The 56,640-nt window shown below is 65.9% G+C and carries 55 protein-coding genes (1 of these 55 running past the window's edge); 29 read left to right on the forward strand and 26 right to left on the reverse strand.

Annotated features, from left to right (window positions below; translation table 11 throughout):
* The first annotated feature begins 43 nt into the window (after positions 1–43).
* The 4 genes from PI990_RS17860 to PI990_RS17875 all read left to right on the forward strand — a co-directional run bounded on the left by PI990_RS17860 (position 44) and on the right by PI990_RS17875 (position 2,305).
* Positions 44–415, forward strand: a complete 372-nt coding sequence (locus PI990_RS17860) for a hypothetical protein (RefSeq protein ID WP_271661318.1) — start codon at positions 44–46, stop codon at positions 413–415.
* A 183-nt stretch (positions 416–598) separates the two neighbouring features.
* A complete protein-coding gene (locus PI990_RS17865; protein ID WP_271657946.1) occupies positions 599–904 on the forward strand; it encodes a hypothetical protein in 306 nt (101 codons plus the stop codon).
* 161 nt (positions 905–1,065) lie between these two features.
* Positions 1,066–1,719, forward strand: a complete 654-nt coding sequence (locus PI990_RS17870; RefSeq protein ID WP_271657947.1) for a hypothetical protein — start codon at positions 1,066–1,068, stop codon at positions 1,717–1,719.
* A gap of 28 nt (positions 1,720–1,747) precedes the next feature.
* On the forward strand, positions 1,748–2,305 hold the full coding sequence (locus PI990_RS17875) for a hypothetical protein (RefSeq protein ID WP_271657948.1): 558 nt from the start codon (positions 1,748–1,750) through the stop codon (positions 2,303–2,305).
* Between the two features lie 105 nt (positions 2,306–2,410).
* Here PI990_RS17875 and PI990_RS17880 read toward each other — a convergent pair whose 3' ends face one another.
* The 7 genes from PI990_RS17880 to PI990_RS17910 all read right to left on the reverse strand — a co-directional run bounded on the left by PI990_RS17880 (position 2,411) and on the right by PI990_RS17910 (position 8,052).
* Positions 2,411–4,489 (reverse strand): phosphocholine-specific phospholipase C, encoded by a 2,079-nt coding sequence (locus PI990_RS17880; protein WP_271657949.1) that lies wholly within the window; start codon positions 4,487–4,489, stop codon positions 2,411–2,413.
* Positions 4,490–5,313: 824 nt separating this feature from the next.
* A complete protein-coding gene (locus PI990_RS17885) occupies positions 5,314–5,508 on the reverse strand; it encodes a hypothetical protein (protein WP_184490039.1) in 195 nt (64 codons plus the stop codon).
* Between the two features lie 294 nt (positions 5,509–5,802).
* Positions 5,803–6,198 carry a hypothetical protein gene (locus tag PI990_RS17890; protein ID WP_271657950.1) on the reverse strand — a complete coding sequence of 132 codons (396 nt, stop codon included), beginning with the start codon at positions 6,196–6,198 and terminating at the stop codon, positions 5,803–5,805.
* A gap of 117 nt (positions 6,199–6,315) precedes the next feature.
* Entirely contained in the window at positions 6,316–6,753 is a 438-nt protein-coding gene (locus tag PI990_RS17895) for an HIT family protein (RefSeq protein WP_271657951.1), read from the reverse strand.
* Between the two features lie 114 nt (positions 6,754–6,867).
* Positions 6,868–7,293 carry a GNAT family N-acetyltransferase gene (locus PI990_RS17900; RefSeq protein ID WP_271657952.1) on the reverse strand — a complete coding sequence of 142 codons (426 nt, stop codon included), beginning with the start codon at positions 7,291–7,293 and terminating at the stop codon, positions 6,868–6,870.
* Positions 7,294–7,412: 119 nt separating this feature from the next.
* Complete coding sequence (locus PI990_RS17905; protein ID WP_271657953.1) at positions 7,413–7,745, reverse strand: LysR family transcriptional regulator; 333 nt, start codon at positions 7,743–7,745, stop codon at positions 7,413–7,415.
* Complete coding sequence (locus tag PI990_RS17910; protein WP_271657954.1) at positions 7,732–8,052, reverse strand: antibiotic biosynthesis monooxygenase family protein; 321 nt, start codon at positions 8,050–8,052, stop codon at positions 7,732–7,734. Before PI990_RS17910 ends, PI990_RS17905 begins: the two co-directional genes overlap by 14 nt.
* Before the next feature lie 224 nt (positions 8,053–8,276).
* Here PI990_RS17910 and PI990_RS17915 point away from each other — a divergent pair, with 224 nt between their 5' ends.
* From PI990_RS17915 to PI990_RS17955, 9 genes are all read left to right on the forward strand, one after another.
* Positions 8,277–9,110, forward strand: coding sequence for a phytanoyl-CoA dioxygenase family protein (locus PI990_RS17915; RefSeq protein WP_271657955.1), 834 nt, complete (start codon positions 8,277–8,279; stop codon positions 9,108–9,110).
* 14 nt (positions 9,111–9,124) lie between these two features.
* Positions 9,125–9,556: a RidA family protein gene (locus tag PI990_RS17920; protein WP_271657956.1), complete on the forward strand. Its 432-nt coding sequence runs from the start codon at positions 9,125–9,127 to the stop codon at positions 9,554–9,556.
* Between the two features lie 133 nt (positions 9,557–9,689).
* Positions 9,690–10,379, forward strand: a complete 690-nt coding sequence (locus PI990_RS17925) for a TetR/AcrR family transcriptional regulator (RefSeq protein WP_271657957.1) — start codon at positions 9,690–9,692, stop codon at positions 10,377–10,379.
* A gap of 237 nt (positions 10,380–10,616) precedes the next feature.
* Positions 10,617–12,107, forward strand: a complete 1,491-nt coding sequence (locus PI990_RS17930; RefSeq protein WP_271657958.1) for a flavin monoamine oxidase family protein — start codon at positions 10,617–10,619, stop codon at positions 12,105–12,107.
* A complete protein-coding gene (locus PI990_RS17935; RefSeq protein ID WP_271657959.1) occupies positions 12,104–12,277 on the forward strand; it encodes a hypothetical protein in 174 nt (57 codons plus the stop codon). Before PI990_RS17930 ends, PI990_RS17935 begins: the two co-directional genes overlap by 4 nt.
* 95 nt (positions 12,278–12,372) lie before the next feature.
* On the forward strand, positions 12,373–12,939 hold the full coding sequence (locus PI990_RS17940) for a c-type cytochrome (protein ID WP_271657960.1): 567 nt from the start codon (positions 12,373–12,375) through the stop codon (positions 12,937–12,939).
* Between the two features lie 479 nt (positions 12,940–13,418).
* Positions 13,419–14,918: a flavin-containing monooxygenase gene (locus PI990_RS17945; protein ID WP_271657961.1), complete on the forward strand. Its 1,500-nt coding sequence runs from the start codon at positions 13,419–13,421 to the stop codon at positions 14,916–14,918.
* An 84-nt stretch (positions 14,919–15,002) separates the two neighbouring features.
* On the forward strand, positions 15,003–15,965 hold the full coding sequence (locus PI990_RS17950) for an alpha/beta hydrolase (RefSeq protein ID WP_271657962.1): 963 nt from the start codon (positions 15,003–15,005) through the stop codon (positions 15,963–15,965).
* Between the two features lie 85 nt (positions 15,966–16,050).
* Complete coding sequence (locus tag PI990_RS17955; protein WP_271657963.1) at positions 16,051–17,631, forward strand: GMC family oxidoreductase; 1,581 nt, start codon at positions 16,051–16,053, stop codon at positions 17,629–17,631.
* A gap of 873 nt (positions 17,632–18,504) precedes the next feature.
* On the opposite strand, the gene PI990_RS17960 is transcribed toward PI990_RS17955, so the two are convergent.
* The 12 genes from PI990_RS17960 to PI990_RS18015 form a co-directional block, all read right to left on the reverse strand.
* Positions 18,505–19,155 (reverse strand): hypothetical protein, encoded by a 651-nt coding sequence (locus tag PI990_RS17960; protein WP_271657964.1) that lies wholly within the window; start codon positions 19,153–19,155, stop codon positions 18,505–18,507.
* Positions 19,156–19,189: 34 nt separating this feature from the next.
* Entirely contained in the window at positions 19,190–19,843 is a 654-nt protein-coding gene (locus tag PI990_RS17965; protein WP_271657965.1) for a c-type cytochrome, read from the reverse strand.
* 9 nt (positions 19,844–19,852) lie between these two features.
* A complete protein-coding gene (locus PI990_RS17970; RefSeq protein WP_271657966.1) occupies positions 19,853–21,343 on the reverse strand; it encodes a flavin monoamine oxidase family protein in 1,491 nt (496 codons plus the stop codon).
* Between the two features lie 56 nt (positions 21,344–21,399).
* Positions 21,400–22,116: a hypothetical protein gene (locus PI990_RS17975; protein WP_271657967.1), complete on the reverse strand. Its 717-nt coding sequence runs from the start codon at positions 22,114–22,116 to the stop codon at positions 21,400–21,402.
* A 74-nt stretch (positions 22,117–22,190) separates the two neighbouring features.
* Entirely contained in the window at positions 22,191–23,558 is a 1,368-nt protein-coding gene (locus PI990_RS17980; protein ID WP_271661319.1) for an NAD(P)/FAD-dependent oxidoreductase, read from the reverse strand.
* Positions 23,559–23,768: 210 nt separating this feature from the next.
* Positions 23,769–24,734, reverse strand: a complete 966-nt coding sequence (locus PI990_RS17985) for a WD40/YVTN/BNR-like repeat-containing protein (protein ID WP_271657968.1) — start codon at positions 24,732–24,734, stop codon at positions 23,769–23,771.
* A gap of 10 nt (positions 24,735–24,744) precedes the next feature.
* Positions 24,745–27,159 carry an efflux RND transporter permease subunit gene (locus PI990_RS17990; protein ID WP_271657969.1) on the reverse strand — a complete coding sequence of 805 codons (2,415 nt, stop codon included), beginning with the start codon at positions 27,157–27,159 and terminating at the stop codon, positions 24,745–24,747.
* A gap of 8 nt (positions 27,160–27,167) precedes the next feature.
* Complete coding sequence (locus PI990_RS17995; protein WP_271657970.1) at positions 27,168–28,754, reverse strand: DUF1302 domain-containing protein; 1,587 nt, start codon at positions 28,752–28,754, stop codon at positions 27,168–27,170.
* 82 nt (positions 28,755–28,836) lie between these two features.
* Positions 28,837–30,261, reverse strand: a complete 1,425-nt coding sequence (locus PI990_RS18000; RefSeq protein ID WP_271657971.1) for a DUF1329 domain-containing protein — start codon at positions 30,259–30,261, stop codon at positions 28,837–28,839.
* A gap of 10 nt (positions 30,262–30,271) precedes the next feature.
* Positions 30,272–30,472 carry a hypothetical protein gene (locus PI990_RS18005; protein ID WP_271657972.1) on the reverse strand — a complete coding sequence of 67 codons (201 nt, stop codon included), beginning with the start codon at positions 30,470–30,472 and terminating at the stop codon, positions 30,272–30,274.
* Between the two features lie 412 nt (positions 30,473–30,884).
* Positions 30,885–32,492, reverse strand: coding sequence for a sensor domain-containing diguanylate cyclase (locus PI990_RS18010; RefSeq protein ID WP_271657973.1), 1,608 nt, complete (start codon positions 32,490–32,492; stop codon positions 30,885–30,887).
* A gap of 28 nt (positions 32,493–32,520) precedes the next feature.
* Positions 32,521–33,357, reverse strand: a complete 837-nt coding sequence (locus PI990_RS18015) for a TIGR02285 family protein (RefSeq protein WP_158480982.1) — start codon at positions 33,355–33,357, stop codon at positions 32,521–32,523.
* Between the two features lie 282 nt (positions 33,358–33,639).
* On the opposite strand from PI990_RS18015, the gene PI990_RS18020 reads away from it, so the two are divergent.
* The gene (locus PI990_RS18020) at positions 33,640–33,891 is read left to right on the forward strand and encodes a type II toxin-antitoxin system TacA family antitoxin (RefSeq protein ID WP_184490043.1); all 252 of its coding nucleotides are present in this window, start codon (positions 33,640–33,642) and stop codon (positions 33,889–33,891) included.
* Positions 33,892–33,914: 23 nt separating this feature from the next.
* Here the strand turns inward: PI990_RS18020 and PI990_RS18025 are convergent, their stop codons facing one another.
* Positions 33,915–35,159 (reverse strand): cation:proton antiporter, encoded by a 1,245-nt coding sequence (locus PI990_RS18025; protein ID WP_271657974.1) that lies wholly within the window; start codon positions 35,157–35,159, stop codon positions 33,915–33,917.
* Positions 35,160–35,598: 439 nt separating this feature from the next.
* Between PI990_RS18025 and PI990_RS18030 the strand changes: the two genes are divergently transcribed.
* On the forward strand, positions 35,599–36,738 hold the full coding sequence (locus tag PI990_RS18030; protein ID WP_184490045.1) for a mechanosensitive ion channel family protein: 1,140 nt from the start codon (positions 35,599–35,601) through the stop codon (positions 36,736–36,738).
* A 22-nt stretch (positions 36,739–36,760) separates the two neighbouring features.
* Here the strand turns inward: PI990_RS18030 and PI990_RS18035 are convergent, their stop codons facing one another.
* Positions 36,761–37,171, reverse strand: a complete 411-nt coding sequence (locus tag PI990_RS18035) for a DUF1330 domain-containing protein (RefSeq protein ID WP_184490046.1) — start codon at positions 37,169–37,171, stop codon at positions 36,761–36,763.
* 206 nt (positions 37,172–37,377) lie between these two features.
* On the opposite strand from PI990_RS18035, the gene betT reads away from it, so the two are divergent.
* The 4 genes from betT to PI990_RS18055 all read left to right on the forward strand — a co-directional run bounded on the left by betT (position 37,378) and on the right by PI990_RS18055 (position 42,187).
* Positions 37,378–39,351, forward strand: coding sequence for a choline BCCT transporter BetT (gene betT / locus PI990_RS18040; RefSeq protein WP_271657975.1), 1,974 nt, complete (start codon positions 37,378–37,380; stop codon positions 39,349–39,351).
* 188 nt (positions 39,352–39,539) lie between these two features.
* Entirely contained in the window at positions 39,540–40,514 is a 975-nt protein-coding gene (locus PI990_RS18045; RefSeq protein ID WP_271657976.1) for a GlxA family transcriptional regulator, read from the forward strand.
* Between the two features lie 104 nt (positions 40,515–40,618).
* Positions 40,619–41,323 carry an NAD(P)H-dependent oxidoreductase gene (locus tag PI990_RS18050; protein WP_271657977.1) on the forward strand — a complete coding sequence of 235 codons (705 nt, stop codon included), beginning with the start codon at positions 40,619–40,621 and terminating at the stop codon, positions 41,321–41,323.
* Between the two features lie 120 nt (positions 41,324–41,443).
* Positions 41,444–42,187 carry a class I SAM-dependent DNA methyltransferase gene (locus PI990_RS18055; protein WP_271657978.1) on the forward strand — a complete coding sequence of 248 codons (744 nt, stop codon included), beginning with the start codon at positions 41,444–41,446 and terminating at the stop codon, positions 42,185–42,187.
* A gap of 185 nt (positions 42,188–42,372) precedes the next feature.
* On the opposite strand, the gene PI990_RS18060 is transcribed toward PI990_RS18055, so the two are convergent.
* Positions 42,373–42,909, reverse strand: a complete 537-nt coding sequence (locus PI990_RS18060; RefSeq protein ID WP_271657979.1) for a hypothetical protein — start codon at positions 42,907–42,909, stop codon at positions 42,373–42,375.
* Between the two features lie 686 nt (positions 42,910–43,595).
* Here PI990_RS18060 and PI990_RS18065 point away from each other — a divergent pair.
* The 10 genes from PI990_RS18065 to PI990_RS18110 all read left to right on the forward strand — a co-directional run bounded on the left by PI990_RS18065 (position 43,596) and on the right by PI990_RS18110 (position 54,743).
* Positions 43,596–44,366: an MCP four helix bundle domain-containing protein gene (locus PI990_RS18065; protein ID WP_271657980.1), complete on the forward strand. Its 771-nt coding sequence runs from the start codon at positions 43,596–43,598 to the stop codon at positions 44,364–44,366.
* A gap of 38 nt (positions 44,367–44,404) precedes the next feature.
* The gene (locus PI990_RS18070) at positions 44,405–47,272 is read left to right on the forward strand and encodes an ATP-binding protein (RefSeq protein WP_271657981.1); all 2,868 of its coding nucleotides are present in this window, start codon (positions 44,405–44,407) and stop codon (positions 47,270–47,272) included.
* Entirely contained in the window at positions 47,262–48,335 is a 1,074-nt protein-coding gene (locus tag PI990_RS18075) for an HD-GYP domain-containing protein (protein WP_271657982.1), read from the forward strand. The genes PI990_RS18070 and PI990_RS18075 overlap by 11 nt, the downstream gene beginning before the upstream one ends.
* Before the next feature lie 113 nt (positions 48,336–48,448).
* Complete coding sequence (locus tag PI990_RS18080; RefSeq protein ID WP_184490053.1) at positions 48,449–49,126, forward strand: thermostable hemolysin; 678 nt, start codon at positions 48,449–48,451, stop codon at positions 49,124–49,126.
* Entirely contained in the window at positions 49,116–50,585 is a 1,470-nt protein-coding gene (locus tag PI990_RS18085) for an AMP-binding protein (RefSeq protein ID WP_184490054.1), read from the forward strand. The genes PI990_RS18080 and PI990_RS18085 overlap by 11 nt, the downstream gene beginning before the upstream one ends.
* Positions 50,586–50,593: 8 nt before the next feature.
* A complete protein-coding gene (locus PI990_RS18090; protein ID WP_021220164.1) occupies positions 50,594–51,265 on the forward strand; it encodes a TenA family transcriptional regulator in 672 nt (223 codons plus the stop codon).
* Entirely contained in the window at positions 51,252–52,058 is an 807-nt protein-coding gene (locus PI990_RS18095) for an SDR family oxidoreductase (RefSeq protein ID WP_184490055.1), read from the forward strand. The genes PI990_RS18090 and PI990_RS18095 overlap by 14 nt, the downstream gene beginning before the upstream one ends.
* Entirely contained in the window at positions 52,055–52,690 is a 636-nt protein-coding gene (locus PI990_RS18100; RefSeq protein ID WP_021220162.1) for a tetratricopeptide repeat protein, read from the forward strand. Before PI990_RS18095 ends, PI990_RS18100 begins: the two co-directional genes overlap by 4 nt.
* A gap of 8 nt (positions 52,691–52,698) precedes the next feature.
* Positions 52,699–53,361: a response regulator gene (locus PI990_RS18105; protein WP_021220161.1), complete on the forward strand. Its 663-nt coding sequence runs from the start codon at positions 52,699–52,701 to the stop codon at positions 53,359–53,361.
* Positions 53,358–54,743 (forward strand): sensor histidine kinase, encoded by a 1,386-nt coding sequence (locus PI990_RS18110; RefSeq protein WP_271657983.1) that lies wholly within the window; start codon positions 53,358–53,360, stop codon positions 54,741–54,743. The genes PI990_RS18105 and PI990_RS18110 overlap by 4 nt, the downstream gene beginning before the upstream one ends.
* Here PI990_RS18110 and PI990_RS18115 read toward each other — a convergent pair.
* The 4 genes from PI990_RS18115 to PI990_RS18130 all read right to left on the reverse strand — a co-directional run.
* Positions 54,740–55,291 carry a cytochrome b/b6 domain-containing protein gene (locus PI990_RS18115; RefSeq protein WP_271657984.1) on the reverse strand — a complete coding sequence of 184 codons (552 nt, stop codon included), beginning with the start codon at positions 55,289–55,291 and terminating at the stop codon, positions 54,740–54,742. The genes PI990_RS18110 and PI990_RS18115 overlap by 4 nt on opposite strands.
* Positions 55,291–55,557 (reverse strand): PepSY domain-containing protein, encoded by a 267-nt coding sequence (locus PI990_RS18120; RefSeq protein WP_043245602.1) that lies wholly within the window; start codon positions 55,555–55,557, stop codon positions 55,291–55,293. The genes PI990_RS18115 and PI990_RS18120 overlap by 1 nt, the downstream gene beginning before the upstream one ends.
* Before the next feature lie 84 nt (positions 55,558–55,641).
* Positions 55,642–56,115, reverse strand: a complete 474-nt coding sequence (locus PI990_RS18125; protein WP_271657985.1) for an arsenate reductase ArsC — start codon at positions 56,113–56,115, stop codon at positions 55,642–55,644.
* A 28-nt stretch (positions 56,116–56,143) separates the two neighbouring features.
* On the reverse strand, positions 56,144–56,640 hold the 3' end of the coding sequence (locus tag PI990_RS18130) for an arsenic transporter (protein ID WP_271657986.1). The gene runs 787 nt beyond the window's last position; only the last 497 of its 1,284 coding nucleotides appear in the window; the start codon falls outside the window, past its right edge; the stop codon is at positions 56,144–56,146.

The raw sequence follows: 56,640 nt of genomic DNA on the forward strand, positions 1-56,640 counted from the left end.
CGCCCACAGAATCCGCGCCACCAAAGCCATTGAGAGCCACACGATGAGTCGCCCGGTAGTTTCCGAATTCCTTCACGACAGGCTTCACAACCGCTACTTCCGCTCCATCGACAACAAGCACGGGGTGTCGAGCAGCGAGACCGTTTTCCACTATCAGGTGACTGAAGCGGGCATCACCGGGAGTTACCAGGGCGGTCGTATCGCTGCGGGTCATCAGGTCGGCCATGTGCTGGGCGACACCCGCATCGAACTCCTCTACCACTGCGTGACGATCGATGGAGAGCTTCTGGCGGGATGGTCGAAAGGCCAGGTGGGCCAAGACGCGGAAGGCCGAACGACGCTGTCGTTTGTCTGGGGTTGGCTGAGCGGTGCAGAAGGTGGCGGCGAATCGCACTACGTCGAGACCACCAGCTGATAGCCATCCTGTTGCCAAGCTGATCAGGTCGCTTCGAGCATCATTCCACGCTCCTGGAAGCTCCGTGACTGGCTATAGAACAGTGGCGGGAACGGTCAACGCCGCATCACCTTCGGCAAAGCCGCGTGCTATACCCATCAGGCGAAATACCTGCATCTGAAACGTCAAAAGGAGTCGACGACCATGCCCCACTTTGTCTACAACATCGACGGCACGTCCTCGCGCAAGTGCCAGTGCTCAACCATTCCAAAAACCTGGCTAGGCCACTGGGAAAGAGGAACGGGCCTTGCCCTCCCCGGGAAATGCGTAGCGAAGTACTGCGGAAACGTTACCCAGGTCGGCGCCCATGTGCGGGACGACGATGACAAGCGCATCGTGTGGATCGTCCCGTTCTGCCAGTACCACAACAAGCGCCCCAGCAGCCAACCCATCGAGCTCAAGGATGCCGTAACCCTGTGTGGCGGCTCCATGACGATCGACTGCGCATAGTCACGCAGTACCGATTCCCTGCTCATGCACGGCGGCCGCAAACGCTTTCGGTTGCGGCCGCCACTACAAATGTGAGCCCCATAACGCCCCCCGATCAGCACTCAGGCTACTCTGCCTCCACGCTCTTACCCCCACCGCTACAGACCTGGATCAGGGACGATATGAAGTTCTCCGATGAAGTCGCAGCCGCCTTTCCGGCCGCCAACCCGATGCCCGCTTTACTGCTGCAAGCCATGCAATTGATGGAAGCGCACGGTTGCGTGCGCACCATCGAGTACAGCGGTACTCGCTACATGACGCTGCACCCGGAGCCCGAGTACAGCGAGATCTCCACCACTTCCTTCCACGTGCCGGACCTGGCCGATACCGCCAGCTGGACCAACAGCGAAGACCCGGCGGTGAACGAACGCCTGCGGATTTTCCTGAGAACCGGCGGTGATGGTTCCTGGGCGGGGCTGTGGGTGGACGACGAGGGGCAGCAGCGCATCGTGCACCTGGGCTCGGGCTCCGGGTCGGTGATGCTGTGCGTGCTGACGCAGAACGTGGAAGACCTGCTGCGCCTGCTGGCCATCGGTTACGACGAGCTGTGCTGGCCGGAGCAGTTCGGGGTAACGCCCCAGCAGATCAAGGACATCGACTACGAAGATGCTGACTACCCGCCGCCCCCGCAGCTGTTCCGCGAGTATGTCGAGGGCACGCTGGGGCTGAGCATCCCGGCGCGCGCGAAGGAGATCGTCCAGAGCACCGCGAGCATGGATGACGATGAGTCGAGCGACCCCTTCTGGAACTGGCTGAAGCAGGTTCGAGGGGACTGATCACACCACCATGGCAAAGGAATTGCGGATGGGCAGGTTTGAACGGAAGCGCCTGGCAGCCTGTGCTGTATTGCTGGGCCTACTTTCACCGGTGGCGCTTGGGGATACCGAGGAAAGCGTGGCGGCATACGTTCGCCTCCAGGAACAGCGTATCGCCGAGGAGATCGAGAATATTCCGTCACTGGTGGAGCGATACGCCAGCACCCTCGGCTGCAGCTATGCGATGGACCCCAAGAACGTCGTGCCCTACACCCTCGACCGGAGGGTTCATGTGGCGCTGTATGCCTTGGACCTGGGGTGCAGCGGCGGCTCGCAGATGCAGGCAACTCAGATAGCAGTCGTGACCTATGGGAGCTACGACAAGCTCTATATCAGCCCTGAGCATTCCCGAATCGCGAATAGGCCCCCAAGAATCGTCGACCGGCTTTATCTGGAGGATGGCGCACTGCGCTACGAAGGCAGGAAACTCAAAGGCGAAGATGCGCTGTGCTGCCCGAGCGGGATCGTTCGCGGCACGCTGAAATTCGATGGGAGCATGTGGACGTTTGTGAACGATGCCGAGCCTCGAGAGGACCGTTCTGAATAGGCCCCCCTGCCCAATCTCGAATACCCACCGCAGCACCTCCCGATCGCAGGACACCCGTAACCGCCCTCCCCGACCTGGCCCGCCAAAGCGGGCCAGGCCTCCCCCTCAGAAGGTCAACGAACCCAGCCCCATGCCTGGGTCGCTGAAGCCCGTGCGGCCGTCTTCCATGCGCCCGCTGAAGCGGCGCAGGAAGCCTTCCACGCCTTGCGCGCGGACGCTGAAGTCGTACCAGTTGCAGCTGCTGCGCAGCGAGTAACGCACTTCCCTGCGTTGGCCCGGCGGGACGGTGACGGTCTGGCTTTCGCCACGGAAGTAGAGGTTGTCCTTGATCGTCAGCTTCAGCGGTTGGCGGCCACGGTTGATCAGTTGCACCTGCAGCCTGCCGAGCAGCGGCTGGTAGTCGATGCGCACTTCCGGCAGCGGTGCCTTGCGGTCCGCCGCGTCGCGGCGCAGGTTGCCGCGGAATACGCGCAGGAAGCCGTTCGGGCCGTGCACTTCCAGGTGGTAGTCGCCGCTGGCGTTGCCCGGGAAGCTGTCGTGCAGGCGGCGGTGCGCGCCGACTGTGTAGCGCTTGGGCGCGCTGACGCTGTCCAGCAGGTTGAACACCTGGAACACCGCACCCGCCTTGCCAGTGTTGGCGAAGGTGAGGCTGAGGGCTTCCTCGCCTGCGCGGTAGCGGGCGTGCACGCCGAGTTCATAGGGCAGCGCGCGAGCGCGGCGGATGCCCATTTCCTGCACGGGCATGGCGGCCACGGCCGGCGGCTTGGGTTTCGGCAGCTTGATCTGGCTGGCGACGATGGCGTCGGCCTGGCTGGTGTCCGGCAGCCCCGGGAAGGCGCCGTCGTTGGGCTTGCTGAAGTCGAAGGCCGAGGTCAGGTCGCCGCACACCTCACGGCGCCAGGGGCTGATGTTGGGCTCCATCACGCCGAAGCGCTGTTCGAGGAAGCGGATCACCGAGGTGTGGTCGAACACCTGGGAGTTGACCCAGCCACCCTTGCTCCAGGGCGAAATCACGTACATGGGCACGCGCGGGCCGAGGCCGTAGGGCTGGTTGCGATAGCGCGTGTCGCCCTGGGTGTGCCATTCGAGGGTCGCGTCGGCGGTGGTCTTGCCGTTCAGCGTGCCGTCGGCGTTGAGGCTCGGTGCGGCCGGTGGCGCCATGTGGTCGAAGAAGCCGTCGTTCTCGTCGAACATCACCAGCAGCGCGGTCTTGCTCCACACCTCGGGGTTGGCGGTGAGCGCGTCCAGCACCCAGGCGGTGTACTCGGCACCCCAGATCGGGCTCGACGGGCCGGGGTGCTCGGAGTACTTCGCCGGCGCCACGATCCACGACACCTGCGGCAGGGTGTTGGCCAGCACGTCGCGCTTGAGGGCGTCGAGCTTCCAGGTGCTGAGGCCGTTGACGATCAGGGGCGAGTCCGGCCCGGCCGCGCGGTACTGGCGGAAGCCGATCAGCGGGTTGTCGGAGAAGTTGTCCGCCATGTCCTGGTACACGCGCCAGCTGATGCCCGCAGCCTGCAGGCGCTCGGGGTAGGTGGTCCAGGTGTAACCCTGCTCCGCCGGGCCGTTGCTGTCGTGGTCGTTGGTGGTCACCGGGCCGCCGTGCTGGCCGAGCGGGTCGTTGGTGCCGCTCCATAGGAACAGGCGGTTGGGGTTGGTGCCGCCCTGGAAGGAGCAATGGTAGGCATCGCAGATGGTGAAGGCGTTGGCCATCGCGAACTGGAAGGCGATGTCCTGCTCCTTGTAGTAGCCCAGGGAGCGCTCGGTCTTGGCGGGCAGCCACTTGTCCATGCGTCCTTCGTTCCAGGCCTGCTGGGCGTCGGGCCAGGTGTGCGGGGTGCCGTCGACGCGCTGGGCGCTGGTGGTGCTGGTATCGAAGTGGTACGGCAGGATCTCGCCCTTGCTGCCCTTCTGGTGCCACACGCGCTGGCCGTCGGGCAGCGGGATGGCCATGCGGTCGCCGAAGCCGCGCACGCCCTTGAGGGTGCCGAAGTAATGGTCGAAGGAACGGTTTTCCTGCATCAGGATCACCACATGCTCGACGTCCTTGAGGTTGCCGTGCCGGCGGTGCGCGGGGATCGCCAGCGCCGCCTGGATGCTGGCCGGCAGCAGGCTGCTGGCAACGGTGGCGCCGACCGTGCCGGCCGCCAGCTGGATGAAGCTTCTTCTGCTTTTCGAAATCATCGAGGAACTCACCAGGTCGTATGAGTGGCATAAGGCTGCCGAGCGCTTCCATGACGCCCGGCAGCGAGATGTTCGAACCCAGGCGACGCTAGTGATGGAAAAAGACGCTTTGGTTTCAACACGCTTTGCAACAGCTCCTCATGCCAACGGAATCACACTTCTGATGCGTGTTTTTGGTCTAGGCCAGCTTTTACTTGACAGCCCCGCCCACAGACTCTTCCCCCGCTCTAGCCCGGGCCTCGGCACCCACCAACGCCCTGTAACCCGTATGCGCCGCCGCCTTCACGCATTCACCCGAGTGAGGCGGCCAAGTGCCACTGTGGTAGAGACCAATGGCGGCCACACAGGAGGTCTGCCTTCAGGCTGGTGGACGCACCGTCGGGTTGCACCCGACCTACAGGCCCCCTGTAGGGGCGACTTCAGTCGCCAAGCAGCCCGCAGGGTTGCCATAACCATGTGCCCGTCGGCTGCATCGTTTGGTGGATGAAAAGAGCGTCATCCACCCTACACATTGGTCAGCACCGTGGGTTGGGGCGACACCGTAGGATGGGTCGGGCGGCGCTCCGCGAGCGCAGCGAAACCCATCACAGCAAATGCCGGGTTGCACACGCGCCCACCACAGCCCATGTAGGGGCGACTTCAGTCGCCAAGCAGCCCGCAGGGTTGCCATAACCATGTGCCCGTCGGCTGCATCGTTTGGTGGATGAAAAGAGCGCCATCCACCCTACACATCGGTCAGCACCGTGGGTTGGGGCGACACCGTAGGATGGTGTAGGGCGCAGCGAAACCCATCACAACAAACCGGGTTGCACCCGACCTACCGGCTAAAGCGTGCCCAGGAACGCTGAGAGCGCATCCTCGGGCTGGCTCCCCTCGGCGGCCGCACCCAGCAGCCTGCCGGACTGGAGCTCTGGTTTGGAGCGCACGAAGGCGATGAGCTGCTGCAGCTCAGCCTCGGTCAACGGACGCCCCAGGTAGGTTTCGGCGAATTGGATAATTGTGCTGAGCTGCTCGTCCATGAATCCGCTCCAAAGCAAGGATTGAAGCCAGCAATCTAGACGCGGATCCACAGACTCGCCAGCAGGATTTACTGGGCACAACCGAACCGGGTAGCCGGCATGGAGGCCCATGCGCGCTCGATTCGGTGACTGCAGAATGCTCGTGTTATGCGGGGTCGAGGATGAAAGCCGCGGATAGGGATAAAAACGAAAGTGGAGCCGTCGGCACGCAGGCAAGGCGACGCCTGCCCGCGTGCTTCCGATGCTGGGCACCCGCTTGCGTTCAGCAGCGGGCGCTCACCAGCGAAGGTCTGGTCAGATGAAGGCTTGACGGGCCTTGCCACGCGGCAGGCGATTGCGACCAGGCATCTGCGCCAGGCGCTGCTGCCATTCGGCGCGGGCCGATTTGACGGAAGCGGGCTGCGCCACTTCGGCAACGACCACAGTTGCGGGTTTTGCAGGCTTAACAGGCGTAGCGGAAGCAACGGCGGCTTGCGCAGCGACCGGCGCCGCAGCAGCCTTCTCGGCCTTGGCGGCGGCCCGCAGCTCGGCGAGGCTCGGGGTCTTGCGTGCGGGTTCTACGGCCTGTTTCTCGATGGAGCGGATGCAAAGCTTGCAGGACACCTGGGCGGCATCAGCGCTGCTGTTCTGGCTCGTGGCGGCGCGGCCGCAGGCGGCGGTCTCTGGAGAGGAGGAGTAGTGAATTACCAACGTGTTGTCTCCTGATTTTGGGGCGCGGGATTCTACACGGGCATCCAGGCTGCATGAACCACAGATGACCAGCGGCCCCAATGGCGCAGTCGGCCCCTTCCCCTCCTCCGTTCGCCCCTAGACAGACGCCTGCAGCAATTGCGCGATCTTTTTACGCAGCTCGCCATGCACGTTCTCGTCATAGGGCGGCGCGTTCTTCCAGTCGTAGAACCACACGGGCATGCGGCGCTTTTCTTCGGGCTCCGTGGGGTAACGCGGGAACAGGTGGCAGCGCAGCTCCGGCTCGGAGTTGCCGAAAATCTCGTGGTTCATGCGCGCGGCGCCGGTGGCCTGTAGCACCGCATCGCCGATGCGGGCCATGTCGAGCAGGTACTGGGTCCTGGCCTCGATATCCAGGTCGTTGAGGCTCGGCACCACCGGGTCGGGCAGCAGCAGGCAGTAGCCGGTGAGGAACTGCACGTCCCCCATCACCGCCCAGCCGGATGGCATGCGGCAGATCACCTTGTCGTGGGTGCCGTTGCGGGCCATCGCCACACGCTGTGAAATCAGGGACATCGGCCGTCCTTACTGATGGGGTAGACAGCGCGTGGCCAGGCCAGCGCACCGTAAACCACTGGCAACGGCCAGCAGGGCCCCACCGCACCGCTCAAGCACGGGTATTGGCGCGAATCAAACGAGGCGCTTCTGGAAGTAGAAGCGCCTGTGCCCCGGCGGGAAGTCGGCGATCTCGCCGAACGCGGTGTAGCCGTGCTTCTGGTAGAAGTCCGGCGCCTGGAAATCGAAGGTGTCCAGCCAGATGCCGACGCAGCCCTTCTCGCGGGCGGCCTCTTCGGCCATGACCATCAACCGCGAACCGGTACCTTGCCCCTGTGCTTGCTCGGGGATGGCCAGCAGCTCGATGTACAGCCAGCCATAGAAGATCTCGCCATAGAGCCCACCGATGACCTCATCGCTGTGCTCGTCACGCACCAGCAGGGCCAGGGTGGCGCGCTGCGGGTCGCCGGCACGGGCCCTGCTGTGGGCCCGGAGCGGCCTGAGGATGGCCTCGCGGTCCTCCTCGCTAGGGGTTGCCGTAATGTCAATGCGGGGGCTCATGGGCTAGTCCTTTAGGGGCTCGTCGTGGGGTTGCGAGCGGCTCTTCCACGAGCCGCGGCGGGCCACTATGTCGGGTGGGGCGTCGGGACGCAATGACCTGCGCCCTACTCCACCACGGCTCAACCGGACACGTGCAGCGCCTCCCTGGCCTGGCCCCGGCCTTCGATCGTGCACTGCGCCGCAGCCAGCACGCCCTGTAACCCGAACAGCACCGGTTCCAGGGTTTCGGCGATCCGGGTCGCCAGGGGCGTTGGCTGTATATAGCGGCAGTGGGGAATGAACAGCGGGTCGCCGAAGCGGCTGCGCAGCTTGCGCAGCGAGTTACTGACGGCAGGCTGGGTCACGTTCAGCTTGCAGGCGGCGCGGGACACACTGCGTTCGCGGTACACGACCATGAAGGTGACCAGGGCATTGAGGTCGAATTTTCGCAGCAGCTGCTCATCGAAAGCCATCGTGACCGCTTCCCGCACTTAGGTTGGAAAAAGTCGCGAAGTGCAGATGGGCGCTGTACCTGGCCAGCAATTGGACCAGCCCTTCCAGCTCATCCCCCGCCAGGTGCGCGTCCATGTCGTCCTGGCTGGCCCAGTAGCCGCTGAGGATCCACAAGCTCGGCTGCCCAACGCCACGAACCAGGTCATAGGCGATGCAGCCCGTGGTGGCCCGTAGCTGCCCAGCGGCGCGGGCAATGCACCCCTCCAGTAAAGCCGCTGCTCCGGGCGGCACCAAGATTTCCAGCGTGTTGACCGCATTGATGGACATGACCAGCACCTTTGTACGCATGAGTTGGGGCCCGTACCAGGCTCCGGTAAGCCGGCGTGCGTTAGCGCGCCCCAGGCTGCTTATGGGCCTTGCATCGGGGGCAGCGAAAACTACGGGAGCCGATGCCTCCCTGGCTGCACAAATTTATAATAACACTTGTTGTGTTAATTAAAACAGATTGCTAGGCTCCGTCTCACCCAAACGAAACGTCCGGGAGAACACTCATGCAAGAGTCGCTACGCAAGGCATTCCTTGAAGACGGTGCGGTGCTGATCAAGGGTCTCCTGAACCAGGAGCAACTGGCGCGCTGCCGCGAGGCCTACGACTGGGTGGTGGCCAACCATGGCCCCCATGCGACCCGGATGTTCGCGGGGACCACACAACAATCCCATGTCGACAACGCCAACCCGCTGGCCAAGGAGCGACTGGAGGCACTGGTCGCTTCCCTGCCCCTGGGGGCACTGTTCGCCGATATCTGGAACTCGCAGAACGTCTGGTATTTCGCCGAAGAGGTGTTCCTCAAGGCCGGGGGGCAAGGCGCCAGGACGCTCTGGCACCAGGACACCTCCTACCTGCCCTGGGCAGGCAACCACTGGGGCAATGCCTGGATCAGCTTCGAGTCGGTGCCGAAGCGCAACGCGCTGGAGATCGTCCGCGGGTCGCACCGGGGGCCGCGCTACGACGGCACCACCTTCATCGACCCGAACGACCCGACCCAGCCCTTGCACGGCAATGGCGCCCTGCCCCGTCTGCCCGATATAGAAGCCGAGCGGCAGGCTGATCCCGCAGCCTTCGACATCCTCTCCTGGGCCACCGAGCCCGGGGACGTGGTCCTGCTACACCCCGGTTCGCTCCACGGCGGCGCACCGGTCGATGCGGACTTTCCTGATCGCCACACCTTCGTGTTCCGCTTCTTCGGGGACGACGCCACCTTCCACCCGCTGCCGGCGCACAGCGCCTCCGGCTACCCGCAGCAGGGCGTTCTGTTCACCGAGGAGCTCGCGCACCTCGCCGCAGGCAGCCCATTCCGCCACGCCACGTTCCGCCAACTCATATGAGAGGAGCACGCCCGATGAATGCCCAGAACCTCAAACGCCAGTCCATCAACCCACCACCGACCCAGGCGCTCTACGACAACTTCCATTTCTCCCAGGCGACCCGCGTAGGCGACATGATCTGGGTCTCCGGCCAGGTCGGAATCGACGCCGCCATGCAACCGGGCAAGGACATCACCGAGCAGGCGCAACTGGCTTTTCAGGGCCTGAAGCAGGTGCTCGAAGCCGCAGGCGCCAGCCTGGCGGACGTGGTCGAGCTGATGACCTTCCACATCGACCTGCGCCGCGACATGCCGGCCTTCGCCCGCATCAAGGACCAGTATTTTCCTGACCGCTACCCATCCTGGACTGCCGTCGGCACCCCCAGCTGGCCATGCCCGAGCTGCTGGTCGAGATTCGCGCCGTGGCCATCGCCGGGTGCGGCGACACCTGAAACCCCATTGCGATAGCGCCCCTGCCGTATCAGGCCGGGGCGAACGGGCAAGAGTGCTTTATTCCTGCAACTTCCCTATGCTGGGGCTCGCCGCGGCCCGCCAGGGGCGGCGAGCGTTCCCCCCAACCAGACGACGCACTCGAGCCTTCATGCCTGACTCCAAAGCCCGCCCCAAGGGCGACGAAAGCGAAGCCGATCCCATTGCCCGCCGGGGCCGCCCCGTGGGTGACCACAATGCCAAGCGTGCCGAATTGCTGGCGGCGGCCATCGCCGTGATCGCCCAGGACGGCTACGCCGGCGCCTCCATGCGCCGGGTCGCCCAGCATGCCGGTTGCACCACCGGGGCGGTGACCTATTACTTCGCCAACAAGGAAGAGATGGTCAGCGCCGTGGCCCAAAGCCTGTTCGACCAGATCGACGCCATGCTGGAAATTAACCGTGAGCAGCTCGATATCGGTGAACTCATCCGCGAGTGGCTGCAATGGGTCAGCCTCGACCAGCCTGGCGGCTGGCTCGCCTGGCTGCAATTGCTGACCCACGCCCGGCACGAGCCGGCCTTCGCCGGCATCATCAAGCAACGTTACGCGCGGTTCCGCGAGGTCTTCACCTCGGTGCTCGAGGAAGGACAACGGCAGGGCAAGATCCGCGACGACATCCCCGCCGACCTGCTCGCCGACCAAGTGAGCGCCATCAGCGACGGCTGGCTGATGATGCTGCCGATCGAGCCCGAACGCTTCAGCGCCAAGCGTGGCCAGGCGCTGCTCGATGCCCTTATGGTGCTGATCTCTCCGGTGAAGGCCGCCAAGCGCCCATCCAGGGCCAAGGCCACCGGCCAGTAGCCCCCTCCCCCGGGTCGGCACCGCGCCGGCCCTCCCCCTATATCGCGCTCACCCAGGCACCGGCTCGCCAGGGCCGGTCCGTGGGCGCCTGCCTGTCCCCCACTCACCTCCCACCCGATGGATGGCTGCCAGGCCGCGGCCATCCACCCGGTTTTTTTCTATGCATGGCAACAGCCTTGGGTTATTTTACGTAACAACGGTTATTTAAATAAAACAACAGCACTGACCGAGGCGAAGATGGATTCAAGGAACAACGAGTTGTCGCAGTCGGCGCACCGGCGGCGCCTGCTGTTGCAGGCAATGGGCGGCGCGACACTGGCGGGCGCAATGGCACTCGGCACACGGGCATTCGCCCGGCCGCCCGCCGGAGGTACCGATGGCGTGCTGGACGTGGCCATCATCGGCGCGGGGCTCGCCGGCCTCACCGCCGCGCGGGACCTGCAACGAGCGGGTTGCGAAGGCTTCCTGGTGCTCGAGGCGCGTGATCGGGTCGGCGGGCGCACCCTCAACCACGACCTGGGCAACGGCGTGGTTTCAGAGGCCGGCGGCCAATGGATCGGCCCGGGGCAGACCGCCATTTTCGACCTTGCCCGCGAGCTTGGCATCGAGACCTTCCCCAGCTACTACCAGGGCAGGAACGTCTACCTGGTGGGCGGCGCCCACTACGAGGAAGATCTGAGCAACGGCCCGGGCGCCAATGCCCCGATCGTGGAGAAGCTCAACCAGCTGGCGCGCAAGGTGCCTAGCAAGGAACCCTGGACGGCGGCGGACGCGGCCGAGATCGACAGGCTCTCTGTGGGTGAATGGCTGGCGCGCCAAGGCATCGACAATGCCGCCCGGCTCAGCTTCGACGCCTCCATCGGCCTGACCACGGGCACGCCGCCATCTAGCCTGGCACTGCTCCACTACCTGTCGCTGATCAACGCCGCCGACTGCCGCATGGAAATGCTGGAAGGCTTCAAGGGCGGCGCCCAGGAAACCCGCTTCGTCGGCGGCTCGCAGCGCCTGTGCAGCACGATGGCAGAGGCTCTGGGCGACCGGCTCCGACTGTCCTGTCCGGTTCACAGAATCGTCGGCTGGGACCGGGATATCGTCGAGCTCCACACCGACCAGGGCATCATCCATGCCCGGCAGGTCATCGCCGCGCTGCACCCCGCGCTGTGCAACCAGATCACCTTCGACCCGCCGTTGCCCGAAGGGCGCGCCCAGTTGCAGCGCCTCTGGCCGGCCCTCGCCCCCATGCGCAAGACCGTGCATGTCTACCCGCGCCCGTTCTGGCGGGAGCAAGGCCTCAACGGCCAGGTCACCCAGGCCGACGGGCCACTGATCCTCTCCTACGACAACTCACCGCCCGACGCCCGCCTCGGCGTCCTCGCCGCCTTCGTCCGCACCGCCCAGCTGCCTCAGGAGCCGAACCAGGCAAGGGACACCCTCTCGGCCATCTATGCGCAGGCGCTGGGCGAGGAAGCGCTGCACCCCAGTCAGTTCCACGACCATGACTGGGGCAAGGCCGACACCTGGACCCTCACCTGCGTCGGCGCCATACCGCCGGGCTTCCTCACCCGCTGGGGGCGGTACCTCAAGCCCCGGGTCGGCCGGCTGGTGTGGTCCGGCACCGAAACCGCGGACCTCTGGGCCAGCGGCATGGACGGCGCCGTGCGCTCCGGCCATCGCGCAGCGCTGGAAGCCTTGCAAGCACTCACTGGCGCGGGGAGGCATGCAGGATGAAGCACACGCACCTCATCACCGCCGCCACGTTGGCCGGCCTCATCGCATTGGGCGTCGCCCTGGCCTGGGCCAGCCAGCGCTCCGGGGCGGCCGAACTCTTCCACGCCGGCCGCCTGGCCGTACTGGAAGCCCTGAACACCCTGCTCCGCAGCCTGGGAGGCGTACGATGAAGCGAGCCTTGCGCATTGGCGCAGCACTGGTTGCGGTGGGGCTAGCGGCGGCAGCGGCCACGGTAGGCCCGGAGCTGCTGACAGGTTATCGATTCATGCAGGCACTCGACCGCTACTACACAGGGTACGAGGCCGATGGCGGCCCCTGGCCCCAGGTCCAGGATAACTGCGCGCTCTGCCATGGCGTCGGCGGCCAGCCCAGCAATGGGCAATACGCGGCACTCGCCGGCCAGCCGGCCGCCTATATCCAGGCGCAATTGCACGCCTTCGCCGCGGGACGCCGGCACAGCCCCCAGATGCAGCCATTGGCGGCGAACCTCGACGACGCGCAGATCCAGTCGCTGGCTGAATATTTCACCCGGCAGCGACCGGTCATCACCGAGCCTCCGAAGCGGGATGAACCCCTGGCTCGCCAGGGCCAGGCGACCATCACCGCCAGAGGCTGCAGCGCCTGCCACGGCCAGGACCTCTCCGGGAGCCCCCTGGGCCCGCGCATCGCCGGCCAGGGCGAGGCTTACCTGCGGGACCAATTGAAGGCCTTCCGGCACGGCACGCGGCAGGACCCGACCCAGGCCATGAACGCCATGGCCAGCCTGCTATCGGAGCGCGATATACAAGCCACGGCGCACTACCTCGCGAGCCTGCCTCCAGCCGGCCGCTAGCCGCCCTCGGGCGCACTTCCTGCGGGCACGGACGCCCGCCATCCCTCTCGAACCCACCCTTCTCCAGGCGCCCACTGCGGCCCCGGATATAGGCGCTCATTTACATAACAATTATTTCCATAACGATTGTTGCGTTAATTTTTTCGCGGAATTACAGTCCTGCAAAACAACAAAAGCGCCAGGAGCTCCTCGCATGTCGACTCCACCAGCCATCCTGCTCACGACGTCGCCCACACCGTCGCCACGCGTATTCCTGCGGGTCCTCTGCCACCCCTTTGGCCGCCACATCACCCTCGATGCCAAGCGCACTGGTGCCCAGGCGCCACAGCCTGCGGCGCCGGATTGCGAAACAGCCGCACCAGCCCCTCCCCGGTATCGCACAGACGGCGCGCAGAACGCTGTCACACCCAAGCCTTGCGCTGCCCACGTCCAATAACGAACCCACTGCGCGGCCTGCATCCACGGGCACGGAGACCTTCATGAGCAACCTGCATTTCGACACCCTGATCATCGGCGCGGGCCTTTCCGGCATCGGCACCGCTTGCCAACTGGCCGAGGAGTTTCCGCACAGGAGCCTGGCGATCCTGGAACGGCGCGACCGTATCGGCGGCACCTGGGACCTGTTCCGCTACCCCGGCATCCGCTCCGACTCGGACATGCTCAGCTACGGCTACAAGTTCCGCCTGTGGGACAGCCCCAAGGTACTGGCCGATGGCCCGGCCATCCGCCGGTACATCCAGGACACCGCCACCGAGCACGGTCTCGACGAGAAGATCCACTACGGGCTGCGCATCACCAGCGCGAACTGGTCCAGCCAGCAGCGCCTCTGGCAACTGACCGCCCGCCACGAAGCCAGCGACACCACGCGTCACTACAGCTGCCGGTTCCTGCTGTGCTGCACCGGCTACTACAACCACGACGACGGCTTCCTGCCGAGCTTCCCCGGGGAAGAAGCCTTCCAGGGCACCCGCATCCACCCGCAGCACTGGCCCGAAGAGCTGGACTACAGGGGCAAGCGGATCGTCGTGATCGGCAGTGGCGCCACCGCCGCCACCCTGGTCCCGGCCATGGCCAAGACCGCCGGGCACATCACCATGCTGCAGCGCTCCCCCTCGTACATCTACTCACTGCCCGCCGTCGACAAGCTCACCGCCGTGCTCAGCCGCTTCATCCCCGCCAGCTGGGCCAACGGCCTGGCGCGCCGACGCAACATCCTCATGTACCGAGCCGTCTACATTGCCTGCCGGCAATGGCCGAAGCTGATGCGCCGGGTGATCCTCTCCCATGTCCGCCGGCAAGTCGGCCCCAACGTCGACATGCGCCACTTCACCCCCAGCTACATGCCTTGGGACGAGCGCCTCTGTGCCGTGCCCGACGGCGACTTGTTCAAGGTGCTGCGCAGCGGCAAGGCCTCGGTCGAAACCGACCACATCGAGCGCTTCACCGCGCAGGGCATCCTGCTGAAATCCGGCAAGGAACTGCCGGCCGACATCATCATCACCGCCACCGGCCTGCGCTTGCAGATACTCGGCGGCGTGGCACTGTCGGTGGACGGCACGCCCTGCCCGGTGGGCGAGCAGATGACCTACAAGGGCGTACTGCTGGAGAACCTGCCCAACCTGGCCTGGATCTTCGGCTACACCAACATCTCCTGGACCCTGAAGGTGGGCCTCGCCGCGCAATACCTCTGCCGGCTGTTCCGCCACATGGAGCACAACGGGCTGGAGGTCGTCACCCCCTACGACAACGACGCCAACGCGCTGGACGACGGGATCATGAACTCCATGAAATCCGGCTATATCCAGCGCGACCAGCACTTCCTCCCACGCCAGGGCAGGAGCTACCCCTGGCACGTGTTCATGCACTACGGCCGGGACAAGAAGATGCTGCTCAGGGACCCGGTCGAAGACAGCCGGCTCGAGTTCCTCCCCACCCACCAGAGCACCTATTCCGTCGCGCCCTCCCGGGCCTCCCGCTAAGGCGCACGCGCCCCCCAATGTCCGACTGCCGGCCCGGAAGCACCGGGCCGGCAGCGGCGGAGCCCCAACATCGAAGGTGGTCCCATGACCCAGTTCATTCGCGCACCGGCATTCACCCGTACCCTCAATCCCTCCCGTGGCCGCTGGTCCCGAGAGATGCTCAACCTGCTGCTGCGCCTGTCGGTGAAGGCCCGCCACGGGCTGCACATCGACATCCCTTCGCTGCGCAAGCAGTTCGCCCTGCTCGACCGACAGGCGCCCGACTCGCTCCCACCGGAGGTGCGCAGCGAACCGGTCACCTGCAACGGTGTCGCCGCCCGCTGGCTGCTGCCCAAGGGCCGCCGCCGGGAACGGGTGCTGCTCTACCTCCATGGGGGCGCATTCGTCGCCAATACGCCCGCTGTCTATGCCGCGATGGTCGCCTCCTGGTGCCAATCGCTGAAGGCCCGGGCGCTGCTGGTGGACTACCGCCTGGCCCCCGAACACCCGCACCCCGCGGCCCTCGAAGACTGCCTCGACGCCTACAGCTGGCTGCTGGACCAGGGCGTGAAGGCCAAGGACATCGTCATCGCCGGTGACTCGGCCGGCGGCAACCTGGTCATCGCCACGCTGCAGCGGCTCAAGGCCGAATGCCAGCCGTTGCCGAGCTGCGCGGTACTGCTCTCGCCTTTCCTGGACTTCACCCTCAGCGGTGCCAGCGCCCTCGACAACGCGCGACACGACCCGATTTTCACCCCGGCCTTCGCCATCGGCATCCGAGGTTTCTATGCCCCCGGCGAGCGCCATGGCGAGCCCTCGGTCTCGCCCCTGTTCGGAGCCTTCGAAGGCCTTCCGCCGATGCTGTTCCAGGTCGGCAGCACGGAAATGCTGCTGGACGATGCCGTGCGGGCCGCCGCCAAGGCGCATGCCGCGGGCGTGCCCGTGCGCCTGGAGGTTTGGCATCGCCTGCCCCATGTCTTCCAGATGATTGCCGCCCTGCCCCAGGCCCAACTGGCGGCCCGCAGCATCCAGGGCTTCATCAACGATCACACCGACTGGGACCACTGACCACCGCAGGTGCGGGCCAGCCCGCGCCCAGCCGGCGAGCCAGCCTCCCGCCCTCCCCGCAACGCAACACATCGAGAACAACAAGATGGAATTCGACTACCTGATCGTCGGTGCCGGCTCCGCCGGCTGCGTCCTTGCCAACCGCCTGAGCGCGGACCCAGGCACCAGCGTCTGTCTGCTGGAAGCCGGGCCGGAGGATACATCCCCCCTGATCCACACCCCCGTCGGCATGGCGGCCATCCTGCCGACCCGCCACGTCAACTGGGCCTTCCACACCACCCCGCAGCCGGGGCTCGGCGGTCGCCTCGGCTATCAGCCACGGGGCAAGGTGCTGGGCGGCAGCAGCTCGATCAACGGCATGATCTACATCCGGGGCCACCAGGATGACTTCAATGATTGGCACGCCCTGGGCAACGAGGGCTGGGGCTTTGCCGACGTGCTGCCCTACTTCCGCAAGAGCGAGATGCACCACGGTGGCGACAGCGACTACCACGGCGGCAAGGGCGAGCTGTATGTCAGCCGCGCCCACCGCCACAGCGCCACCGAAGCCTTCGTCGAGTCCGCCATACGGGCGGGCCACCGCTACAACGACGACTTCAACGGCGCCCAGCAGGAAGGTGTCGGCTACTACGACGTGACCATCCGCGACGGCCGCCGCTGGAGCACTGCAACCGCCTTCCTCAAGCCCATCCGCCAGCGCAGCAACCTCACCGTACTCACCGGCGCCCTGGTCCAACGCATCACCCTGCACGGCAAGCAGGCCACCGGTGTGCAGGCCCTTGTCGCTGGCCGCTCCGTGCAACTGAAGGCCCGCAAGGAAGTGCTGCTGGCCGCCGGCTCCTTCGGCAGCCCGCACCTGCTGATGCTCTCCGGCATCGGCCCCGAAGCCGAGCTGAAGCCGCAGGGCATCGCCATGCGACACGAGCTGCCGGGCGTCGGCCAGAACCTGCAGGACCATCCCGACGTGGTGCTCTGCTACAAGAGCTGCGACACCTCGCTGCTGGGGGTTTCGGTTGGTGGCAGCCTGAAGATGGGCAAGGCCCTGTTCGACTATCTGCGCCACCGTCGCGGCCCGCTGTCGAGCAACTGCGCCGAGGGCGGCGGCTTCCTCAGGACCGACGCGGCCCTGGCACGGCCCGACATCCAGCTGCACGCGGTGATCGGCACGGTCGACGACCACAACCGCAAGCTTCACTGGGGGCACGGCTTCAGCTGCCACGTCTGCGTGCTGAGGCCCAAGAGCATTGGCAGCGTTGGCCTGACCTCGGCTGATCCGGGGGCCGCACCGCGCATCGACCCCAACTTCCTCGGCCACGACGACGATGTGCAGCCCCTGCTCAAGGGCTACCGCATGACCCGGGAAATCATCGCCCAGGCGCCCATGGCGCGCTTCGGCCTGCGGGACTTCTACAGCAAGGACCTGCACAGCGACGAGCAACTGATCGACCTGCTGCGCAAGCGCACCGACACCATCTACCACCCGGTTGGCACCTGCAAGATGGGCCGGGACGACATGGCCGTGGTCGACAGCCAGCTACGTGTGCACGGTATCGAAGGCCTGCGGGTGATCGACGCCTCGATCATGCCGACCCTGGTCGGCGGCAACACCAACGCAGCCTCGATCATGATCGCCGAGCGCGGCGCCGAGTGGGTCGCCCAGGCCTGAAGCCATGAGCCTCCACGCGCCATGCGTGGGGGCTCGCGCCCGCAAGTTCCCTTCCGCAAAACCTCCCCATCATCCCTGCCCGGTCTCCCGAGCGGGGGGTTGGCGGCTGCCCCAACCGTCCTCGCCCAGCGCTTCACCTTGAAGTACGCACGGTTCTGCGTCGGGCGGGTGGAGCTCGACGAACCCCATGCGGGCGGTGGCAGGAATCCGGAGGTGCCCGGAAAACGTCGTGCCTGAGCGTCGATGTGAAAACTACGATCGCTAACGCAGGTAGCGCGCAAAAAGGCCATGTCTGCGTTAAGTGTTGCTAGAAGAACTGAGCCCAGCTGATTGCCGAGTTTTGTTGGTGCTACTGGCTTCGCCCACCCGGCGAGTCCCTTTTCCAGTCGCTGGCACGCCAGCCCGGTGAAAAGGAACCAAAAAACTCGCCCCTGCATACGGGTCTGGCTTCGCCAGACTTCCCTCGCTCCATCATCGTTACTCGCTGCGCTCGCCCTTTGGGCCGCACTGAAGTGCGTTCGCCCCAAGTGACGTCCAGGGGCACGCCGCGACATCCATGTCGCTCAACCCCTTCCGCGATGATTGCGCTCGGCCTCCCGGAAGGGGCACTCGGCCGCTGCTCCAACATCTTCTCCAGAACCTTCATCGATGTGCGCATTACGCTCGGGGCACAGTAGCTTCCGTAGGGTGGCGTCGAGCGAAGCGAAACCCACGCGGTGGACGTGACAGGGAGTCATAAATGTTCGGAAAGTACCGTGCTTGAACCCTTGCTTTAGATCCACAACAGCTGACGCAGACAGAGCCCCAAAAAAAGCGCCCCGAAGGGCGCAAAGGTCGTGAAGCAGCCGGCAAGGCCGGCTTCGGAGGAAAGGCTCAGCGCACCCGGGCGCCCCGGTGCGTGGCACGCTCCAGGGCGAAGAAGGCGTAATAGAGCTGGACCATCATGTAGGACCAGCTGGTCAGGGCGATGGACATGAACACTGCCTTGGAGTCGTCACCCGGTATCGGGTAGAAGTCGTAGATGCAGGCCACCATCAACCCCAGCACGGCGGCCAGGGCCACCCCCAGAGCGTGCAGGCGCTCGCCGACGCGCAGCAGCCGGCCGATGAAATAGATCAGGTACAGCGAATAGCCCGCCCACATCACCACGTAGAAATACGGCAGCGGGCGGGCCATGAAGTCGGCCTTGATCAGCACGAAGGTGCCCGCGAAGGTGAGCGAGAAGATCGCCACGTCCTTGAGTGCCGAAGGCCGAAAGTTATGGGTCACGGCCATCAGCCCCAGCACCGTGACGATGGGGATGCCGAAGCCGCGGGAGAACGCATCGCAGAAGAACGAGATGCCATAGGAGAGCTTCGACTCGGTCAGCATGTAGATCAGGAAGTTGGTCCCGGAGAAGGCGACGATCAACCACTCGAAGCCGAGCAGGTAATTGCCCTTGAGGAGGAACTTGACGCCGTATGTCCCTCCCGAGAACACCAGCAGTACACAGGTGAGCAACGCAAGAACATCTCTGGTTTCCATGGCAACGGTCTCTATCGATAAGGGGGTCGAGGCTTTACTTCGCCGTCGGGGCGAGTGCAGCCAGGTAATGGGAAAGGGCCTTGCGATCCGCCGGCGACAAGGTCGCGGTGACGGCCTGCATCGAGCCGCTGGGGTCGATCCGGCGTCCCTGTGCGAAGGCATCCAGTTGCGCCAGCAAGTAATCGGCCCCCTGTCCGGCCAGGCGCGGGAAGTGCGCCTGGCCCATCAGGGCCTGGCCATGGCAGGCCGCACAGGCGCCGGAAGCCGCCAGCGCCGCCCCGCGCTCGCGCAAGGCCGGGTCGGGCTCGAATGCCTGGTTCGCCTGGGCCGGCTGGCTGGCGTAGTAACTCGCCAGCCAATCGATCTCCTGCGCGCTCAAGGTCATCGCCAGCGGGCCCATGTTCGGGTAGCTGCGCTGCCCCTGGGCAAAGCGCTCGAGCTGCGTCGACAGGTACGCGGCGGGCTGCGCCGCGAGGCTTGGGTAGCGCTGGTGTTGCGAACTGCCCTTGTCGCCGTGGCAGCCGAAGCAGGCATCGGCCAGTTGCGGCCAGGGGCCCACCGCCTCGTAGGCCTCGGTGGTGGCCTCGATATGCGCCAGCAGGCGGTAGAGACCGATGAGGTCACGCCCGAAAAACGCCAGCAGGCCGACGACCAGCACACCGGCACCCAGCAACAGTTTCTTCTTCATACCCACCTCCTAGGCCTGGCTCAGCGAGCCGAGCGCCTGCAACGCGCCCTGATGCCCCGAGCGCACGGCGCCATCCATGTAGCCCGCCCAGATCTCGGCGGTCTCGGTACCCGACCAGATCAGGTTGCCGCAGGGCGGCCGCAGGGATCGGCCATGGGCGCTCCAGAAACCCGGCGGTATCGCCGAGACACAGGTGATGCTCCAGGGGTCGGCCAGCCCCCAGTCATGCTCGTGGTAGGCCACCGGCTGCAGGGCCTCGTCACCCAGGGCTCGCGCGTAGATCTGTGCCAGCAGCGCCTGCGCCTTGCGCGGTTCGGAAGGCACCTGGGCGTTGACGATGAAGGCGTTGATGACGCCGATCTCCGCGCCCGGCGGCGAGTTGTCCCAGGCCCAGAGCAGCGGCCCCTTGACCTGCAGGGTGTGCCCGTTCAGGCCCTTGTCGCGCCAGAAGGGCCGCGTGTAGACCATCGCCGTCTTGCGTGCCGGGCTGTGGGCCGGCCAGGCGCGTTGCAACGCTGCACGGCCTTCGGGCAACGCCGGCTGGAAACGCACCTGGTTGCACAACGCCGGGTGGATCGCCACGATCACCCGCCGCGCGCGCACCTCACCCTGGTCGGTGTGCAGCCTGACCACCTCGCGGTCCCAGTCGGCTATCTCCCGGACGGGGCAGGACAGGCGCACCCTGTCACCCAGTTGCTCGGCCATGCGCGTGCACAGCAGCTGCGAGCCGCCAACCAGGCGGGTGCCCTGGGCACTGTCCTTGATCGAATCGAGCTGCATGTAGTCGCAGTTCGCCGAATTGACCATCGAAAGGAAGTGCAACAGGCCCATCTTGGCCGGCGCCACGCCGCAGGTGAGCATGAAGCTGGTGTCCCAGCCGGCGCGGTCCTCGGGCCTGATGCCTTGCTGCGCCAGCCAATCGCCCGCCGACAGCTTGTCCAGCTCAGCGACCCTGGGCGATGTCCAGGGCGAGCCCGACGGTACATCCCGGGACAGCTCGCTGAGCTTGGCACCGATGCGCTCATCGGTGCCGAAGGTGCCCTTGAGGTCGATCTCCAGGCGCCCGTCGCCGCCGAGGATCACGGTCTTGCCTTCGTAGTAGGTCGGGAAGGTGCCGACCTCCAGCTCGCGGGCCAGGTCGGCCACGGCAGTCTGCCCCGGACCGATCCACTGGCCGCCGACCTCGGAGATATAGCCCGAGCCCAGGTCGTGGTTGAGCGTGCGCCCACCGACCCGGTCCCGTGCCTCCAGCACCACGAATGAATCGCAACCGGCGCTCCGCAGGTCGCGAGCCGCGGTCAGCCCGGCGATGCCGGCACCGATGATGGCGACATCGAGGATGCCGTCATCGGCACCACGGCCAGGCACCGGGCGCTCCTCGGCGCCGGCCAGCCCGGCACGCAGGCCCAAGCCGCCGAAAGCCGCAGTGGCGCCGGCGAGCTTCAGCAACTGCCGACGCTTAGGGTCGAAAGGTGAATCGAAAGTGGGCTTCTCAGCCATGGATGACACCTCGCACGGTTATTGTTCGAATGCGTTCGCGCATCAGGCGCGCCCGCTCAGGCACTGAGCGGAGCGAGCCGCGCCCGGCGTCGCAGCTGCACGCCGAACATGACCATCCACAACGGGAACAGCAGCACGACGAACACCAGCAGCGCATAGGAGAGAATCTCCAGCGCCTGGAAGAAGCCGGAGAGGAAGTAGAGGCCGAAGCACCAGCCGACCACGCTCAGCGGCACTCGGATCGAGGCGCTCCAGCCCGCGCGCTTGAGGTGGCCGCCAACCACCAGCCCCCAGAACAGCACCACCGGCCCTTCGCACCACCACAGGCCGCGCTGGCTGCCGATGGCGATGGTGGTCCAGGCCGTCTCGGCCGCGGTTTTCGCGGCGGCATCCCCGGCTGCGTGCAGCTCGGCGAGCGGGTTGAGCAGCGACAGCTGCAGCCCGGCACCGACAACGCCCAGCACCACGTAGGTGGTAATGGCCAGGGCGGCCATGTCGCCCAGGGCGCCGGCCTGGTCGCGGAAGCGGCTCCAGAGGTAGCCACCGATCACCAGCAGCGGCAGGTAGAAGCCGAGAATGTCGGCGGACATGGACAGGCGGAAATACTGCCGCGCCTCGGCGGGCAGGCTCAGCATCGTGGCGCCCTGCAGCGTCACGGCCATGTCACCCCGGGTCACCATGAGCATGAAGCCCACGTTGAGGTAGGCGAACAGGCCGCCCAGGATGGCGGCCCAGGCGGTGACGCGGTCGGCATCATTGGTGGAGGTAGGCATCGAAATCTCCAGGGTTTGGGCAACAGTTGGCCGACGCCGGGCATGCACCCGGCGGTGGGTGGCGGTATCGGGAGTCAGTCGTGGGCGGCGTCGCGCACCTTGCGATTGAGGTGGCGGTCGAGCCCGTTGGCGCCGCCCAGGGCGGCCTTGATCGCGCACCACTGCAGGGGCTCGGGGAGCGTCGTCGGCGTCTTGTGACGCAGCGCCGCCAGCAGCGGGTGTTCGATCCCGCCGATCCGCTCGGCCAGCAGGTGGCCGACCAGGGATTGGGTGCCGACGCCGTGCCCGGAACAGCCAGCGGTGTAAAGGATATTGCGCCGCGGGCCGGTCTCGCCGACCACCGGCAGGGCGTCATAGGCCAGGCTGATGTAGCCGCTCCAGCATGCGCGCACGGAAAGGCCGCTCAGGGTTGGGAAGCGATCGTTCAAGGCCTGGGCCAGCGCCTGGTAGGCCGCCTCGTCCGGCTCGTTCGGCGTGCGCGAACCGTAGGCGTAGCCGAGCTGCTTGGTGGTGATCAACAAGGTATCGCGAGCGGTCAGCCGGTGGCTTTCCATGGTCCAGTGCGGCGTTACGATGCCCTCCCGGCCCGGCCACCCCAAGGACTCGAGCTGCGCGGCACTCAACGGCTCGGTCTCGATCGCCGAGACCCGCAGCGGCACCACCTTGTCACGCAACAAGCCGAGCTGCGGCGTATAGGCGTTAGTGGCGAACACCACGAAGGGCGCGCGGGCGGCGCCACGTTCGGTCCAGCAGGTAGCGGTCGCCCCTTCGCTGCAGGACAGCAGGGCCGTCTTCTCGTACAGCCTGACTCCGGCCCGCAGCGCCGCGCGGCGCAGCCCCATCACGTACTTGCCGGGGTCCAGCGTGCCCCCATGCTGGGTGCAGCCGAACAGGAACGCCGGCGGTATGCCACGGGCACGCATTTCGCCCTCATCGAGGTAGCGCGTGACGGAACCGAGCTCCAGGCCCAGCTCCATGCCCTTGCGCAGCTTGTGCGCCTGGGAGGGGTGGACGGCGGCGCGGATGATGCCCGAAGGGTTGTAGTCGCAATCGATGGCCAGCTCGCGCAAGCGCCGCTCCACATAGGCCACGCCTTCGTCGTAGAAGGCCACGATCTTGCGCGCCTGCTCCAGGCCTACACGCTTGAGGAAGAACTCGAATTCCACCCCCATGCTGCCGGCGAGGTAGCCGGCGTTGCGGCCGCTGGCGCCGAAGCCAGCGAACTCCCGCTCAAGGACCACGACATCCGCGCCCAGCGAACGGAGCTCCAGCGCCGTGGAGAGGCCGGCGAAGCCGGCGCCGATGACGATCACATCGGCACTGATATCCCCCTCCAGGGTCGGCTGCAGGTCTACCGGCTGCTCGACCCAGCCACCAATTGAGCGGAACGCTCCAGCGCCGGGGGCGCTCCTGGTTTCTTCGCCGAAGCGATTCACGGACATGGACATCTTCGGGATTCCTTTGTTGTTTCGTCGAACTCTACTGCTGGGAATTATTTTACGCAACAGTCGTTATTTTATTTTAAAGCCTTGCTGCATGGTGCTTTCCGGCCCGCTCTGCAGGCAAAGGAAAGGGCCCCGCAGGACCGCTTTAAGCGGCCGCAGTCACAAGGGTTCGCAAGGTGGGACGCCGCCGTGCCGACGGCGTCCGACTCAGGGTCCGGGCATCGGCACAGGGCCCCGCCGGGAAAACAGCAGCGGGCTGTCATGCTCACGGGCAAGCACCGCCGTGAGCGACAGGCCGTCAGCGTTGCGCCGCTCCTCGAAGGTGCGGCCGCCGTCATGGCTGCTGACCACGAGCCCGTCGAGACCGACCGCGATCACCTGCCCAGCCGAGGCCTGGATGGCGGTGATCGAGCTCTTGCTCTTCAGCGCGATGCGTCGCCAGGAACGGCCATCCGGCGAACCGAGTAGCAAGGTGCCGCGCTGGCCACCCAGCAACAGGCCGCCATCGGCCAGCACCGCGCCACTCCAGAGCGAGCCTTCATAGCCGGTGTCCAGGTAGCGCCAGCTATGGCCCCGGTCGTCGGAGCGCAACACCTGGCCGCGCTCCGCGCTGGCATAGAGCGCGCCATGGCCATCGGTGAACAGGCTCATCAGGTTCAGGTCGGCACGCCGCTGCCCCGGTGGTGGCGGCAAGGTGCGCTCGCTCCAGGTGGCGCCGCCGTCGTCGGTGGTCAGCACCAGGGACCAGAGCCCGACGGCGACGCCATGCTGCGTGTCGAAGAAGTGCACGGCGAACAACGGCCGGTCCTGGTCGCTGGAAAGGCGCTGGATCGACCAGGTCTCGCCACCGTCGACGCTGGCCAGAATGGCGCCCCACTGGCCCACGGCCCAGCCGTGGTCAGCATCGGCGAAGCTCACGGCGGTGAGCGGCGTCGACAGGGGAACGGCCCGGGCCTGGCGGTAGCTGCGCCCCTGGTCGTCGGAAAGCAGCACCACGCCGTGGTCACCCACCGCCACCACCCGGGCCTGGGCCTGCACGGCCCCCAGCAGCATGGCCTGGGTGGCGCTCCCCACCGGGGTCGCCGGCACCGCTTCCAGTACCGCGGCGTGCAGCGCGGCCAATGGCAAGGCGCCGATCAGAACGGCACCGAGAAAGCTCTTCAGGTATCCCATCTCGTTCTCCTCAATGCGCCAATGCGCCGATCATGCGCACCGGGCGCTTGCGCGGGAATGCCCGCTCGAGCCAGACGGCGAACGCCGGCAGCACGGTCATGGCCATCACCATGTTGACCATGAACATGAAGGCCAGCAGCTTGCCCATGTCGGCCTGGAACTTGAGCTCGGAGAAGGCCCAGGTGGCCACGCCGATCGCCAGGGTGATGGCGGTGAAGATGGTCGCCACCCCCACTTCCAGCAGCGCCCGCTCCACCGCAGTGGCGATGGGCTGGCCGTGGGCCTGGTGCAACTGGATGCGGTTGTAGAGATAAAAGGCGTAATCCACACCTATGCCCACCGCCAGCACCATCACCGGCAAGGTGGCGATGGTCAGGCCGATCTGCAGCTCCTTCATGAACCAGTAGCCGATGAACGTGCCGATGGTCAGCGGCAGGCAACACACCAGCACCGCCCGCAGGTCGCGGTAGACCAGGAATACCAGCAAGGCGATGGCCGCATAGACGTAGAGCAGCATTGGCGTCTCGCTCTTCTCCACCTCCTCGTTGATGGCGGCGATGACCCCGGCATTGCCCGAAGCCAGGCGCACGGCGATGCCCGCCTGCGGGTGCTCGCTGCGGAAGGCCTTGGCCGCCTCGATCACCCGATTGATGGTGGTGGCCTTGTGATCGGCCAGGTACAGGTGCACGGCGGTCATGCTGCAATCGCCGCGCATCAGCCCGGGGATGCGTGCCACCTCGGCGGCCAGCGAGGAGTAGTTCATCGGGTCGATGGGCACCGCGCTCATCTTCGGATTGCCCTCGTTGTAGCCCTCGTTGAACTGACGCATCGCCGAGCTGAACGAGGCCACCGACAGCACCCCGGGCACGCCCTCCATGGCCCAGACGAAGCGATCCTGGTACTGCCCCAGGGCGACGTCCTCGCAGGCGTTGCCGCCCTCCTCGACCGCACCCTGGGCCTGAACTTCGAAGACCACGCTGAGCCAGTCCAGGCCAATGTCGTAGCTGCTGGCAATGGCCACCGCGTCGAGGTTGAAGCGCGAGTCCTCGCGCAACTCCGGCGCACCGGCCTGGAGCGAGCCCACCACGCGGTCATGGCTCTGCCAGAGGGCTACGGCGAACACCAGCAGCGCCGCTACCAGCACCCACCGCGCATTGCGCCACTGCGCAAGCTTCGCCAGGCCGTGCAGCCAGCGACCACGGCGCTCGCGAGCGGCCTCCTCGGCGGCGGCATAGCGGCTGTCCACCTGCAGCATCGAGGCCACCAGCGGCAGCATCACCAGGTTGGTAACGATCTTGTAGGCCACGCCCAGGGATGCGGTGATGGCCAGCTCGCGCACCATGGGAATGGGGATCAGCACCAGGGTTACGAAGGAGACGAAAGCCGTCACCAGCGCCAGGGTGCCGGGCACCAGCAGGCCGCTGAAGCTGGCCCGAGCCGCCGCCTCGACGCTGCTGCCGCCGGCGATCTCGCGGACGATGAAGTTGATTTGCTGCACCCCGTGGGAAACACCTATGGCGAACACCAGGAAGGGCACCAGCACGGCCAGCGGGTCGAGCCCGTAACCCAGCAGGCGCAGGCTGCCGAACTGCCAGACCAGAGAGGCCAACGAGCACCCCAGGGCCAGCAGGGTGAAACGCACCGAGCGGCAATACCCGTACACCGCCAGCGCCGTCAGCAACAGGGCCAGAAGGCAGAACTCCAGCACCGCGGCGGCGCCGTCGGCAATATCTCCGATCTGCTTGGCGAAGCCGATGATCTGGACTTCGAACCCCTCGTCCTCAAAGCGCTGGCGGATCTCCTTCTCCAACACCCGGTTGTAGGCAACGTAGTCCAGTCGCTCGCCCTGGGCGTCGTACTCGTTGAGTTCGGCGGTGATCATCGCGCTGCTCTGGTCCCGGGACACCAGGGTGCCGATGAACCCACCCTGGGCGGTGGAATCGGCGATGCGCGCGATGATGCTCTCGTCCAGCCGCTCCGGGGTCACGGTGCCAGGCACCAGCGGGTCGGCACGGAAGCCGTCCTCGGTGATCTCGTTGACGAAGGCGTTGGGCGTCCACAGCGAGCGGACGCTGCTGCGCGAGACACCAGGCAGGAAAGCCACCGCCTGGGTGACGTCGGCCAGGCGCCTGAGCCCGGCCTCGGTCCAGATGCTGCCTTGGCGGGCCTTGACCACCAGGGTCAGGCGGTTAGCCCCGAGCAGGTCGTTGCGGTATTGCTCGAAGGTCCTTACGTACTCATGGCCGATGGGCAGTTGCTTCTCGAAGCCGGCATCCATGCGCAGCTGTACCGCGAACCAGGCCATGCCCAGGGTGAACAGCGCCAGGACCGCCAGCACCAGCCGGCGATACCTGAACAACACGCCCTCGATGCGTGGCAAGACGCCACGCAGCGGAGCTTCCGACAGCTCGATGGAAGGATTCACGGCGGGCCTCACAGGGTGCGTGAAACGACGAGACCGACATAGTCGCGATCACGCAGCAGCTGGTCGTAGGGCGTTTGCCCGCCCATGAACTTCGCGTAGTTGAACGACACCTGCCAGCTGGCCGGGTTACGCACGAAGTTGAGGTAAAGGTTCATGCTGCTGGCGTCCTCGGTGAAGGTCGCGGCCAGGTTCGGCGTGCGTCCGCCGAGTCCGCTCGAGTAGAAGATCCCCGGCGTGACCTGCCAGCCGGGCAGCAGGGTGCCGTCATAGGTGAGGCTGAAGTCCAGGTTGATACCCGAGGAGGTCTTGTCACCCCGTGCACGGGGCGCCGTCGCCGGGTCCAGCTGCCAGGTGTTGGCGCCAGCGGCGATGAGTTCTCCGTCATAGCTGTCGTGCAACCCCGGGTACTTCACCACCACCAGCTCGGTGAGCAGGGTGCCGGTGCTGGCGCCGATGAAGTCCAGCAGGTCGGGCGAGTTGGAAGGCGTCAGGCTGTAGAGCCCGGTGAGGTGCCACTGGAACTTCTTCTCGTCCTTCCAGCATTTGCCACCGTTGCTGGCGCACAGGTCGATCAGGGGGTTGAGCGGCACCGCGTCCTTAGGCCGGTAGGACAACTCGGTGCCCACGGCCCAATCGCCCAGCGGCAGGTTGGCACTGATGCCGTAGAGCATGCGGTCTTCCGGGTAGACCCACTTCTGCGCCAGGGCGAAGGTGTTCGGGTCGAGCAGTTGCAGCGTCAGCGAGGGCAGCTTGTCGTGGTAACGCATCACGTAGAGGCCGTAGTTGATGTCGCTGTCCTCCGGTTGCCAGCGCAGCGAGAGGCCCCACTGGCCACTGTCGCGCGCATCCTTGTCGACGAAGCCGTAGGACTCCATGCCCTTGCCAAGGGCAGCGGTGGTCGACCAGTAGCTGCCCACCGGCGGCACTTCGCTCTTGTTCCAGGCGAACTGGTAGTAGGCCTCCACGTTCACCCCGGAGCCCAGGCCCGAGGCGACGCTGAGCATCGGCGCCGGCAGCACCGCCTCCTTGAGCTGAACGCCGGGACGCGACAGGGCCTGGATGTCATAGGCGTTGGTGTTGTTGATGCCGCCCTGCACGAACAGGCTCTCGCCCCAGTTGATGACCTGGTTGCCGAGCCGCGCGCGGACGCGCTGGTCCCCCACGTCGAACCCCTTGCTGACCCAGAGATCGAGCAGCCGCGCCTTGAATTCGAGGTCGTCGCGGGCGGCGTCGGTCAAGCCGTCGCGCCCAACGGCCGGCGGCGTGTTGAAGGACAGCGCGCCGCTGGTATCGCTGGCGGCGAAATCACGTATCCAGCTGCCACGGGCCATGAAGGTGAAGTCTTCGGGCAGCCTCAGCAGTAGCTCGTGGGTGCCCTTGATGTACTGGGTGAACAGGTCGCCCTTGTCGTAGTTCAGGTCGCCCTGGTCACCGATGCCGGAGGTCTGCGCCAGGCAGCCGCTGGGTGGGTGATGCCCGGTGGCGCCCTGGTTGATCAGGTTGCAGCCCTGGGACTCGGTACGCAGCCCCATGCCAACGGAAATCGTGGAATCGAACGAGCCACGGATGCTCTCGGTTTCGAAGGTGAACCCCATCGCCAGGGGTGTCATGCACGCGATAGCAAGGCCTGAGGCCTTTGTGATTGTTGTTTTCATGTGGGCTCTCGGTGGCGGGGTTTCAGCGTTCGCTGATGGCACGCAGGTTGTCGGAGGTGTAGAAATCACGCTTCAGGCGGGGGTTGCCGGCGTCTTCGGTGAGCCAGCGGTGGTCCTTGCGACCCGAGCCGACCGAGGTCATGTCATAGAGGTAGCGGCCGTCTACCAGGTTGTACTGGACCTGGGCCTCCATATCGCAGGTGCCGGTCTCGTAGACCGGGATGCTGAAGCCCTCGCGCACCTTCCAGATCTGCCCCTGCTTGTCGTAATCCACTGCCAGCAGGCCGTTCCAGCTGTCCTCGTCGATGTAGAACAGGCGCTTCGGTGCCTGGTGACGCATGCCCTGGCGCACGGTGGCCTCCACCACCCAGACCCGGTGCAGCTCATAGCGTCGGTATTCAGGGGCGATGAAATCGGCCTGGGCGACATCCTCGATGTTGGCGGAGATGTCGTAGGCACCGAAGGCGTTGTAGGGCACCAGCAGTTCCTGCTTGCCCACCAGCTTCCAGTCGAAACGATCCATGGGCCCGAAGAACAGGTTCGACTCATCGATGGTGTACTGGTTGTCGAGGCCGATCTGCGGGGCGTCGTAGGAGTAGGACGGCATACGGCGCACGCGGCGCTGGCCAGGGAAGTAGTAGAAGGTGGTGGCCTGCTCGCCCGCGCGGGTGGTGATCACGCCGGTCTGGCCGGCCAGCGCCGCGGGCTCGTTGTAGGAGAAGTAGGTGGCCACCTCCAGGCGGTCGGTGGAGGAGAACAGTGTGCTGCCCTTCTGGCCCCAGGGTGTGTACATGAACCAATCGGTGGAGGTTCGCAGCCAGTCCCCACCGCCCTTGCGTGGTGACAGGCCGGATACCGTCCTGGCCATGTCGAAGCCCACGCCGCGGTAGCGCATCTTCATGTTCCACATCACCTCGGCGCCGGTGCTGGGCATGGGGAACGGAATACCGGGAACATGGGCCTCCTTGAGCGCCAGGCCGTCGGCATCCAGGCTGGCGAAGCCAACGTTCTTGCGGGTGTTCTCGGCCACGAAATCCGGTACGCCGCAGCTGCGCCGCGTCGGGTAGACGTCCATGCGGTAGCCGGGCACCTTCTTGAACAGTTCCAGCTGCCCGGGGGAAAGCTTGCCCGCGTACTGCGCCACGTTCGCGGCCTCGATACTGTAGAGCGGCCTGTCGCCCTTGAACGCCCAGCTCTGCCCGCGCACCTGGCCATAGCTCCAGCCTTCACCTTGCGGGCCGGGGGGCGTCCAGGCAGGAATCGCCCCATCGGCGCTAGCGGCCACCTCCCCTCCCAGTGGTGTCAATGTGGTCCCCAACCGCGCTGGGTCGTTCTCCGCAGCATGAACCGAACAGAAGGCAGCCGCAGCGGCCAACGCCACCACCAGCTGCCTGGCTCCGCCCGAGGTGGCGGGGCCGGCATAGGGGCGCTGAATCATGTCTTTCATCGGAAGGTCCTCATGGGCTTTGACCGGCCACCAGCCCTTCCACCAGGAGGGGTTGGGCTGCGCCAGGATCTGATTGAAGGACTTGGTTGATAGCCAAGGCCAGACGACCATGAGCAAACCACATGCCAATCTGATTGATTTTTATTTTTTGTTTAAATATCAGATAGATATAATTTTTATAACATTTGATACGTGATACTTGAGACCTCATTCGCGCAGGACCACTCACCGAGTGGGCGCACCATTTTGTGAATTTACGAAACGACTGTTACTTAAATGGTGCACATAAGGGTAGCGCCTGGGAGACGCGCGCCGATCAGCAGCCCGCGAGCGTCTGAGTTCCATGATGTCGACAAGGATCCATGGGGTAGCATCAGCCGGCGCCTGACCTCGTCCGGATGGGCAGGAGATTGCAGGGGAGCGAAGAAATCCATGACCAGCGTGGGTACAGAACTACGCAGAGAGGACTTCGTGAGGGCGACGGTCGAGATCATCGCCGACCAGGGCGCGGCCAACGCCGCCACGAGGCATCTCGCTGCAGCCGCGGGCAGCCCTTGGCCGTGTTGAAAGCCACCCGACACACCCTGCTGCTGGAAAGCCTCCAGGCCGCCACGAAGCCCGTCCTACGCCACCTCTACCGGCATCAGCTGGCAGACCACCCGGTTACGCCCCTCCTCCTTGGCCCTGTAGAGCATGGCGTCGGCGGTCGCGAGCAGGTCCCCCGGCTCGCAGCGATCGGTGCCGCTGACGCTGACCGCGCCGATGCTCACCGAAATCACCGTGCCGGCCTGGGAGTGGCCATGGGGAATGGCCAGGGCCAGCACTGCCTGGCGCAACTGCTCCAGCAGGGGCGCGGGGTCTTCGCAGGCCGGCAGCAGGATCGCGAACTCCTCGCCGCCATAACGCGCTGCCAGGTCATAGGGGCGGCGCATGGCGCTCTGCAGCACGCCCGCCACCGAGCACAGGGCCGTGTCGCCAGCGGCATGCCCGTAGTGGTCATTGAACGGTTTGAAGAAGTCGACATCCAGCAACGCGACGCTCAAGGGGCTCCTGTCCCTGCTGGCCTTGCGGCAGGCCACCCGCAGGGCTTCGTCGAGGGTGCGCCGATTGGCGATGCCGGTCAGGCCGTCGAGCCGGGCCAAGCGCTCCAGGGCCTGCTCGGCGTCACGCCGCACCGTGATGTCGTGCAGCGTCAGCACCGCGCCCTGCTCGGGGTCGTCCACATCCAGCAGCTTGAACTGCAGGGTGAACCAGCGGGTACGCCCGTCCTTGCGCAGCAGCTCGCAATCGCCGACGTAAGTGCCGCCGCGCAGCAGCACCGGCATGAAGAAGGACGCCTCCTGCTCGAAGGCCTTGTCGCTGGTGAAGATCACCCGCGTCGACTTGCCCGTCAGCTCACGGGGGCCGTAGCCGAACATCTGCTCGAAGCTGGCGTTGCAACGCAGGATCACGCGCTGGCGGATGAAGGCGATACCGGTGAGGGAGTTGTCGAAGATCGCCTGCTGCTCCAGCAGCGCCTGGTCCAGGTGCAGGGTGCGGCGCGCCACCTCGTCTTCCAAGGCCTCACGCAGGGCGATTTCCTGGCGCTGGTACGCATCCAGCCGCGTCTGCGCATCCTCCAGGGTGCCGGCCAGCACGCTGAGCTCGTCGTTCGCGCGCCGGTCTTCCTCCGTCACCAGCGGCAGCAGGCCCGCCGCCCCTGGGCTGAAGCCACTCAACAAGGTGCTGAGGCGGGTCAGCCGGCGCGTCACCAGCCAGTGGAACAGCCACAGCAATGCGATGGAGAACACGAACGCCTTGACCCCCTGGGTGAGGACGACGATCAGCCCGCGGTCCAGGGTCCGCTGGTAGACCAGGGCCAGGTTGGGCAGCACCCGCAGTTGGCCGACCACCACCGTGCGCGGCCCGAGGTCGTACTCCAGGGGGAACGCCTTGACCCCGTCCTTGCCGTCGAGGCTTTCGCCGATGGCCAGGCGCTGCTCTTCCGCGCGGCCATAACGCAGCTCGGCAGCGGCCACCCAGGGCGAGCCGACCAGGCCGTTGAGCTGCGCCTCCACCAGGGGGCGGTCGAAGTTCCAGGCGGCCGCCGCGAGCCCTTGCAGATGGCTGTCGCGGACGAAGTTCAGGTGCTCTTCGAGGTCCGCCAGGTCACGTCGATAGTCGAGATACAGCTGCACGGACGTCGCCAGTACCGCGTTGATTGCACTGATCAGCAGCACCCAGGCCAGCATCCGCCTCGCCAGGGGGCGAACCGGTGTTTCAGGGTTGCGCGAAAGGCTTGTGTTCAACGAGAGCTTGCTCATAACTCTGGCGCTCTTCTAGGGGGAGATAGTCGATCAACATGTCTATCCAGGGGGGCCGTGGCCCGGCCTTGACCAGCTGCGCATCGATGTCGCGGATCACCCGCTCGCCCCACTCGCTGCGCACGCAGGCGATGTAGCCAAGCGTGTAGGGCGGGTCACCCGCCACCGCCAGCTGCCGCAGCGCGGTACCGGCCATTTCCGGGTGCTGCCGCTGGTACCAGCCCACCTCCAGCGGGTAGGCGAACAGGTAGTCGATCCAGCCAGCCGCCAACTGCTGCAGCGGCGCCCCGAAGTTGACGCCGGCCTTGAGCAGCTGCGGCGGGTAGCCCACCTCGCGCAGCGCGGCGTTGATCTTCGGGGAATACCCACGCCGCTCGCTGACGGCGGTAACCAGCTGGGTATCGGCGAGCAAGCGGCGCACATCCACCCGCCCCGCGCCATCGACGTAAGGGGCCACCTGGGGGATGCGGTCCTCGCGGACCAGCACTTTCTGGGCCGACAGGAAGAACACCGGACGGCTGAACAGCATGGCCTTCTCGCGCCCGGGCAACTTGAGCGTGGTGGAGTGGCACACCGGCTCGCCACGCTCCATCAGCGCATAGGCACGCGCGAAGCTGGCTTCCTCGAATTCATGGTGGTATTGCGGCATGTGCTGCTGCAGGTAGCGCAGCATGTCGGCGGCGATGCCCGGGCCGGGCATCTGCGGCCCCACCTCGGTAAAGGGAGGGAAATCGTTGATCAACCAGCGCAGGCGCTCCCCATCGGCATTGGCGGCGCTTACGGCGAACAACAAGCAGCAACCCAGGATTCGAGCCAGCACGACCACAACCCTCTCCAAGGAGGTGTTGTTCCAGTAAAGCAAAGCGAAGCGGCTTGCGCGAACCCAGGGGCCCAAAGCCTTAGCGCCTGATGCTGCGGCGCTGTGTCAGGTTGACTTTCAGGTGCCCGTCACCAAGTCCACTAAGGAGCCATGCGATGTCGGCTGGGCTAGTTCGAACCTCTTGCCCCGCCCACCCTGCAATGGACACTCCAAAAAGCAGAGAGCCAGCGGAGCAAGACACGAGAGGTACAACTGATGAATAACCCCTTGGAACGTAGCAAACCTCTACTCATGGACATGCAGGCCGACGCCAGGAAAAGGAACCTGATCGATACGGCGGCTCAATTGCTTGGCACCGTTCGAACCGGCTTCAACCTTGATGCGGCCTGCAAGCGCGCAGAAGAGATGACCAGGGACCGCAGGCTATTCATGCTGAGCGAAGAGGCATTCGAGCGGTCCGAGAAAGCCCTGGATGCCAACCCGGCAAGGAGCAATGAGTGCCTATAGGCACTCATGTCCGGGGCAAGCCGCTATTGACTGGCCGTGCAGGGAATGACGCGTTTGATCAGTCTGCCGATGGACAGGCCCTGAACCAGGATCGAGAAGACCACCACCAGGTAAGTGAGCGAAACGATCACATCTCGGAACTCGCCGGCCGGCAACGACAGTGCCAACGCCACGGAGATGCCGCCTCTCAGCCCTCCCCAGGTCAGCACGCTCCAGGAGCCCTGTGGAAGACGGAAGCGACTGCCCAGTACGGCAATCGGCAGGCCGACGGTCAGCAGGCGCGCGAGCAGGGTGAGGACGACCACCATCAGGCCGGTGACGAACAACGAGTTCGAGAACTGGATCAGGATCACTTCCAGCCCGATCAGCACGAACAACACCGCGTTGAGTATCTCGTCGATGAGCTCCCAGAACATGTCGACGTTCTTCTGGGTCTGTTCGGACATGGCGTAGGAGCGCCCCTGGTTACCGATGATCAGCCCCATAACCACCATCGCCAGCGGCCCGGAGACATGCAGGTGCGTCGCCAGGGCATAGCCCCCCAGAACCGCTGCCAGGGTTATGAGGACTTCTTCCTGGTAGCTATCGATGCTCTTGAGCATGCGGTAGGTGACGTACCCGACCACCGCCCCCAGTAGTGCTCCGCCACCGGCCTCCAATGCCAACAAATGGGCCGCCCCAGTGACCGTGGGCGCCTGCCCGCTGAGCACCATGGCCAGAATCAGCGAAAACAGCACCACACTCACGCCGTCGTTGAACAACGACTCGCCCGCTATCACCAGTTCCACGCTCTTGGGGGCACCCGCAGACTTCAGGATTCCCATCACTGCAATAGGATCGGTGGGGGAAATCAGCGCGCCAAATACCAGGCAATAGGACAGTGGCAGTTCAAGATCGATCAGCGATAACACTCCCCAGAGCGAAAAGCCGATGAACAACGTAGAGAGTGTCGTACCGACAACGGCCAGCGAAGCGACTTGCCACCTGTACGTTCGCAACTCAGACAGATTGACATGCAGCGCGCCGGCGAACAGCAGCAAGGACAACATGCCTTGCATAAGCAACTCGGAGAAGTCGATCGACTCGACCAACGATTGTTCCAGGGCATGAAAGGCGTGAAAGCCAAGTGCATCGGCCGCCATGTTCAACAGTGACAGGCCCAGGGCAATACCCATGACGCCGATTGCAGGGGGAAGGCCCACATAACGTCGATTGAGGTAGGCGAGCAAGGCGGTGATGCAAAGAAATACAGCGGTGATGTCAAGCATGAGAGACGCTTATCCCTATGAAGTTATCCATGGTCTTCTCGACCGGCACGACGAAGTAAGTGCCGCACTGCCCAATAGTGCCGTGAACAAAGGCGCCGGTGAGCCTACAGCATTGAGGGGGATTTTCAACGACGCCATTACATGAGTGTGAACGGTAACCTTGCAATGGTACTTGGCGTTGAATGAAGAGCCTTGGCTCATTCCCATCTTCAGTGGATCGCAAGTCGTGTCGAAGACGATATCCGGGCTGCCTTCCATCTGTTCCAGAACCTATTCGCCGACCGTGCTCTAGTGGCACCGAGGCCGCGGACCACAAGGGTTCTGGATTTGGCGGGACGGGAGATTGCCCGCTACGCCCGGGCTATTCGTTTTGCATTTATTGCCGGCATGTTGTTACGGTGAGCTCCCGTTGAATGACCTATTCAAATCGGAGAACCGGATGCAGCAAGAACTAATGGACTTCATTGTCGACTCTCAGTTCCTTGGCATATCGCTGGCAAGTTGGATGCTGGCGGCCTGCGTCTCGATTGTCAGTTTCGTGCTGGTAAGAAGTGTCATCGCCTATGCACTCAAGCGAATCCGCACGACAAACGAAACACCCAATGGCTCGTTCAGCCATATTGCAGTTCTCGTGCTCTCCGGCACCAGCAACACACTGCTGTTACTTGCTTCGTTATTGATTGGCGTCGGCTTTCTCGACTTGCCCGACCGCTGGCTGAGCCGAGTCAGCAGTCTCTGGTTCGCGGTCGCTGCCCTGCAAGTCGGCCTGTGGGCGAATCGTGCTGTCGCACTGGCCTTGATGCGTTACTTCAGGCGCGCTGGCTCCAGCGAGACCTTTCAGGGCAGTGCTCTCGCCACCCTGAGCCTATGGGGCGCAAAGGTACTGCTCTGGGTCGTCGTCGTCTTGGCGATGCTGTCGAACATGGGTGTCAATATCACGGCTTTCATCGCCAGCCTCGGCGTGGGCGGCATTGCCATCGCACTCGCGGTGCAGAACATCCTGGCTGATGTCTTCGCGTCGCTGTCCATCGCAGTGGACAAGCCGTTCGAAGTGGGGGACTTCATCGTCGTCGGCTCGCTTTCGGGAACGGTCGAGCACGTTGGGCTCAAGACAACTCGCATCCGCAGCCTGGGGGGCGAGCAGATCGTGATGGCAAATGCCGAAATGATCGGCAGCACCATTCAGAACTACAAGCGCCTCCAGGAGCGGAGGATCGTTTTCGGAATCGGGCTGACCTATGACTGCTCGCCCGCCCAGGCAAGGGAAGTGCCCAGAAGAATGGAAAAGGTCATCTGCGCCCAGGAAAAGACCCGCTTCGATAGGGCGCACTTCAAGAGCTTCGGCGACAGCGCGCTGGAGTTCGAGGCGGTGTACATCGTGCTCGACCCCGGATACGGAACCTACATGGACATTCAGCAGGCCATCAATCTAGGCCTGATGGAAGAGTTCGCAGAACTGGGGGTCAGCTTCGCCTTCCCTTCCCAGACCCTCTATGTGGCCTCACTGCCAGAGGACATCTCGCTGCAGGTGCAACGCCAGAAGCCCGCTCCGCGGGAGCCGGTGTCCCCGCAGGCGTGAGTGCCATGTTGGCGCCTTCCGTTCAGGCACTGCGCTCGACACTTGCGATCAGCCGTGAATCGTCCAGGGCCGCGGTGCGATGCACGGTTGCCGCACGGTACTCAGGGTCGGCCAGCATGCCCAGGAACGCCTCCTTCGAGGGATACCGCACCAGGATGATCTCGTCCCACTGCTCGCCTTCCGGGGCGATGAGCGCCGCATGAACGGCTGCGAGCACCTGAATCGCGCCGCCAACCTCGGCGACCTTCCCAACGGCGGTGCGGGAGTACCTGGCATAGGCCTCACGGCCGCTGCAAGCCGCGTGATCGAGGTGCGGCGGGTAGTCGGCCGCCGCCCTGAAACGCAGGAGGTTGAGCATCAATATCGGGCTCGCCGAGGGCGTCGCTTGGTCAAAGCGGTCGAGCTGAGTCTTGCTGGGATTCACGCTTGGCATGCCATCACTCCTTTCAACCAGTGGATGACGATGGCGTCCCCGCAGACTGCGGGTCAAGGCACATGCAGCGGGTGAATGCCCGCAGATACGCACGGCTGCCGGATCCATGATGAAACACCAGAGCAAAACACCCCCAGCCGTGGTCTACCTCGATGTCGGGACGAACCACGACTCTATCCAATGCTGCCCACAAGGACGCACGCGCAATGAATGACCCATCGAAGCCAAAGAGCACGCTCAACCCTCCCGTGTTCTACAGCAGTGCCGTACTCGTCTTGCTGCTGGTGCTCTACGCCGCGCTTTTCCAGGAGCACGCACAAGCGGTGTTCGATGATGTTCAGAACTGGATCATCGTCAACGCCAGCTGGTTCTACATCCTCGCGGTCGCCCTGGTGCTCATCAGCGTGGTGTTCATCGCAGCCAGCCGCTACGGCGACATCAAGCTCGGGCCCGATCACAGTGAACCGGAATACAGAAGCAGCAGCTGGTTCGCCATGCTGTTCTCCGCCGGAATGGGCATCGGCCTGATGTTCTTCGGCGTGGCGGAACCGGTCATGCACTTCATCACCCCGCCCGTAGGGGACGCCGGGACGGTCGCCGCCGCACGGGAGGCGATGAAGATCACCTTCTTCCACTGGGGCCTCCATGCGTGGGCGATCTACGCCATGGTCGCCTTGATCCTCGCCTACTTCAGCTTCCGCCACGGGCTGCCGTTGACCTTGCGCTCGGCACTCTACCCACTGATTGGCGAACGCATCCATGGCCCCATCGGCCACGCGGTCGATGTCTTCGCCATCCTGGGCACCGTATTCGGCGTAGCCACATCCCTGGGGTACGGGGTGCTGCAGATCAACAGCGGCTTCCACCACCTCTTCGGCCTGCCGATCACCCCGGGCATCCAGGTCATGCTCATCGCCGCCACCTGCGCCCTCGCCACAATCTCCGTCGCCAGCGGGCTGAACAAGGGCATCCGGATACTGTCCGAGCTCAACCTCAGCCTGGCGGTGATCCTGATGCTGTTCGTCCTGCTGCTCGGGCCCACGGTCTTCCTGTTGCAGGCCTATGTACAGAACACGGGCGCCTACCTCTCCGACATCGTAAACAAGACCTTCAACCTCTACGCCTACGAGCCCACCGACTGGATCGGTGGCTGGACCTTGCTCTACTGGGGTTGGTGGCTGTCCTGGTCACCCTTCGTGGGCCTGTTCATCGCGCGCATCTCACGCGGCCGCACGATCCGCGAGTTCGTCTGTGGCGTGCTCTTCGTTCCGGCCGGCTTCACGCTGCTGTGGATGACCATCTTCGGCGACACGGCCATACACATGATCCTCAACGACGGCATGCAGGACCTGGCCGGAATCGTCGGCGAGGACAGCTCGCTGGCATTGTTCGCCTTCCTCGAACACTTCCCGCTCTCGGACGTGATCTCCCTGGTGGCCGTGCTGATGGTGGTGGTCTTCTTCGTCACTTCCGCCGACTCGGGAGCACTGGTGGTGGACATGCTCGCCTCCTCGGGGCACTCGCATTCCCCGCTCTGGCAACGCATCTTCTGGTCGGTCAGCATCGGCGTGGTCGCCATCACCCTGCTGCTGGCCAACGGGCTCAAGGCCCTGCAGACGGCCACCATCGCCAGCGCCTTGCCCTTTGCGGCGATTCTCCTGGTGTCCATCTGGGGGCTGTTCAAGGCATTGAACCTCGACGCGACCCGTCGAGGGTTGCGCAACCAGGCGCTACCCGCAGCACGTCATGCACGGCACGCTCACGGCGGCTGGCAGCGACGCCTGCGCAACATCGCCATGCTGCCGCGCCGCGCCCATGTCTCCCGTTTCATTGCCGAGGTGGTCAAGCCTGCCTGCGAGGAAGTGGCGGCAGAGCTGCGCAAGCAAGGCTATGAGGTCGCCGTGAATGAGCGCGATGACGGCCGTGTCTCGCTGGAGTTGTCCCATGCCGGCGAGGGGCGCTTCCTCTATGAAGTGCGGCCCCGCGCGTTCAGCACGCCCAGTTTCGTGATGCGCGATACCGAGGACGGCACCGATGCGCGCAAGTACTTCCGTGCCGAGGTGCACCTTCGCCAGGGCGGCCAGGACTATGACGTCATGGGTTGGAGCCGGGACGACGTGATCGGAGACATCCTCGACCAGTACGAGCGGCACCTGCACTACCTGCACGTAGTGAGCTGAGCCTGGCTCGCAGCGCGTCCGCTCCCCGGCAACCCGAGGGGCGGGCGGCGCGGTTCAGGATCGGGCGACACCACCTTGCCCAGGGGCCAGTGAAGCGAGCCCAGACGATCAGTGAGCCCGTCACACCCTTTGCAGCCAATACCCGCTCCAATGTAAAAAAACGCCATTTCCATGCGGATACTGCCAGCATGCCCAGCGTGGCCATCTACCTCTACGAGCAGTGCTACGCCTCCAGCGTCAGCGGTTTTGCCGACGTGATGCAGGTCGCAAACGCGCACCTGGCGGCGCAGGGTTCGGCCGAGCAGTACAGCTGGTCGTTCATCGCCGGGTCGCGCAGCGTCACCGCGAGCAACGGCCTGCCGCTGAAGTCGCGCCGCGCCGAGGTGGACGAGCGCTTCGACATCGTCTACCTCCCCGCCGGGCACTATCAGGGCTACCACGCCTTCAAGGCACTGCTCGACCAGCAGCAGCCGCACTGCAAGTGGCTGGTGCGCCAGTGGGAGCTGGGCGCCGAGCTGATCGCCACCTGCACCGGCACCTTCCTCCTGGCCAGCACCGGCCTGCTCGATGGCCGTGTCGCCACCACCACCTGGTGGCTGGAGGAGCAGTTCCGCTCCTGGTTCCCGGCGGTGGACCTGCAGATGGCGCCGATCCTCACCCAGGCCGACCGGCTGTTCTGCGCCGGCGCGCTGTCGTCCTACCACCTGCAGTCGATCCAGACCATCGAGCGCCACTCCGGCTCGGCCCTGGCGGCGCGCTGCGCGAAGAGCCTGCTGATCGACGTCAGCCAGACGCTGCAGACGCCCTTCCTGCCGCTGCTCGCCCACCGTTCCCACAGCGATGCGCTGGTGCAGCAGGCCCAGGAATACCTGGAGCGCCACCTGGCCGAGCCCATCCGCCTGGCGGACCTGGCCAGGCGCCTGGCGGTGAGCGAGCGCACGCTGATCCGCCGCTTCCAGCTCGCTCTGGAGAAAACGCCCCTCGCCTACCTGCAGAACCTGCGCATCGAAGCGGCCCGAGCGCTGCTGGAAACCGGCAACCAGCGCGTGGAGGACATCGCCCAGGCCGTGGGCTACCTGGACGGCAGCTCCTTCGTGCGGCTGTTCCGCGAGCGTATCGGCCTCACCCCTGCCGCCTACCGGCGCAAATTCCGCTTCGACTGACCGCGTGCGGTTGTCGGCATCCGCATACCGGGCGTCATTTTTGCCTCTGTGACGGCCCGCCCGGGGCCCCTACCCTGGCGCCCACTTCCACCAGAGGTTTCGCCATGAACGTACTGATCGTGCACGCCCACCCCGAGCCGGCGTCCTTCACCTCGGCGCTCTCCCAGGCGGCGGCCGAGCACTTCCGCAGCCTCGGCGCCAGTGTGGAGGTCTCGGACCTCTACGCCATGGGCTTCGACCCGGTGGCCAGCGCGCGCGACTTCAGCGAGCGCGCCGACACCAACTACCTGGTCTATGCCCTGGAGCAGCGCCACGCCGCCAAGAACGGCGCGCTGCACCCCGACATCCAGGCGGAGATCGACAAGATCACCCGCTGCGACCTACTGGTCCTCAGCTTCCCGGTGTACTGGTACGCCATGCCCGCCATCCTCAAGGGCTGGATCGACCGCGTGTTCGTCTCCGGCCTGTTCTACGGCGGGCGGCGCATCTTCGACCAGGGCGGCATGCGCGGAAAACGTGCGCTGGTCTGCGCCACCCTTGGCGGGCGCGAGCGCATGTTCTCCGCCGAAGGCATCCACGATGACCTGCGCGACGTGTTCCGCCCGCTGCTCAAGGGCACCCTGGGCTACACCGGCTTCGACGTGCTCGAGCCCTTCTTCGCCTACCACGTGCCCTACCTCGACGACGCGGCGCGCGGGGCCATCCTCGCCCAATGGCGTCAGCTGCTCGCCGATATCGAAGCCCAGCCGCTGCTGGAGATGCCCCTCACCGGCGACTATGACAGCCACTTCGAGACGCGCATCCGCTGATGCCGGCGCGGCGGCGCCCGTGATCAGGCGGGCTGCCGCTGCGGCGCGTCCGGTTTTCGCCAGGCCCTGACCGCAGCTGGGTTAACATGCCGCGCCGAAAATCCCACGCCCTGGCTGCTTATGTCCTCCAACGCGCTGTACACCGACCTGTCCTCCTACTACGACCTGATGTGCGCCGACATCGACTACCAGGCGCAAAGCCACTGCGTGCGCCGCCTGCACCAACTGTTCGGCACCCCGGGGCGTCGGCACCTGGACCTGGCCTGCGGCACCGGCCCGCATGTGCGCCACTTCCTTGATTTCGGCTACCGCAGCGCCGGCCTGGACATCAACCAGCCCATGCTCGACCTCGCCCAGCAGCGCTGCCCGGACGCGCAGTTCAGCTGCCAGGACATGGCCAGCTTCCGCGTCGACGAGCCCCAGGACCTGATCACCTGCTTCCTCTACTCCATCCACTACAACCCCGGGCTGGAGCAGCTGCGCGCCTGCCTGGCCAGCATCCACGCCGCGCTGGCGGAGGGCGGCGTGTTCTGCTTCAACACGGTGGACAAGGGGCAGATCGACAACCGCTCCTTCGTGCGCCACAGCGCGGAGCACGACGGTAGCCAGTTCAGCTTCGGCTCCGGCTGGTACTACAGCGGCGAAGGCGAGCGCCAGGCACTGCGCCTGAGCATCGAGAAAACCACCGCTGGCATCACCCAGAGCTGGCAGGACGAACACCCCATGGTCGCCCTGACCTTCGCCGAGCAGCAGCAGCTGTTGCAGCCGCACTTCGAGGTGCAGGTGTTCGAGCACGACTACGAGCGGATCACCCCCTGGGCTGGCACCTCCGGCAATGCCCTGTTCGTCTGCGTGAAGCGCTGAGCGTCACCGCCGCTACGGAAGCAGGCCTGAGGCCCAGGCGGTCTGGTCGAGCAATACCGGCGGGGGAAATGGACCGTAGATTGCCCGCCGCGCCGGGCTCAAGACTGAGGAAGGCGCGGCTGCAGTGACTATTCCTGTACACCAACGCCCGCCTCCAGCAGAGGCAGGCATTCATGCGCAGCGGCTTACTTCACGCTGTACTCGCGGCCCCACAGGCGCACGGCCTTGGGCCCTTCCACCGGGCCCTGGAACACGAACCGCTGCCGTACGCCGGTTTTCGGCGGCACGGTGACTTCCTCGGGGTTTTCCATGGGCACCAGGTTGCTGGAGTAGTCATCCTGATCGATGGCCAGCAAAGCGCCGTTGTGCTGCAGGTTGATCAGGCGCACGGGCTTGTCGGTGAGGTTCTTGAAGCCCAGCAAGGCGCCGAAGTTCTCGTCGGTGGTATCGACCTTGAGCAGCTTGACCTCGACCTTGCCTTCCAACTGGTCGAGCTGGGAGATGACGATGGCACCGTCCGCGCCCTGGGCGGATTCGCGGCCTTCGGTGATGCCCTGAGAGGCACCACCCAGCAGGTTCTTGCCGGCGGAGATGGCAGTGGAAACGGCAGCCTTGGCCGACTCCTTCAGGGTGCTGGCGTCTTCCGCCGGCTCTTCGGCCCACACCGTGGTCGCGCCCAGCAGCAGCGCCAATGCCACGCCAATCCTTGAACTGTTGCCCATGCTCGTTGCTCCTTTGTCTGCGCCGTACGGCCGCGGATTCCTGGGCAACTTTTTAGCATAGGCGCCGTCCGAAAACAGCCGAGCATGCAGCGCTTTTGACGTTGGGCCTCGCTGCGCTCGACACCAACCTACGACGCTGCCCTCAACCACGTGCTGACCGATGGGTAGGGTGGATGGCGCTCTTTTCATCCACCAGGCGGCGCCATCCGGGAGCACGGTGCCGGGGCAGCCCTGCGGCCTGCTTGGCGACTGAAGTCGCCCCGACAGGTCGAGGCAACGTATTAGGTCAATAATCCCTCAATATGGTTACTTCGATCGGCAATAACCACGCACCCTTTAATCTCGTTATTTTCACACTTATTTCACATCAACCCTACACTTTCACCACAACTTCCGATGGATTAAAAAACCTTTAAATAAACTTCCACCAAAGGCGAATACCACTCGTCGCTTCGCTGAAGACTCGCCCACTGCGCCTGACTATAAACAGCACAGGCATATTGATATCACTGCCGACATCCAACTGAGAAAATGGACTTATTTGATACAGATTCGCCTCTGCACGAATAAATGCGACGGGCCGTTCACGGCATTAAAACGGGGCCAGGCCCACACTTCAGTTAGCACCCGGCAGGCATGCAAGATCGTAACGCCAATTAGTGGCAGTCAGGACCGGGAGAGTCGTCATGTCCATCCGCAATCTGCGTGTCGCCACCCGCATCAACGTGAGTTTCGCCGCTCTGGTAATGCTGCTGGTGGCCGTGGGCGCTGGGTCGCTGCGGCAGATGCAGGGCATGCACGGCAGTTCAGCGGAGGTCGAGGGAAACTGGCTTCCCAGCATCATCGCCATCAGCCACCTCCACCAGGCCACCTGGCAGATACGCGCTTCGACACTTCGGGCGCTGGCGTCCTTCGACACCATTACGGCGGCAAAACTGGACAATGAAAAGGCCGAACTTGCACGCGCCGGCGACACCTATCGAGGTTATATATCCAGCCCCGAAGAGCAGCCCCTGCACAACAGATTCGACGCGGACCTGAGAAACTACCTCAGCCTTCAAAACCCGATCATCAAGCACCTGTCCGCCAACCAACTTGCCGACGCCGAACAACTCGTCAACCAGAAGTTGAATGAACAGGGCCACTTAATGAACACGGACTTGGCCGCGCTGACGAAGTTGAATGAGGACGGCGCCAAAAATGCGGCACCGGCCAGTTCATCCGCTTACCAGCGGGCCAATCTGCTGGTGGGCTTCATCCTCGCCGGCGCGGTGCTGATGGCGCTGGTGCTGTCCCGCAGCATCGTCCGCCTCCTGTCCCGGGCCGTGCAGGTCGCCAGTGCGGCGGAACAGCAGGCGGCCGTCGCCCGGGAAGTCGACCGCAGCCTGGTGAACATCCGTGACCTGTCGCGCCTGGCGGTGGAGCTCAATGCCGTGGTCGCCTCGTTCCGGCTCTAGACAAGGACAGCCGCAAGGCGATGCAAGAGGATACGGATATGTCGGAACCCCACAACAAGATCGGGCTGCGCCGATGGCTCTGGCGGGCCTACGTGCAGAGCGCGCTGTTGCCCCTGGTGCTGGTGGAGACCGTGCTGATCGCCTGCTACCTGCTCAGCAACCAGGCCATCCGCGACGCCCAGGTGCAGTACCTGGAGCAGAACGCGATGGACAGCCTCAGCGCCACGGCGGACCAGAACGCCCAGAGCATCCAGGACCACCTGGGCCACATCGCCGCCAACACCGACCTCTTCGCCCACATGGTCGAGCAGGCCCTGGCCAACCCCGCCCACACGCCGCCGGAGCGCTTCGCCACCACCGCCGATGGCGCGCGCTACAGCCCGCGCAACCTCGGCGGCGCGGCCTCCTTCTACTCCGCCGCCACGCCCCTGGAGAAGCAGGACCTGGGCAAGGTCGGCAGCCTGGCGTCGCTCGATTCGCTCATGGAGGAGATGAAGAACCACCAGCCCCTGGTGGCCAGCCTCTACTTCAACAGCTGGGACAACTACAACCGCATCTTCCCCTGGTTCGAGACGCAGAAGCAGTATCCCCACGACATGCGCATCCCCGAGTACAGCTTCTACTACCTGGCGGATGCGGCGCATAACCCGGGGCGCCTGCAACGCTGGACCGACGTCTACCTCGACCCGGCCGGCCAGGGCTGGATGACCTCCTCCATCTCCCCTGTGTACCGCGGCGACTTCCTCGAAGGCGTGGTGGGCATGGACGTCACGGTGGGCGGCATCCTCGAGGAGATATCCCGGCTCCACATCGGCTGGGGCGGCTACCTGGTCCTGGTGGGCCCGGACATGAACATCCTGGCCCTCCCCCACGCCGCCGAGCACGACTTCGACCTGCAGGAGCTGACCGGCCACGCCCCACAGGAAGCCGTGAAAAGCGAGCGCTTCAAGCCGGCCGACTTCAACCTGGGCATGCGCCCGGATACGGCCGACCTGGCCGAGACGCTGGCCAAGGCGCCGAACGGCCGCGCCGAGATCGACCTGAAGGGGCGCACACACCTGGTGGCCTGGAACGAGATCCAGCCCTCGGGGTGGCGCCTGGTGGCCCTGGCGGACAAAAGCGAGGTGATGGCCGCCACCAACAACCTCGCCGGGCACTACCGACATATCGGCTACCTGCTGATCGCCGGGCTGGTCGGCTTCTACCTGTGCTTCTTCACCTACATGTGGCTGCGCGCCCGCCACCTGAGCGACCGGCTGCGTGACGCCATCGATGGCATCGCCGACATGCTACGGCAGATCGGCCTCGGCCAGTGGCAGCCGAGACGCGCCGAATCCCGCATTCTCGAGCTGGACCGGATGGCCGAATCGGTGCTGGTGATGGGGCAACAGCTGGGCATCAGCGAAAACCAGCGCAACGCCGCGCAGCAACGTCTGGAGCTGGTCGCCGAAAGCGTCACCGCCGGGCTCTGGGAGTACGACCTGGAACAGGACCGCCTGCACCTCCGGGGAGAGTTCGTTGCGCGCTTCAACCTGCCCGGCTGCGAACTTCTGCGCCACCGGCTGCCCCCCCACATCCACCCCGATGATGCGCCGCGCCTGGACTCGGCCCTGAACGCCCTGCGCCTGGGCGTCATCAGCCGCATCGACCTGGAGCTGCGCTTCCTCGCCCCCGACGGCTCGGAGGTGTGGATGCTGTGCCGCGGGCGCAAGCTCGAACTCGAAGGCGAGGCCACCCACACGTTGGTGGCCGGCACCTTCGTCGACATCGAAAAGCTCAAGCAGGTGGAGGAAGACCTGCTCCAGCGCACCCGCGAGGCCCAGGCGGCCAGCCAGGCCAAGTCGCGTTTCATCTCCAGCATCAGCCACGAGCTGCGCACACCGCTGAACGCCATCCACGGCTTCGCCCAGTTGATGCACATGCAGGCGACCCAGACGGGCGCAGACACCCAGTCGCTGGACGAGATACTCCTGGCCAGCGGTCATCTCTCCCAACTGGTGGACGACCTGCTCGACTGGTCCAGCCTCCAGGCCGAGGCACCCAAGCTGACCCTGCGCCCGGTGAATGCCGGGCGGATGATGCACGAGTGCGCGGAGATGGTGCGCGGGCAGGCCGAGACCGTCGGCCTGGAGCTGCAGGTGCGGCTGCCCGAGGCACCCACGCACGTGATGGCGGACAGCAGGCGCCTGCGCCAGGTGCTGATCAACCTGCTGTCGAACGCCATCAAGTACAACCGTCCCGGCGGGCGCCTGCTGCTGGGCGTCGAGCCTTGCGATGAGCACCTGCGCATCTATGTGGAGGACGGCGGCGAAGGGGTCGATCCGGCCCTGCAGGGGGAGCTGTTCGAACCCTTCCAGCGCCTGGGCAAGGAAAACACCGCGATCAAGGGAACGGGCATCGGCCTCTCGCTGTGCCGCGAGCTCGCGGAACTGATGCAGGGCCGCATGGGCCTGCACAGCGAACTCGGCGTGGGCAGCCGCTTCTGGATCGAGCTGCCCCTCGCGAATACGCCCTCCAGCGTCGGCCGCGTGGAGCGCTCGGGGCGACCGAGGGTCATCCACCTGGATGACGACGAGCCCAGCCGACGGAGGGTTGCCAGGGCGCTGGCCGGCGTCGCCGACGTCGCCTCGCTGGACAACGGCGGGCAACTGGCCGAGGCGCTGCAGCAAGGCCTGCCGGACATGCTCCTCGTGGACCTCGGCGTGGAGGGTGCCTCCGCGATCAGCCAGCTCAACGGCATCGAAGGCGGGGCCGATGTGCCCGTCGTCATGCTCACCGCAAAACCCGACCCTTCGTGGTTGAGCTTCTATGCTTTCAGAGCCGTGCTGTTGAAACCGATAGACGTCGAGGAACTGCGCGAACTGGCGAGTTCGCTGCTGGTCAAGGAGGAGCCTCATGTTCACTAGCATCCCCAAGGAAACCCGCATCGTCATCATCGACGACATCACCGCCAACATGCGCCTGCTGGAATCCAGTACCCGGGCCTTCGGGCTGCGCCATGTACAGGGCTTCAGCGACTCGGCCGAAGGCCTGGAATGGCTGATCCACAACCCCTGGGACCTGCTGATACTCGACCTGGACATGCCCGCCCCGGACGGCTTCGAGATCCTCCGGCGCCTCGGCGACAGGAACCGCTCGCGCCGGCCCGTCATCATCCTCACCGCGCTCGGCGACCCGGAGAGCCGGCGCCGCGGCTTCGAACTGGGCGCCAACGACTACCTGACCAAACCGGTGGACCTGCCCGAGCTGCTGCTGCGCATCCGCAACTGCCTGCAGCTCGCCTACGCCACCGAGCACCTGGAGAACATGAACCAGGACCTCGAAGCCAAGGTGCGCACCCGCACCGCGCAGTTGAAGGAAAGCTACCGCGCCGGCATCCGCGCGCTGAGCCGCGCGGCCTGCTACCGCGACAACGACACCGGCGACCACATCCTGCGCATCGGCGAATTCGCCGCCCTGCTGGCCGCCACCATCGGCATGCCCGAAAGCTGGTGCGAGACGCTGCGCCTGGCAGCCCCGATGCACGACCTGGGCAAGATCGGCATCGCCGACAGCATCCTGCTCAAGGAGGGGCCGCTGACGCTGGAGGAGCGCACCGCCATGATGGAGCACCCGCGCATCGGCTATTCGATCCTGCATGAGGAAGGCGGCACCGAGCTCATCGACATGGCCGCGGAGATCGCCTACTGCCACCACGAGAAATGGGACGGCAGCGGCTACCCCCGGGGCCTTGCCGGCGACGCCATCCCCCTCGCCGCCCGCATCGTCGCGCTTTGCGACGTCTACGACGCCCTGCGCATGGACCGGCCCTACAAGCGCGCCTGGAGCCCCGAACGCGCCCAGGCGCACATCCTCGAGCAATCGGGGCGGCACTTCGACCCGCAGCTGGTCGAGGCGCTGCAGACCCGCTTCGCCGACATCGAAGCCCTGCTGGAAGACCGCGAAGCCCTGCACGCCCACATCGTTTGAGCGGCTGCGCATAACGGCTGAAGGCAACCCCCAGAACGTTTGGGCCGGCTTCAGACTCCATTCAGATTCGCTGCGGATACTGCCCCCACTCGAACCAACGATGGGGGCAAGACATGATCCAGTCGCAATGGGAAACGCTGTTCCCACTTCACTTTGGCAGCCTGGGCCAACGCCACGCCTACCTGGCCCTGCAACGCCCAGGGGACCCGGGCCGCGAGGCACTGGAAGGTTTCGTCCAGCGCAGCTTCAAAGCGGCCCACGACGCCGACGTCCAGCACTTCCTGCCGGAGATGCTCGGGCTCCATGACCGCCACGGCGACCTGGACGCCGCCGTCGGCCTCCGCCTGGCAGACACCGGGCCGCTGTTCCTCGAACAGTACCTGGACGAGCCCATGGAAGCGGCGGTGAGCCGCCTGGCCGGAGCCGCCGTCACCCGCGCGGCCCTGGTGGAGGTCGGCAACCTGTCGTCGCTGTCCGCCGGCGGCGCCCGCCTGCTGATCATCGCCGTGACCTGGCTCCTGGCCACCCGGGGGCTGCGCTGGGTCGCCTTCACCGGCACCGCCAGCCTGGTCAACAGCTTCCACCGCCTCGGCCTGGAGCCGATCTCCCTGGGCCGGGCCGAAGCCGAGCGCCTGGCCGACCCGGACAGCAACTGGGGCACCTACTACGCACAACGCCCGCAGGTATTCGCCGGCGACATCGGCAACGGCTACCACAAGCTGGAGCGCCACGGCGTGTTCCACCGCCTGGGGCTCCCCTCCTTGCACGGGGAGAACGGCAATGCGGCCTGACCTGAAGGGGTTCCGTGAAATCCTGCAACGGCACGCTGATAGCGACGCCCGGCGCCCAGCCGTCAGGGGCGCCCAGCAGCGCTTCAGCTATGCACAGCTGCTGGCCGAGGTCGCGCAGCGCGAGGCCCGCCTGGGCGAGCTGCCGGCGGGGCCGCTGGTGCTGCTCCTGGACAACGGGCCGGACGCACTGTTCTGGGACCTGGCGGCATTGTTCAGCCAGCGCCCGTGCATCGTGCTGCCGCCCTTCTTCAGCCCCGCCCAGCGGGCCCATTGCCTGCAGCAAAGCCAGGCGACCCTGGTGCTGGCGGACGACGACGCCCACGGCGAGGAACTGACCGCCGCCGGTTACCAATACACGGACGGCCTCTGGCAGCGCCCGGCGAGCCACGCCGCCGCCCTGCCGGAAGGCACCGCGCGCATCACCTACACCTCCGGCAGCACCGGTACCCCCAAGGGCGTGTGCCTGTCCGCCGCCGCCATGCTCGAGGTTGCCCAGGCCCTGGAAGCCGCCAGCCGCCCCACCGCGCCGCGCCAGTATCTGGCGGTGCTGCCCCTGGGCGTACTGCTGGAGAACCTCGGTACCTACGCCGCGCTGATCGCCGGCGCCCAGGTCACCCTGCTGCCCCTGGCCCAGCTCGGCCTCAACGGCGCCAGCGGCATCGACCTCAAGCGCCTGCTGGGCTGCATCATGCTCAGCGGCGCGCAGAGCCTGATCCTGGTGCCGCAACTGCTGCTGGCCCTGGTCACCGCCATCGAGCGCGGCCTGATGCAGGTTGGCGAGCTGCGCTTCGTCGCCGTCGGCGGCGCGCGGGTCTCGGAGGCCTTGCTGGCTCGCGCCCAGGCCATCGGCCTGCCGGTGTACGAGGGGTACGGGCTCTCCGAATGCGCCTCGGTGGTGTGCCTCAACCTGCCCGGGCACAGCCGCCCCGGCACGGTGGGCCGGCCCCTGCCCCACGTCGAGGTGCGCCTGGCCGAAGACGGCGAGGTGCTGGTGCGCGGCGCCATCCTGCTCGGCTACCTGGGCGAGCCGGCGCCCGCCTCGCCCTGGTGGCCCACCGGTGATCTCGGCCACTTCGATGCGGACGGCTACCTGCGCATCCTCGGGCGCAAGAAGAACCAGTTCATCACCAGCTTCGGCCGCAACGTCAACCCGGAATGGGTGGAGGCCGAGCTGACCCAGGACGGCACCATCCTCCAGGCCTTCGTCCATGGCGAGGGCCTGAGCCACAACCTGGCGCTGCTCTGGCCGCTGGCCGTCGAGACCACCGCCGCCGAGCTGGAAGCCGCCGTGCAGCGCTGCAACCAGGGGCTGCCGGACTACGCCCGGGTGCACCGCTGGGCGCGCCTGCCCGAGCCCTTCTCCACCGCCAACGGCATGCTCACCGGCAACGGCCGGCCGCGCCGCGAGGCGATCTTCCTCCATTACCAGACCACCTTTAACCAACTCGCCAACGCCTGAGGTTTCCCATGTCCTTCTTCGACACCCTGCAAAGCGCCACCCACACCGAACGCCAGGCGCTGTTCGCCGTACCGGTGATCCGCGACGCACTGGGCGGCACCGTCAGCCTGGAGGGCTACATCGCCTTCCTCACCCAGGCCTACCACCACGTACGCCACACCGCGCCGCTGATGATGGCCTGCGGCGCGCGCCTGCCCAGCCGCCTGGAGTGGCTGCGCAAGGCCGTGTGCGAATACATCGACGAGGAGTACGGCCACGAGCAGTGGATCCTCAACGACATCGCGGCCTGCGGCGGCGACCCCGAGCGCGTGCGCGACAGCCGGCCATCGTTGTCCATCGAGCTGATGGTGGCCTTCCTCTACGACACCATCGCCCGGCACAACCCGGTGGGGCTGTTCGGCATGGTCAACGTGCTGGAGGGCACCAGCATCGCCCTGGCCACCCACGCCGCCGGCAGCATCCGCAGCTCCCTCGGCCTGCCACCGACGGCCTTCAGCTACCTCAGCTCCCACGGCGAGCTGGACCAGGACCACATGGCCACCTACCGCAAACTGATGGACCGCCTCGACCAGCCCGAAGACCAGGCCGCGGTGATCCACACCTCGCAGGTGGTCTACGGCCTCTATGCCGACATGTTCCGCGGCCTGCCCCGTGCCGAGGTGCGCCATGCGACTGTCTGATTGCCGTGCGGTGCTCACCGGCGCCAGCGGCGGCATCGGCCTGCAACTGGCCCGGCAACTCTGCGAGGCCGGCGCCCAGGTCCTGGCGGTGAGCCGCCACGAGGGCAGCCTGGCGCCCCTGCGCCAGCAGTACCCGCACCAGCTGCGCTGGCTGCAGGCCGACCTCACCCAGAGCGCCGACCGCCACCAGGTGCTGACCTCGGCCTGGCAGCTGGGCGGCGTCAACCTGCTGGTCAACGCCGCCGGGGTGAACCACTTCGCCCTGTTCGAGCAGATCGACGACGCGCGCCTGGACGAGCTGCTCGACCTCAACCTCAAGGCCACGCTGCAGCTCACCCGCCTGCTGCTGCCCCTGCTGCGCCGGCAGGAGCACGCGCTGATCACCAACATCGGCTCCACCTACGGCTCCATCGGCTACCCCGGCTACGCCACCTATTGCGCCAGCAAGTTCGCCCTGCGCGGCTTCTCCGAGGCGTTGCGGCGGGAGCTGGCGGACACCTCGGTGGACGTCCTCTATGTGGCGCCACGGGCCACCCGCACGGCCATGAACGGCGCCGCCGCCACCGCGCTGAACGACGCGCTGAAAGTGGGCACCGACGCCCCCGAGGACGTCGCCATCGCCGTGCTCGAAGCGATCGAACGCAACCTCCGCGAGCTCTACCTGGGCTGGCCGGAAAAGCTCTTCGTGCGCCTCAACCACCTGCTACCGGGGCTGGTGGACCGGGCGCTGCGCAAGCAGCTGCCGGTCATCCGCCAGCACAGCCGCGCAACCACCGGGGAAACCAGCAAATGAAACGACTCCTGCTCATCGCACTGCTCATCGCCTCGCCCCTGGCCTGGTCCCTGGACGACGCCGGGCAGCAACGCCTGGCCGACATCCAGACCCGCTGGGCGCAGATCCAGTACCGCACGCCCGAGGCCGAACGCGAGACGGCCTTCGCCAAGCTGGCGGCCGACAGCGAGGTATTCGCCCGCCAGCAACCGACAGCGGCGGAAGCCTGGATCTGGAACGGTATCGTCACCAGCAGCTGGGCCGGGGCCGAGGGCGGCCTGGGCGCACTGGGCAAGGTCAAGGAGGCACGCGCCAGCCTGGAAAAGGCCCTGGCGCTGGACCCGCAAGCCCTGCAGGGCTCGGCCTACACCAGCCTGGCGGCGCTCTATGACCGAGTGCCCGGCTGGCCCATCGGTTTCGGCGACGCGAAGAAAGCCGAGGCGCTGCTGCAGGAAGCCCTGCGCATCAACCCGCACGGCATCGACAGCCTGTACTTCTGGGGTGATCATCTGTACCGCCAGGACCGCCCGACAGAAGCCCGCCAGGCCCTGGAACAAGCCCTGCAGGCCCCCCCGCGCCCCGGGCGCGAGCTGGCTGACCAGGGGCGACGGGATGAGATCAATGCTTTACTCAAGAACCTCAAGGACAACTAGGACCAAGCATGCGTCTGTTGCTGGTTGAAGACGATAGCGCGCTGGGCGAAGGCCTGCGCACCGGCCTTCGCGAAGAGGGCTACACCATCGACTGGCTGCAGGATGGCGCCAGCGCACTGCACGCCCTGACCCAGGAGAGTTTCGACCTGGTGATCCTCGACCTCGGCCTGCCACGCCTGGACGGCCTCAACGTCCTCAAGCGCCTGCGCGGGTCGGGGTCGGCGCTGCCGGTGCTGATCCTCACCGCCCGCGACGGCATGGAGGACCGCATCGCCGGCCTCGATGCCGGCGCCGACGACTACCTGATCAAGCCCTTCGACCTCAACGAGCTCAAGGCCCGCCTGCGTGCCCTGCTGCGACGCAGCAGCGGCCGCGCGCAGGTGCTGGTGGAACACGGCGGCGTCAGCCTCGACCCGGTCTCTCAGCAGGTTCACTACCAGGGCCGGCCCGTCTCGCTGACGCCCAAGGAGTACATGCTGCTGCACGAACTCCTGGCCCAGCCGGGCAAGGTCTTCAGCCGCGAGCGCCTGACCCAGCTGCTCTACGGCTGGGACGAGGAAGCGGAAAGCAACACCCTCGAAGTGCACATCTACCACCTGCGCAAGAAGCTCTTCGGCGAGCTGATCCGCACCGTGCGCGGCATCGGCTACCTGGTGGAAAGCAAACTATGACCTCCTTGCGTCAACGCACCCTGTGGCGGGTGTTCATCCTGCTCATCGCCGGCACCAGCCTGCTCGCCTACTACAACTACCGCGACAGCAGCCACGAGATCGCCGAGGTCTACGACGCCCACCTGGCGCAGAACGCCCGGCTGCTGCAGGGCGTGATGAGCCTGCCGCTGGCCGCCGGCGACCGCCAGAAGCTCTACGGCGCCTTCGACGCGGCCCTGCTCCAGGCAGGCCGCTCCGGCATCGGCCACCCCTACGAGAACAAGCTGGCATTCCAGGTCTGGAGCACTGACGGTGAACTGCTGGTGAACACCCCCAGCGCCCCACGCATCGGCCCCCAGCAGCGCACCCCCGGTTTCTCCGACATCACCCTCGACGGCAAGCAGTGGCGCGGCTTCCTGCTGCCGGTGAGCGAGCAGCAGGTGGTGATCTGGGTCGGCGAACGCAAGGACGTGCGCGGCGACCTGGTCAACCGCATCGTGCGCCACACCCTGCTGCCCTTCCTGCTGGGCGGGCTGGTGCTGGCGCTGCTGGTCTGGTTCGCCATCGGCTGGGGGCTGCAACCGCTGCAGAACATGGCCAACGTCATTCGCGGCCGCCATGCCAAATCCCTCGAACCCCTGCAGCTGGCCCCGCTGCCCAGCGAGCTGGAGCCCATGCAGGCGGCCATCAACCGGCTGCTCGGCCAGGTCAGCGACCTGCTGCGCCGCGAGCAGCGCTTCATCGCCGACGCCGCCCACGAGATGCGCACCCCGCTGGCGATCCTGCGCCTGCATGCGCAGAACGTGGAGCAGGCCCGCTCTGCGGAAGACCGCGAGCGCGCCCTGGGCTACCTGATCGGCGGCGTCGACCGCTTGAGCCGCGTGGTCAACCAGTTGCTGACCCTGGCACGGATCGAGCCGCGCCTGGGGCAACACCCGGGCGATGACCTCGACCTGGCCAAGGTCGCCACCGACACCCTGGTGGAAATGACCCCCTGGGTGCTGGAGCACAACGTCGAGCCGGTGCTGGACATCCAGCCCGGCACCTACCCCGTGCGTGGCGACGCCATGAGCATCGGCATCGCCCTGCAGAACCTGGTGAGCAACGCCGTGGACTTCTCCCCGGCCGACGCCGTGGTGACCATCAGCCTGCGCAACGCCGCCGAGCACATCGAGCTGGCGGTGGAGGACCAGGGACCGGGCATCCCCGAAGAACGCCTGGCCCTGGTCTTCGAACGCTTCTTCAGCGATGGCCACGAGGGCGGCGCCGGCCTCGGGCTGTCCATCGTCAAGACCATCATGGAGCACCTGGGCGGCGACGTGCGCCTGGAGAACGCAGCCGGCGGCGGTCTGCGCGCCATCCTGATGTTCCCCCTGCGCCAGCGGCCCGCCGGGCCGGCCTAGCCCGGCCCCTGCTCCTCCTCCGGCAGCGGGCGGCGCCGGCCCGTGATCATCGACAGCGGCAGGTTGTCCCGCAGGCGCAGGCTCTCGAACACCGCAGCGCTCAGGTGCAGCGCCACCAGCAACGCCAGGCCGTTGGCGCTCCAGCGGTGCAGGTCCTGGGGCCAGTCGACGCCCCACAGCGAATCGACCTCCTGCATCAGGTAGCCGCTGAGCCCCAGCAGCGCGATGGCGCCCATCATCAGCACCATCACCAGCGCCCCCAGGGGCGAATGCCCCAGGCGGTGGCAGGGCGCACCGCTGACCAGTGCCCGCAGGTGCGCCGCGAGCCGTCGCGGCGTCGGCCAGAAGTCGTGCCAGCGCGCGCTACGTGGCCCGATGAAGCCCCAGGCCACGCGCACCAGCAGCCAGGCGCAGGCGTAGTAGCCCAGCCAGGCGTGCCAGGGGTCGCCTTCCTCGGTGAAGAAGTAATCGGCGAAGAAGACGCCGGCGACCGAGACATGGAACAGCCGGACCAGCGGGTCCCAGAGGCGGATGGTCGCCGCGCGCATCAGTCTTCCACCCGGCTCTTCACCGCTTGCCCGGTGACCGGGTCGTGGTAGATCTCGACCTTGCGCTTGTCCTTGTCGAGGCCGTAGATCTCGTAGCAGTTGCCGGAGGTGATCTTGAACTTGTTGATCTGATAGCCCTGCTCCTTCAACTGCGCCTGGAACTGCTCGGGGTCCTTCCAGGTGGAGCGGTCGGCGGTGGTGCATTGCGGTGAAGCGAGGGCGGCGCCGCTGGCGATCAGCAAGGCGGGAAGCAGCATGAAGCGCATGGTGAAGCTCCTTTGGTGTTTGGAGGCCTCACTCTGCGCGCCGAAGCTTAAGGATTTCTGAGGCCCGAACGCCCCGTCCGGCCGCTACGGCAAGGTGCCGATACGGGCCAGTTCGCGCTGCAGCTCGTCGCGCTCGAGGCTCGCGAAGGGCAACGCCAGGAAGGCCCGGCAGCGCCGCTCGATGCAGGCCAGCGTGGCGCGGAAGGCCGCCTCCACCTGGCCCTCGTCACCCCCCGCCTCGGAGGGATCCTCCAGCCCCCAGTGGGCCTTCAGCGCCGGGCCGAAGTACACCGGGCAGGCCTCACCGGCCGCCTTGTCGCACACGGTGATGACCACATCCGGCGGGTTGTCGGCGAAGGCCTCGTTGCCCTTGCTGCGCAGCCCCCGGGTGTCGATGCCCGCCTGCTGCAGGGTGGCCAGGCTGCGTGGCAGCACCTGGCCCTTGGGAAAGCTGCCGGCACTCACCGCCTCGAACCCGGGCGGCGCCAGGTGGTTGAACAGGGCTTCGGACAGGATGCTGCGGCAGCTGTTGGCCGTGCACATGAACAGGACTCGCATCGATGGCTCCTGCCGCACCGGGCGGCGATCAAAGGCTCAGGCGCAGCGCCAGGGCCGACAGCGTAATAAGCAGTACGGGCAGCGTCAGCAGGATGCCGACCTTGAAGTAGTAACCCCAGGTGATGCGCATGCCCTTGCGCTCCAGCACATGCAACCAGAGCAGCGTGGCCAGGCTGCCGATGGGGGTGATCTTCGGGCCGAGGTCGCAGCCGATGACGTTGGCGTAGATCATCGCCTCGCGCACCACGCCTTCGGCCCCGCTGCCCTGGATCGACAGCGCCCCGATCAGCACGCTGGGCATGTTGTTCATCACCGAGGAGAGCACGGCGGAAAGCACGCCGGTGCCGAGGGTGGCGCTCCACAGCCCCTGCGCGGCGAGGCGGTCCAGCACCTGGGTGAGAAGGTCCGTCAGCCCGGCGTTCTTCAGGCCATAGACCACCAGGTACATGCCGAGGGAGAACACCACCACCTGCCAGGGCGCCTCGCGCAGCACGCGCCGGGTGGCGATCCGCTGCCCGCGCGCGG

Source organism: Pseudomonas sp. TUM22785 (genome assembly GCF_028198105.1).
GTDB classification, from domain to species: domain Bacteria; phylum Pseudomonadota; class Gammaproteobacteria; order Pseudomonadales; family Pseudomonadaceae; genus Metapseudomonas; species Metapseudomonas solani.

Bases quoted from the DNA above. Each gene is read 5' to 3' on its own strand.
- PI990_RS17870 (WP_271657947.1), top strand. From the start codon at position 1,066: ATGAAGTTCTCCGATGAAGTCGCAGCCGCCTTTCCGGCCGCCAACCCG.
- PI990_RS18095 (WP_184490055.1), top strand. From the start codon at position 51,252: ATGCGACTGTCTGATTGCCGTGCGGTGCTCACCGGCGCCAGCGGCGGC.
- PI990_RS18090 (WP_021220164.1), top strand. From the start codon at position 50,594: ATGTCCTTCTTCGACACCCTGCAAAGCGCCACCCACACCGAACGCCAG.
- PI990_RS17955 (WP_271657963.1), top strand. From the start codon at position 16,051: ATGGAATTCGACTACCTGATCGTCGGTGCCGGCTCCGCCGGCTGCGTC.
- PI990_RS18030 (WP_184490045.1), top strand. From the start codon at position 35,599: ATGCAGCAAGAACTAATGGACTTCATTGTCGACTCTCAGTTCCTTGGC.
- PI990_RS17980 (WP_271661319.1), bottom strand. From the start codon at position 23,558: ATGTCCGTGAATCGCTTCGGCGAAGAAACCAGGAGCGCCCCCGGCGCT.
- PI990_RS18075 (WP_271657982.1), top strand. From the start codon at position 47,262: ATGTTCACTAGCATCCCCAAGGAAACCCGCATCGTCATCATCGACGAC.
- PI990_RS18020 (WP_184490043.1), top strand. From the start codon at position 33,640: ATGAATAACCCCTTGGAACGTAGCAAACCTCTACTCATGGACATGCAG.
- PI990_RS17985 (WP_271657968.1), bottom strand. From the start codon at position 24,734: ATGGGATACCTGAAGAGCTTTCTCGGTGCCGTTCTGATCGGCGCCTTG.
- PI990_RS18050 (WP_271657977.1), top strand. From the start codon at position 40,619: ATGAACGTACTGATCGTGCACGCCCACCCCGAGCCGGCGTCCTTCACC.
- PI990_RS18005 (WP_271657972.1), bottom strand. From the start codon at position 30,472: ATGAGGTCTCAAGTATCACGTATCAAATGTTATAAAAATTATATCTAT.
- PI990_RS17940 (WP_271657960.1), top strand. From the start codon at position 12,373: ATGCAGGCACTCGACCGCTACTACACAGGGTACGAGGCCGATGGCGGC.
- PI990_RS18100 (WP_021220162.1), top strand. From the start codon at position 52,055: ATGAAACGACTCCTGCTCATCGCACTGCTCATCGCCTCGCCCCTGGCC.
- PI990_RS18105 (WP_021220161.1), top strand. From the start codon at position 52,699: ATGCGTCTGTTGCTGGTTGAAGACGATAGCGCGCTGGGCGAAGGCCTG.
- PI990_RS17995 (WP_271657970.1), bottom strand. From the start codon at position 28,754: ATGGGGTTCACCTTCGAAACCGAGAGCATCCGTGGCTCGTTCGATTCC.
- PI990_RS18110 (WP_271657983.1), top strand. From the start codon at position 53,358: ATGACCTCCTTGCGTCAACGCACCCTGTGGCGGGTGTTCATCCTGCTC.
- PI990_RS17960 (WP_271657964.1), bottom strand. From the start codon at position 19,155: ATGGAAACCAGAGATGTTCTTGCGTTGCTCACCTGTGTACTGCTGGTG.
- PI990_RS18060 (WP_271657979.1), bottom strand. From the start codon at position 42,909: ATGGGCAACAGTTCAAGGATTGGCGTGGCATTGGCGCTGCTGCTGGGC.
- PI990_RS18085 (WP_184490054.1), top strand. From the start codon at position 49,116: ATGCGGCCTGACCTGAAGGGGTTCCGTGAAATCCTGCAACGGCACGCT.
- PI990_RS18045 (WP_271657976.1), top strand. From the start codon at position 39,540: ATGCCCAGCGTGGCCATCTACCTCTACGAGCAGTGCTACGCCTCCAGC.
- PI990_RS17915 (WP_271657955.1), top strand. From the start codon at position 8,277: ATGCAAGAGTCGCTACGCAAGGCATTCCTTGAAGACGGTGCGGTGCTG.
- PI990_RS18125 (WP_271657985.1), bottom strand. From the start codon at position 56,115: ATGCGAGTCCTGTTCATGTGCACGGCCAACAGCTGCCGCAGCATCCTG.
- PI990_RS18035 (WP_184490046.1), bottom strand. From the start codon at position 37,171: ATGCCAAGCGTGAATCCCAGCAAGACTCAGCTCGACCGCTTTGACCAA.
- PI990_RS17875 (WP_271657948.1), top strand. From the start codon at position 1,748: ATGGGCAGGTTTGAACGGAAGCGCCTGGCAGCCTGTGCTGTATTGCTG.
- PI990_RS17975 (WP_271657967.1), bottom strand. From the start codon at position 22,116: ATGCCTACCTCCACCAATGATGCCGACCGCGTCACCGCCTGGGCCGCC.
- PI990_RS17930 (WP_271657958.1), top strand. From the start codon at position 10,617: ATGGATTCAAGGAACAACGAGTTGTCGCAGTCGGCGCACCGGCGGCGC.
- PI990_RS17920 (WP_271657956.1), top strand. From the start codon at position 9,125: ATGAATGCCCAGAACCTCAAACGCCAGTCCATCAACCCACCACCGACC.
- PI990_RS18055 (WP_271657978.1), top strand. From the start codon at position 41,444: ATGTCCTCCAACGCGCTGTACACCGACCTGTCCTCCTACTACGACCTG.
- PI990_RS17885 (WP_184490039.1), bottom strand. From the start codon at position 5,508: ATGGACGAGCAGCTCAGCACAATTATCCAATTCGCCGAAACCTACCTG.
- PI990_RS17935 (WP_271657959.1), top strand. From the start codon at position 12,104: ATGAAGCACACGCACCTCATCACCGCCGCCACGTTGGCCGGCCTCATC.
- PI990_RS17965 (WP_271657965.1), bottom strand. From the start codon at position 19,843: ATGAAGAAGAAACTGTTGCTGGGTGCCGGTGTGCTGGTCGTCGGCCTG.
- PI990_RS17880 (WP_271657949.1), bottom strand. From the start codon at position 4,489: ATGATTTCGAAAAGCAGAAGAAGCTTCATCCAGCTGGCGGCCGGCACG.
- PI990_RS17860 (WP_271661318.1), top strand. From the start codon at position 44: ATGAGTCGCCCGGTAGTTTCCGAATTCCTTCACGACAGGCTTCACAAC.
- PI990_RS18000 (WP_271657971.1), bottom strand. From the start codon at position 30,261: ATGAAAGACATGATTCAGCGCCCCTATGCCGGCCCCGCCACCTCGGGC.
- PI990_RS17925 (WP_271657957.1), top strand. From the start codon at position 9,690: ATGCCTGACTCCAAAGCCCGCCCCAAGGGCGACGAAAGCGAAGCCGAT.
- PI990_RS17910 (WP_271657954.1), bottom strand. From the start codon at position 8,052: ATGTCCATCAATGCGGTCAACACGCTGGAAATCTTGGTGCCGCCCGGA.
- PI990_RS17865 (WP_271657946.1), top strand. From the start codon at position 599: ATGCCCCACTTTGTCTACAACATCGACGGCACGTCCTCGCGCAAGTGC.
- PI990_RS17900 (WP_271657952.1), bottom strand. From the start codon at position 7,293: ATGAGCCCCCGCATTGACATTACGGCAACCCCTAGCGAGGAGGACCGC.
- PI990_RS18010 (WP_271657973.1), bottom strand. From the start codon at position 32,492: ATGCTGGCCTGGGTGCTGCTGATCAGTGCAATCAACGCGGTACTGGCG.
- betT (WP_271657975.1), top strand. From the start codon at position 37,378: ATGAATGACCCATCGAAGCCAAAGAGCACGCTCAACCCTCCCGTGTTC.
- PI990_RS17945 (WP_271657961.1), top strand. From the start codon at position 13,419: ATGAGCAACCTGCATTTCGACACCCTGATCATCGGCGCGGGCCTTTCC.
- PI990_RS17905 (WP_271657953.1), bottom strand. From the start codon at position 7,745: ATGGCTTTCGATGAGCAGCTGCTGCGAAAATTCGACCTCAATGCCCTG.
- PI990_RS17895 (WP_271657951.1), bottom strand. From the start codon at position 6,753: ATGTCCCTGATTTCACAGCGTGTGGCGATGGCCCGCAACGGCACCCAC.
- PI990_RS18120 (WP_043245602.1), bottom strand. From the start codon at position 55,557: ATGCGCTTCATGCTGCTTCCCGCCTTGCTGATCGCCAGCGGCGCCGCC.
- PI990_RS17950 (WP_271657962.1), top strand. From the start codon at position 15,003: ATGACCCAGTTCATTCGCGCACCGGCATTCACCCGTACCCTCAATCCC.
- PI990_RS18070 (WP_271657981.1), top strand. From the start codon at position 44,405: ATGTCGGAACCCCACAACAAGATCGGGCTGCGCCGATGGCTCTGGCGG.
- PI990_RS18080 (WP_184490053.1), top strand. From the start codon at position 48,449: ATGATCCAGTCGCAATGGGAAACGCTGTTCCCACTTCACTTTGGCAGC.
- PI990_RS18025 (WP_271657974.1), bottom strand. From the start codon at position 35,159: ATGCTTGACATCACCGCTGTATTTCTTTGCATCACCGCCTTGCTCGCC.
- PI990_RS18065 (WP_271657980.1), top strand. From the start codon at position 43,596: ATGTCCATCCGCAATCTGCGTGTCGCCACCCGCATCAACGTGAGTTTC.
- PI990_RS17970 (WP_271657966.1), bottom strand. From the start codon at position 21,343: ATGGCTGAGAAGCCCACTTTCGATTCACCTTTCGACCCTAAGCGTCGG.
- PI990_RS18115 (WP_271657984.1), bottom strand. From the start codon at position 55,291: ATGCGCGCGGCGACCATCCGCCTCTGGGACCCGCTGGTCCGGCTGTTC.